Source organism: Streptomyces sp. NPDC059679 (genome assembly GCF_042734105.1).
Taxonomy (GTDB): Bacteria; Actinomycetota; Actinomycetes; order Streptomycetales; family Streptomycetaceae; genus Streptomyces.
Window position 1 is genome coordinate 1 of record NZ_JBHWES010000051.1, and the last position, 57671, is coordinate 57671.

Annotated in this window: 44 protein-coding genes (1 of these 44 running past the window's edge); 24 read left to right on the top strand and 20 right to left on the bottom strand. The window is 70.7% G+C overall.

The window, feature by feature from the left end; all coding sequences use genetic code 11:
• Window positions 1–176: 176 nt before the first annotated feature.
• Both ACFV2X_RS38515 and ACFV2X_RS38520 read left to right on the top strand, forming a co-directional pair.
• Window positions 177–1004: a MerR family transcriptional regulator gene (locus ACFV2X_RS38515; RefSeq protein WP_385625850.1), complete on the top strand. Its 828-nt coding sequence runs from the start codon at window positions 177–179 to the stop codon at window positions 1002–1004.
• 59 nt (window positions 1005–1063) lie between these two features.
• Window positions 1064–3301 (top strand): hypothetical protein, encoded by a 2238-nt coding sequence (locus ACFV2X_RS38520; protein WP_385625852.1) that lies wholly within the window; start codon window positions 1064–1066, stop codon window positions 3299–3301.
• Window positions 3302–3374: 73 nt separating this feature from the next.
• Here ACFV2X_RS38520 and ACFV2X_RS38525 read toward each other — a convergent pair whose 3' ends face one another.
• Window positions 3375–4583: an RNA-guided endonuclease InsQ/TnpB family protein gene (locus ACFV2X_RS38525; RefSeq protein ID WP_385625854.1), complete on the bottom strand. Its 1209-nt coding sequence runs from the start codon at window positions 4581–4583 to the stop codon at window positions 3375–3377.
• A gap of 161 nt (window positions 4584–4744) precedes the next feature.
• Here ACFV2X_RS38525 and ACFV2X_RS38530 point away from each other — a divergent pair, with 161 nt between their 5' ends.
• Complete coding sequence (locus ACFV2X_RS38530; protein WP_089510287.1) at window positions 4745–5200, top strand: peroxiredoxin; 456 nt, start codon at window positions 4745–4747, stop codon at window positions 5198–5200.
• A gap of 6 nt (window positions 5201–5206) precedes the next feature.
• On the opposite strand, the gene ACFV2X_RS38535 is transcribed toward ACFV2X_RS38530, so the two are convergent.
• Window positions 5207–6418 carry an alpha/beta hydrolase family protein gene (locus ACFV2X_RS38535; RefSeq protein ID WP_385625856.1) on the bottom strand — a complete coding sequence of 404 codons (1212 nt, stop codon included), beginning with the start codon at window positions 6416–6418 and terminating at the stop codon, window positions 5207–5209.
• A gap of 146 nt (window positions 6419–6564) precedes the next feature.
• On the opposite strand from ACFV2X_RS38535, the gene ACFV2X_RS38540 reads away from it, so the two are divergent.
• Window positions 6565–7536 (top strand): ArsR/SmtB family transcription factor, encoded by a 972-nt coding sequence (locus ACFV2X_RS38540; RefSeq protein WP_385625858.1) that lies wholly within the window; start codon window positions 6565–6567, stop codon window positions 7534–7536.
• Between the two features lie 67 nt (window positions 7537–7603).
• On the opposite strand, the gene ACFV2X_RS38545 is transcribed toward ACFV2X_RS38540, so the two are convergent.
• From ACFV2X_RS38545 to rhaI, 9 genes are all read right to left on the bottom strand, one after another.
• A complete protein-coding gene (locus ACFV2X_RS38545; protein WP_385625859.1) occupies window positions 7604–10543 on the bottom strand; it encodes a glycoside hydrolase family 2 TIM barrel-domain containing protein in 2940 nt (979 codons plus the stop codon).
• 246 nt (window positions 10544–10789) lie between these two features.
• Window positions 10790–12031, bottom strand: a complete 1242-nt coding sequence (locus ACFV2X_RS38550; RefSeq protein ID WP_385625861.1) for an ROK family transcriptional regulator — start codon at window positions 12029–12031, stop codon at window positions 10790–10792.
• A 228-nt stretch (window positions 12032–12259) separates the two neighbouring features.
• Window positions 12260–13867, bottom strand: a complete 1608-nt coding sequence (locus tag ACFV2X_RS38555) for a penicillin-binding transpeptidase domain-containing protein (protein WP_385625862.1) — start codon at window positions 13865–13867, stop codon at window positions 12260–12262.
• A 481-nt stretch (window positions 13868–14348) separates the two neighbouring features.
• Window positions 14349–15002: a lactate utilization protein C gene (locus ACFV2X_RS38560; RefSeq protein WP_385625863.1), complete on the bottom strand. Its 654-nt coding sequence runs from the start codon at window positions 15000–15002 to the stop codon at window positions 14349–14351.
• Entirely contained in the window at window positions 14999–16495 is a 1497-nt protein-coding gene (locus ACFV2X_RS38565) for a lactate utilization protein B (protein WP_385625865.1), read from the bottom strand. The genes ACFV2X_RS38560 and ACFV2X_RS38565 overlap by 4 nt, the downstream gene beginning before the upstream one ends.
• The gene (locus ACFV2X_RS38570; RefSeq protein ID WP_385625866.1) at window positions 16492–17244 is read right to left on the bottom strand and encodes a (Fe-S)-binding protein; all 753 of its coding nucleotides are present in this window, start codon (window positions 17242–17244) and stop codon (window positions 16492–16494) included. Before ACFV2X_RS38570 ends, ACFV2X_RS38565 begins: the two co-directional genes overlap by 4 nt.
• Window positions 17235–18812, bottom strand: a complete 1578-nt coding sequence (locus ACFV2X_RS38575) for a rhamnulokinase family protein (RefSeq protein ID WP_385625867.1) — start codon at window positions 18810–18812, stop codon at window positions 17235–17237. The genes ACFV2X_RS38570 and ACFV2X_RS38575 overlap by 10 nt, the downstream gene beginning before the upstream one ends.
• 158 nt (window positions 18813–18970) lie before the next feature.
• Window positions 18971–21016 (bottom strand): bifunctional aldolase/short-chain dehydrogenase, encoded by a 2046-nt coding sequence (locus tag ACFV2X_RS38580; protein ID WP_385625868.1) that lies wholly within the window; start codon window positions 21014–21016, stop codon window positions 18971–18973.
• Window positions 21017–21918: 902 nt separating this feature from the next.
• Window positions 21919–23079, bottom strand: a complete 1161-nt coding sequence (rhaI, locus tag ACFV2X_RS38585) for an L-rhamnose isomerase (protein ID WP_385625869.1) — start codon at window positions 23077–23079, stop codon at window positions 21919–21921.
• A gap of 328 nt (window positions 23080–23407) precedes the next feature.
• Here rhaI and ACFV2X_RS38590 point away from each other — a divergent pair, with 328 nt between their 5' ends.
• The 9 genes from ACFV2X_RS38590 (at window position 23408) to ACFV2X_RS38630 (ending at window position 33850) form a co-directional block, all read left to right on the top strand.
• Entirely contained in the window at window positions 23408–24937 is a 1530-nt protein-coding gene (locus ACFV2X_RS38590; RefSeq protein WP_385625870.1) for a sugar ABC transporter ATP-binding protein, read from the top strand.
• Window positions 24934–25968, top strand: coding sequence for an ABC transporter permease (locus ACFV2X_RS38595; protein WP_089510276.1), 1035 nt, complete (start codon window positions 24934–24936; stop codon window positions 25966–25968). The genes ACFV2X_RS38590 and ACFV2X_RS38595 overlap by 4 nt, the downstream gene beginning before the upstream one ends.
• Complete coding sequence (locus tag ACFV2X_RS38600; protein WP_385625872.1) at window positions 25965–26954, top strand: ABC transporter permease; 990 nt, start codon at window positions 25965–25967, stop codon at window positions 26952–26954. Before ACFV2X_RS38595 ends, ACFV2X_RS38600 begins: the two co-directional genes overlap by 4 nt.
• Window positions 26955–27019: 65 nt before the next feature.
• Window positions 27020–28108, top strand: a complete 1089-nt coding sequence (gene rhaS, locus ACFV2X_RS38605) for a rhamnose ABC transporter substrate-binding protein (protein WP_385625874.1) — start codon at window positions 27020–27022, stop codon at window positions 28106–28108.
• A gap of 11 nt (window positions 28109–28119) precedes the next feature.
• On the top strand, window positions 28120–28440 hold the full coding sequence (locus ACFV2X_RS38610; RefSeq protein ID WP_385625876.1) for an L-rhamnose mutarotase: 321 nt from the start codon (window positions 28120–28122) through the stop codon (window positions 28438–28440).
• A 75-nt stretch (window positions 28441–28515) separates the two neighbouring features.
• Complete coding sequence (locus ACFV2X_RS38615; protein ID WP_385625878.1) at window positions 28516–29940, top strand: arabinose isomerase; 1425 nt, start codon at window positions 28516–28518, stop codon at window positions 29938–29940.
• Window positions 29940–30962: a LacI family DNA-binding transcriptional regulator gene (locus ACFV2X_RS38620; RefSeq protein WP_385625879.1), complete on the top strand. Its 1023-nt coding sequence runs from the start codon at window positions 29940–29942 to the stop codon at window positions 30960–30962. Before ACFV2X_RS38615 ends, ACFV2X_RS38620 begins: the two co-directional genes overlap by 1 nt.
• Window positions 30963–31180: 218 nt before the next feature.
• Window positions 31181–32677, top strand: a complete 1497-nt coding sequence (locus ACFV2X_RS38625) for a glycoside hydrolase family 28 protein (RefSeq protein WP_385625880.1) — start codon at window positions 31181–31183, stop codon at window positions 32675–32677.
• Window positions 32678–32818: 141 nt separating this feature from the next.
• Window positions 32819–33850: a LacI family DNA-binding transcriptional regulator gene (locus ACFV2X_RS38630; protein ID WP_385625881.1), complete on the top strand. Its 1032-nt coding sequence runs from the start codon at window positions 32819–32821 to the stop codon at window positions 33848–33850.
• Window positions 33851–33873: 23 nt separating this feature from the next.
• On the opposite strand, the gene ACFV2X_RS38635 is transcribed toward ACFV2X_RS38630, so the two are convergent.
• Window positions 33874–34986, bottom strand: a complete 1113-nt coding sequence (locus ACFV2X_RS38635) for an NAD(P)-binding domain-containing protein (protein WP_385625947.1) — start codon at window positions 34984–34986, stop codon at window positions 33874–33876.
• 154 nt (window positions 34987–35140) lie between these two features.
• Here ACFV2X_RS38635 and ACFV2X_RS38640 point away from each other — a divergent pair, with 154 nt between their 5' ends.
• The 4 genes from ACFV2X_RS38640 (at window position 35141) to ACFV2X_RS38655 (ending at window position 38624) form a co-directional block, all read left to right on the top strand.
• A complete protein-coding gene (locus ACFV2X_RS38640; protein WP_385625882.1) occupies window positions 35141–36073 on the top strand; it encodes a hypothetical protein in 933 nt (310 codons plus the stop codon).
• A 102-nt stretch (window positions 36074–36175) separates the two neighbouring features.
• A complete protein-coding gene (locus tag ACFV2X_RS38645; protein WP_385625884.1) occupies window positions 36176–36751 on the top strand; it encodes a hypothetical protein in 576 nt (191 codons plus the stop codon).
• 38 nt (window positions 36752–36789) lie between these two features.
• Window positions 36790–37962, top strand: a complete 1173-nt coding sequence (locus ACFV2X_RS38650; RefSeq protein ID WP_385625885.1) for a sensor histidine kinase — start codon at window positions 36790–36792, stop codon at window positions 37960–37962.
• Window positions 37959–38624, top strand: a complete 666-nt coding sequence (locus tag ACFV2X_RS38655) for a response regulator (protein WP_385625887.1) — start codon at window positions 37959–37961, stop codon at window positions 38622–38624. Before ACFV2X_RS38650 ends, ACFV2X_RS38655 begins: the two co-directional genes overlap by 4 nt.
• A 34-nt stretch (window positions 38625–38658) precedes the next feature.
• Here ACFV2X_RS38655 and ACFV2X_RS38660 read toward each other — a convergent pair whose 3' ends face one another.
• From ACFV2X_RS38660 to ACFV2X_RS38680, 5 genes are all read right to left on the bottom strand, one after another.
• Window positions 38659–39279, bottom strand: coding sequence for a hypothetical protein (locus ACFV2X_RS38660; protein ID WP_385625889.1), 621 nt, complete (start codon window positions 39277–39279; stop codon window positions 38659–38661).
• 69 nt (window positions 39280–39348) lie between these two features.
• Window positions 39349–40407: an ABC transporter substrate-binding protein gene (locus tag ACFV2X_RS38665; protein WP_385625891.1), complete on the bottom strand. Its 1059-nt coding sequence runs from the start codon at window positions 40405–40407 to the stop codon at window positions 39349–39351.
• A 77-nt stretch (window positions 40408–40484) separates the two neighbouring features.
• Complete coding sequence (locus tag ACFV2X_RS38670) at window positions 40485–41360, bottom strand: ABC transporter ATP-binding protein (protein WP_385625892.1); 876 nt, start codon at window positions 41358–41360, stop codon at window positions 40485–40487.
• Window positions 41333–42142, bottom strand: coding sequence for an ABC transporter permease (locus ACFV2X_RS38675; protein ID WP_385625893.1), 810 nt, complete (start codon window positions 42140–42142; stop codon window positions 41333–41335). Before ACFV2X_RS38675 ends, ACFV2X_RS38670 begins: the two co-directional genes overlap by 28 nt.
• A 131-nt stretch (window positions 42143–42273) precedes the next feature.
• Window positions 42274–42357, bottom strand: a complete 84-nt coding sequence (locus ACFV2X_RS38680; protein ID WP_358647469.1) for a putative leader peptide — start codon at window positions 42355–42357, stop codon at window positions 42274–42276.
• 101 nt (window positions 42358–42458) lie between these two features.
• On the opposite strand from ACFV2X_RS38680, the gene ACFV2X_RS38685 reads away from it, so the two are divergent.
• Window positions 42459–42881 (top strand): YjbQ family protein, encoded by a 423-nt coding sequence (locus ACFV2X_RS38685; RefSeq protein WP_385625895.1) that lies wholly within the window; start codon window positions 42459–42461, stop codon window positions 42879–42881.
• Window positions 42882–43273: 392 nt separating this feature from the next.
• Here ACFV2X_RS38685 and ACFV2X_RS38690 read toward each other — a convergent pair whose 3' ends face one another.
• Window positions 43274–45328 carry a radical SAM protein gene (locus ACFV2X_RS38690; protein ID WP_385625896.1) on the bottom strand — a complete coding sequence of 685 codons (2055 nt, stop codon included), beginning with the start codon at window positions 45326–45328 and terminating at the stop codon, window positions 43274–43276.
• 70 nt (window positions 45329–45398) lie between these two features.
• Window positions 45399–45761 carry a hypothetical protein gene (locus ACFV2X_RS38695; RefSeq protein WP_385625897.1) on the bottom strand — a complete coding sequence of 121 codons (363 nt, stop codon included), beginning with the start codon at window positions 45759–45761 and terminating at the stop codon, window positions 45399–45401.
• Between the two features lie 357 nt (window positions 45762–46118).
• Between ACFV2X_RS38695 and ACFV2X_RS38700 the strand changes: the two genes are divergently transcribed.
• From ACFV2X_RS38700 to ACFV2X_RS38715, 4 genes are all read left to right on the top strand, one after another.
• Complete coding sequence (locus tag ACFV2X_RS38700; protein ID WP_385625899.1) at window positions 46119–48392, top strand: TOMM precursor leader peptide-binding protein; 2274 nt, start codon at window positions 46119–46121, stop codon at window positions 48390–48392.
• Window positions 48393–48503: 111 nt separating this feature from the next.
• The gene (locus tag ACFV2X_RS38705; protein ID WP_385625901.1) at window positions 48504–50006 is read left to right on the top strand and encodes a SagB family peptide dehydrogenase; all 1503 of its coding nucleotides are present in this window, start codon (window positions 48504–48506) and stop codon (window positions 50004–50006) included.
• A gap of 317 nt (window positions 50007–50323) precedes the next feature.
• Entirely contained in the window at window positions 50324–51694 is a 1371-nt protein-coding gene (locus ACFV2X_RS38710; RefSeq protein WP_358707603.1) for a cytochrome P450, read from the top strand.
• Window positions 51687–52520, top strand: a complete 834-nt coding sequence (locus ACFV2X_RS38715; RefSeq protein WP_385625904.1) for a methyltransferase domain-containing protein — start codon at window positions 51687–51689, stop codon at window positions 52518–52520. The genes ACFV2X_RS38710 and ACFV2X_RS38715 overlap by 8 nt, the downstream gene beginning before the upstream one ends.
• A gap of 141 nt (window positions 52521–52661) precedes the next feature.
• On the opposite strand, the gene ACFV2X_RS38720 is transcribed toward ACFV2X_RS38715, so the two are convergent.
• On the bottom strand, window positions 52662–55460 hold the full coding sequence (locus tag ACFV2X_RS38720) for a helix-turn-helix transcriptional regulator (RefSeq protein ID WP_385625906.1): 2799 nt from the start codon (window positions 55458–55460) through the stop codon (window positions 52662–52664).
• A 579-nt stretch (window positions 55461–56039) separates the two neighbouring features.
• On the opposite strand from ACFV2X_RS38720, the gene ACFV2X_RS38725 reads away from it, so the two are divergent.
• Together ACFV2X_RS38725 and ACFV2X_RS38730 are read left to right on the top strand one after the other, a co-directional pair.
• Complete coding sequence (locus ACFV2X_RS38725) at window positions 56040–56948, top strand: PrsW family glutamic-type intramembrane protease (protein WP_385625908.1); 909 nt, start codon at window positions 56040–56042, stop codon at window positions 56946–56948.
• Window positions 56945–57671, top strand: the start of a protein-coding gene (locus tag ACFV2X_RS38730) for an RHS repeat-associated core domain-containing protein (protein ID WP_385625949.1). 1856 nt of this gene lie beyond the right edge of the window; the window shows 727 of its 2583 coding nt (coding positions 1–727); its start codon is at window positions 56945–56947; its stop codon lies beyond the right edge, outside the window. Before ACFV2X_RS38725 ends, ACFV2X_RS38730 begins: the two co-directional genes overlap by 4 nt.

Here is a 57671-nt window from a genome sequence, read left to right on the forward strand (position 1 = left end):
GTGTTATTCTGCCGTGTTTTGGCGTGGGGGGGGGGGGGGGGGGGGGCCCGGCCCGGGGCGGGCCCCCGACGCCTTTCCCGAGAAGCGCCGAAGCCGTCCCCGAGGAGCGCCGACGGAACTTTCGCCTCCGTACGCTTGACCCTCTCACTGTGTGAGGGCCTGCACTGGAAGGCGTCATGTTCACCATCGGAGAGTTCGCCAAGCACGGACGGGTGTCGGTCCGCATGCTGCGCCACTACGACGCCATCGGGCTGCTGCGCCCCGTCCACACCGACCCGACCAGCAGCTACCGCTACTACGAAGCCGGGCAGCTCGCACGGCTCAACCGCGTCATCGCGCTCAAGGACCTGGGCTTCAGCCTCCACCAGGTCAAGGCGCTCCTCGACGACGACATCGGAACCGAGGAGCTGCGCGGGATGCTGCGGCTGCGCCGGGCGGAGCTGGAGTCGGCCGTCGCGGAGGCGGTGGCCCGGCTGGCCCAGGTCGAGGCGAGGCTCCGAACCATTGAGAACGAGGGACGCATGCCTACCGAAGACATTGTGATCAAGAGCCTGCCGCCGCTCCGGCTGGCCGAGCTGAGCGCCACCGCGGCGAGCTTCGAACCGCAGGACATCGGGCCCGTCATCGGCCCCCTGTTCGAGCGGCTGTGCGGTCTGCTGGACGCCGCGGGAGTGACCCCGACCGGCCCCGGGCTCGCCTACTACGAGGACGCACCCGAGGGTGGTGGGGCGATCACCGTCCACGCCGGGCTGCCGGTCGGCGCGCAGGTCGGCGGCGGGGACTTCCAGATCGTCCAGCTGCCGGGCGTCGAGCGCGCCGCCACCGTCGTGCACCGCGGCCCCATGGAAGGCGAAGTGATCACCACCTCGCAGGCGCTGGCCCGCTGGATCGACGCCCACGGCTACCGCTCGACGGGATACCCGCGCGAAGTCTCCCTGCACTGCCCCGAAGACCGCACCCAGTGGGTGACCGAACTCCAGGACCCCATCGTCGCCGGAGGCTGATACCGATGTCCCGGAGGCCCGGTCCGGCCGGGCCTCCGGGACATGCCAAGATCGCAGGCATGACGGCACAGTACGACCCGGAAACGATCCTCGCCGGTCTGGCCGACGAGGACTGGCCCACCATCGGCTTCTCCCGCGGCACCGCCGCCGACCCGGCCGGGACGCTGCGCGCCCTGGTCTCGGCGGACGACGAAAATGTCCGCGAGGAGGCGCTCGGTTCCTTCTGGGGCGCGATGCGCGCCCGCGTGCCCGCCTACCGCGCGACCGCGCAGGTCATCCCGTACCTGGCCCGGGCCTGCGCGGCCGGGATCTACCAGGAGCCGCTGCTCGAGCTCCTGCACAGCGTCGCGGGCGGCGAGGACCAGCCCCGTAACGACCAGGGCGAGCTCACGGCCGCCGTCGCCGCGCAGGTGCCGCTGCTGCTGCCCCTCCTCGCACACGACGACGAGGACATCCGGCGCCGGCTGATCCGTATCGTCCTGCTGTCCGGCCGGTCGCGGGAGACCGCCGAGGCGATACGGGCCCGCTGGGCGGAGGAGTCCGACCCGGCGCTGCGCTCCGCCCTGCTGTCGGCCTGCCGTATCGCCGACCCGGATGTCGCGGCGGAGATCGCCGCGGGCGAGCTCGGCCCCGACCGGGACCCCGAGGTCCGGCTCGTGGCCGCCCTCAACCTGGTGCGTGACGGGGCCTCCTGGACGGACGGGCTGGAGGCCGCGGCCACTGCCTGGGCCCTGCGCGGCAGCGAGATCGAGCCGGTCGAGCAGTGGTTCGACACGGACTCCGGCGACTGGAAGGACACCGACCCCGACGACGAGTCCTTCGAGCTGCTGCTCCAGCTGCTTGCCGACCGCGGCGAGCTCCCTGTGGCACTCCGCCTGCTGGACGCGGTCCTGGCCGCCGAGGGCCCCGGCGCCGGTACGCGCGGCCGCCGCGCGCTGGCCGCCATCGAGCCGCTGTGCGCGGAGTTCCGCACCGCCCCGGCGCTGCTGGCCCCGCGCCTGGCGTCCCTGGTGACGTATCAGGACCTGGTCGTGGCCGGGACGGCCATCGGCCAGCTGCGGCGCCTGGGGGAGGAGGGCCGCCCCGCTGCCGACGCGCTGCTGACCCATGCCTCGGGCGAGCGGGTCGCCGAGGCGGAGGACAAGTTCGACGCCGAGGACGCCGAGGAAGTGGCCGACAACGCCCTCGGAGCGCTCGTCGGCCTCGGCGACCCCAGGGCCGTGCCGCTGCTCGCCCGCGATCTGCCGCGCCGCAAGGAGGCCCTGGAGACCGCTGTCGACATCTCGCCCTGGAGGCTCGACGACCAGCCGTCGGTGCCCTTCGACCCCCGGCTCCTCGACGCCGCCCGAGACCTGATCCGCAACCCGGACCGCCGGAACTACGGCGCGCCCCGGCACCTGTGCACCCTGCTCGCCTCCTGGGGGCCACAGGCGGCCCCCGCCCTCCCGGAGCTGTACTCCCTACTGACGACGCAGCGCCAGTACGCCCCGCGCGCGGTGGCCGCCGTCACGGCGGGCACCGAGGCCGCCGCCGAGGCGGTGGACCGGCTGCGCGAGGCCGCCGAGGGCGCCTCCGTCTACGACCGCATGCCCATCGCCGAGGCCCTGCACCGGCTCACCGGCGACACCGCGCAGCTGATCGAGGCGATACGCCCCGGCCTCGACGACATCCTCTACAGCCGGCGCGCCGCGGTGGGCCGGGCCGGACGGCTCGGGCCGGCCGGCGAGCCGCTGCTGCCCCGGCTGCGCGAGCTGCTGGTGCCCGAGGAGGGGGAGCGCATCGGCTGGGACCGGGGCGACTGTCTGTCAGCCGCGTCCACCATCCTGGCGATCGCCGGCGAATCGGCGGCGGACGAGCTGATCCCGGTCCTCTCCCAGGGCCTTGAGAGCCGGGACGCCCGGACCCGGGCCTCGGCCGCCCGCCTGGCCGTCCGGCTGGGCGCGGACGCGGCGCCCCTGGCCGAGCGGATCGCGCCGCTGCTGGAGTCCGTGGCCACCTTCCTGCCCGCCGCGCGCGCCCTGCTGGCCATCCCCGGGGCCGTGGGGCCCGAGGGGGTGGTCGACCGCGAGGAGCTGACCGAGGCGCTGCTCGTGATCGTCGACTCCGTCGAGCACCCCGGGACGGCGCTCGACCTGCTGCGCGACCTCGGCGGCGGCAGCCTCCCCGCGGCCGCCGCCGACCGACTGCGGGCATCGCTGACCGCCGAACGCCGCCCGCCCCTGCGCGGGTTCGCCCTCCAACGCATCCGCATCGACCAACGGCGCACCGCCGCCCTGCGGGCCGCCCTGGGCGAGTAGCCTTCCGGCCGCCGAGTAGCCTCGCTCCGTGACTCCACCTACGCGTAAACGCGCGGGCTTCCTGCGTCGCTGGCTAGGCAGCGTCGCGGAGGGCCAGCCCGGCCCTGTTAAGGACGTTCAGTGCGCCAATGTGGTCCGCGTTCGCGGTGAACCCGCAGGAGACGCATGCGAACTTCGCTTGGGTGACACGGTTCCTCTTGTCCACGTGCCCGCATGCGGTGCATGTGATCGAGGTGTTGCGGGCGTCCACCGGGATCACGAGGCGACCGGCACTCTCAGCCTTGTTCGCCAGGATTCGGAGGAACTGTCCCCAACCCGCGTCGAGGATGCTGCGGTTCAGCCCGGCCTTCGCGGCGGCCCCGTTCGCAAAGAACGCCCCCTCGCGCTCGGGGTCGGGCTTGGGCGCGGGCGCTTTGGTCATGCCCGCCGTGTTCAGCTTCTCGTGGGCGATCACGTCGTGCTCCCGCACCAGCGCGAGCGCCCGCTTGTGGTGGTGGTCCAGGCGCTGACGCCGGATCCTGGCGTGCAGCTTGGCGACCTTCCGGGCGGCGGCCCGGTGCTTCTTGGTCCGGCGGCGGGTGCGTTGGGGGAAGGTGGCCAGGTACCGCTGGGCTTCGGCCAGTTCCCTGGCTATTGCGTCGAGGAACCTGGGGTTCGGGGCGTGCTCGCCGCCCGAGTCGGTGAAGAAGTGCAGCGTGCCCATGTCGATGCCGACGGTGCTGCCGGTTGGAGGCAGGGGCTCGGCGGGCACGTTGTCGCAGGCGAGGACCACGTACCAGCGGTTGCCCTCGCGCTTGACCGAGACCGTCTTGACCCGGCCCTTCACATGCCGGTGTTGATGCACACGCACGTGTCCGATGCCTTGGAGACGTACCCGGGTGTGGGGGTCGTTGCGGGTGGAGTCCCAGCGGCAGCCGTCCCCGTCCCTCGGGAAGACGACGGTGTCGAAGTGGCCCACGCCCTTGAACCTGGGATATCCGGGCTTCTCACCGCTTTTGACCCGGCGGAAGAACGCCTGGAACGCCTTGTCGAGCCGTCTGAGCGTGGCCTGCTGGCTGGAGAAGGACCAGCGGCCCTGACGCTCTGGGTCGGACGCCCGGATCTCCCTCAACTGCGCGGACTGGCTGCCGTACGTGATGCTGGTCTTCGAGGTGTGCCGCCAGGCGTCACGGCGTTCCTGCAGGGCCCCGTTGTAGAGCGAGCAGTGGTCCCGCAGCATCTCCGTCAGGGCCTGGGTCTGCCGGACGGTGGGCCGCAGCAGGAACTTGTACGTACGCAGCAACGCGGCCCACCCCCTTCGTCAGCGTCTCCCCTGGACAAGGCCGGTGGCATCACTCTATCGGCTACTACTGACAACGCAGCGTAATCAGCTGCTGCTCCTCCGTTTCAAGGATTCGATTCCCACACTGGCTGAAGCCGGTGGTCCCCTCGAAAGAAGGTCTGATGGATATTGGTGATGTCGTCGAGGACTTCGAACTGCCGGACGAGAGCGGCACCGCCCGCACGCTGAGCGGACTGCTCGAGAACGGCCCTGTGGTGCTGTTCTTCTATCCCGCGGCCTTCACACCGGGCTGCACGAAGGAGGCATGTCACTTCCGGGACATCGCGGGGGAGTTCAAGGCGCTGGGCGCCCAGCCGGTCGGGGTGAGCGCGGACTCGGTGGACAAGCAGGCGGAGTTCGCCCGTACGCACTCCTTCGGCTATCCGCTGCTGTCCGATCCGGAGGGGACCGTACGGGAGCGGTTCGGGGTCAAGCGCGGCATATCGGCCGTCCCGACCAAGCGGGTCACCTTCGTGATCGACACCGACCGGCGGGTGCTGGAGATCGTCAAGAGCGAGTTCCGGATGAGCGTCCACGCGGACAAGGCCCTCGAGGCGCTGCGCAGCAGGGCGGCGTAGAACGGATCAGCGTGCGGGCAGCCGCCGGGCGAAGAAGTCCCGTACGAGGCCACGTACGGCGGGCACCGAGCACGTCGGATCCACCGCGCCCACCAGCGCCTCCCGGGCCTCGGCGGTCATCAGCCCGGCGGTCTGCAACTGGGGTGCGACGGCGGCGTAGTCGGTGAACACCCAGTGCGCGGCGTCGCGCAGCCGCCCGCGCGCGATGTGGCCGCCGGGGTGGGCGAGCGCGGCCGACCAGGAACGCTGTACGTCCTCGTCCCGGGCGCCGAAGCCATCGGTGTCCAGCAGCAGCAACGGCCGGTCCACCCCGTACCGGGCCACCGGGAACAACTCCCCTTCCCGGCCCGGCGCTTCCGCCGGGTGGTTCAGATAGCCCTCCAGATTGACCGCGGCGGCGATACGGCGGTCCTCGTACAGCGCCTCGGCCGCGGTCGTGCCGCCCGCCGAGTGGCCGTACACCCCCACCCGGCTCAGATCCAGTGCGCGCCCGAGGTGTTCCGGCAGCGGGCGCCGCGCCGCGTCCGGATTTCGTCCGCTCGCCAGCGCCGCCAACTCGTCCAGGACGAAACGGACGTCCGCGATCCGGGTGGCGATCGCGGTGCGGAAGAGCGCCGGGTCGGTCCGGGGATCACCGCGGAAGACGGTCGGGCGGACCATGTCCCGCCCCGTCATCGCGCGCGGGAACTCGACCGCGCAGGCGTCGCCGGGGTGGTCGACGGTCACCACCACACAGCCGTGGCTCGCCAACTCCTCGGCGACCAGCGTGCCCAGGCCGCGCGGATCGCCGCCGCCCGGGCTGTACAGCAGGACCGGATGCGGGGCGGGGCGTGCGGGCGCGCCCGTGTGTGCGTGCGTCACGGTGGCCGCCCAGTCCACCCCGGACTGCGGCAGGCCGGGGTGCGTGATGGGGGCGATGGCCGCGAACAACCCGGCCGCACCCTGGGACAGCTGCGGCGCGAGCGGATACCCCCGGACGGTGCGGGCCGGATAGAACACCGTGGCCATCACCTCCCGCACCGGGATCCCCGGCTCCCACGGGTCGCGCCGGGCCCGATCGACCAGATACAGCGTGGTCACCCCGACCGGGTACGGGCCGGTCGGCGCAGGCAGCCGTACGGTGGCGGCGCCCGCGGCCCGCGCTCGCGTGAGGCCGCCACCGCCCGCGAGCAGCGCGGCGGCCAGCAGGGCGGATGCGGTGACGGTCCGCCGGGTCACCCCGGCGGCACCCTGATTGAATGAAGAAAACGCCAATGAAGACGACATTGAAGAGGTCATGACCTGGATGCTGGCGCCCGGCGGGCAGCGCGGGCGATCGTTCAGGCTCTGCCCGAAACGCTGGCGCGGCGCCGCCTGGGGGAGTAATGATCCGCATCCGCTTCACGGCCGCCGACTTCGCCCGGGTCCGCTTCGCGCCCCGGCCGGCCCCGCTGCAGGAGCTGAACGTGGCCCTGATGCGGATGTGCCTGCCCGGCGACGCGCCGCTCTACGGCCGCTGGCGACGGCGGCTGCTGCGCTCGCTGCCCGACGCCGCCGGGCCGCTGCGCGATCTGGCTCCGGCGGGCCTGGCCCCCGCGTTCATCGATGTGTTCAGCGCTGACCTCAAGGAGGGCCTGGACGCCGTACGGGCCGCCCGCCCCGCCCTGGTCCGCGCCGAGATCGAGCGCGTCTACTCAGCTCACCCGGGACCCACCCCGCTGTGGATCCGCGATCTGCACCATGGCGGGGCCGACGCCTGGCGGCTGCTGCGCCGTGCCCAGCACACGGCCTTCGAATCGGTCCTGGCCCCCGTCTGGCCCCTCGTACAGGACCTGCACCAAGGGGAGTTCACCCGTCACGCCCTCGCCGTGGCCGAGCACGGCATCGCCGCCGCGCTCACCGCGCTGGTTCCCGGCGCCCGGCTCAAGGAGGAGGTCTGGGAACTCGACGGGCCGGGGGAGCGGGAGATCGAGCTGCGCGGCCGCGGACTGGTGCTTCAGCCCACCTTCCACTGGAGCGGCCGGCCCCTCCTCGCCGATCTGCCCGGCCACCCCCTGTACGTCACCTACCCGGCAGGCCCGGGCCTGCCGCTGCCGCCGGCCGGGGCGGGCGGCACGGGCGGCGACGACGCGCTGGCCGCGGTGCTCGGCCGGACCCGCCTCGACATTCTGCTGCTGCTCGCCGAGGAACACACCACCAGCGGGCTCGCCCGGCGACTGGGCGTCAGCAACGCCACGGCCTCCGCCCACACCGCCGCGCTGCGCGGCGCCGGTCTGATCACCACGGTCCGTGCCGGGCGCGCGGTGCTGCACCGGCGCACCGCGCTGGGCGGGCTTCTGGTGCGGCACGGGTCCTGAACGCGCGCGCGTTCGTGGTGGGTTCGAGACGGCGTGCCGTCGTCTCGAACCCACCACGAACTCCCCTCTAGACGCGCGAGAAGGTGAAGGAGAACTCGGCGGGCGCGGCGCCGAGGCGGTACGGGGGAAGCACCCCGGGCCCGCACGACTGGCTGCCGATGCCCTGCTGCCCGTGGTCGAGGTTCACCCACACCGTGTCCGCCGACGGGGACAGGTCCGGGGTGTGCTCGGCCGCGTCCAGCTGCTCCGTGGTCCACCGCCGCGCCGTGAACCAGAACGGCGGCGCGCCCTCCACCGCGATCCCGGCCCCGCCGTCATCGGTCAGCCGCGCCCACCGGACATCCGCGCGGGCGCCGTTCTCCTGCGGCCTGACGTACGGGGTCTGCATCTCGTCGACCGACAGCGCCCACCGGCCGATCCGCGAGGCGGCGTGGGTGTCCGGGTACGCCTCGCCGGGGCCGCCGCCGAACCACTCGGCCCGGCCCAGCGCGGCGGGGACGCCGAGCCGTACGCCCAGGCGCGGCAGCGGGCACGTCCACTCGCCCAGCGGGGTGACGGAGACCGTCAGGCGCAGCTTGTCCGCGTCGGCGGTCCAGCGGTAGACGGTCTGCAGGCCGACGTCGGTGGCCGCGGGGGCGACACGGGTACGGACGGTCAGAGCGTCGTCCGCCACCTCCACCGCGTCGACGCGGTGGTGGAGCCGGTGCAGACCGAGCGTGCGCCAGATCAGACCGTAGCGCTCATCGGGCTGCCAGGGCGCGCCGTTGTCGTTGTCGGTGGGCGCACGCCATACGTCGAGCCGGGGGCCGGTGACGGCGAGGCCGCCGAGGGAGAGCAGCGCGCCGGTGGCCGCGTCGAAGACCCCCGGGCCCAGCACGAGCGCGCCGTCCTCGCGGCGCGGCGCGAGCGCGGCTTCCGTGGCGGGCGAGGCGGTCGGGGCGGTCGAGGCCGTGGCCGGGATCTGCCCCCACGCCACCTCGTGGCCCGCCTCCGCCCACGCGGTGTCGGCCGCGAGCAGCGCCCGTACGGTCCACAGCGCCTCGCCGTCGGCGTCCGTCGCGGGCCGGCCGGGGAGCTTGAGGTCCGCGGACTCGCCCGGGGCCAGCGGCGGGACCGCCAGCTCACCGCCGCCGACCTCGACGCCCTCGGCCTCGTAGGCCCAGGAGAACGTCAGATGGGACAGGTCGGCGAAGTCATGGGTGTTGGTGACGCGGACCGTACCCGCCGCGCCGTCGCCCTCGATCCGGACCGGCTCGATGACCTTCTTGTACTCGATCAGACCGGGGGACGGGGTGCGGTCGGGGAAGAGCAGCCCGTCGCAGACGAAGTTGCCGTCGTGCAGCTCCTCGCCGAAGTCCCCGCCGTACCCGTAGAACAGCTCGCCCTCGGCGGTGCGCTTGGCGATGCCGTGGTCGATCCACTCCCAGACGAAGCCGCCCTGGCAGCGCTCATGCTTCTCGAACAGCCGCTGGTAGTCGCTGAGTCCGCCCGGCCCGTTGCCCATGGCGTGGGCGTACTCGCACAGGATGAAGGGGAGGGCGCGGCGCTTGGCGTCCAGCTCGGCGTCCGCCCAGGCGGCCTCGGTGCGCTGCCCGATCTGGTCGACCTCCTCGTGCGAGGCGTACATCCGCGAGTAGACGTCGGTGTCGGCGCAGGACATGTCGCCCTCGTAGTGGATCACGCGCGAGGGGTCGCGCTCGCGGATCCAGTCGGCCATGGCGGTCAGCCCGCGGCCGGTGCCGCATTCGTTGCCCAGCGACCACATCACCACCGACGCGTGGTTCTTGTCCCGCTCGACCATCCGGCGGGCCCGGTCCACCAGGGCCGGGGTCCAGCGGTCGTCGTCGACCGGGTTGCTGCGCCAGCCGATGTCGCCGAAGCCGTGGGTCTCCAGATCGCATTCGTCGATCACCCACAGGCCCAGCTCGTCGCACAGGTCGAGGAAGGCGGGGTGCGGCGGGTAGTGGCTGGTGCGTACGGCGTTGATGTTGTGCCGCTTCATCAGCACCAGGTCCTGGCGCATGGTCTCCAGGTCCACGGCGCGCCCGGCCTCGGGGTGGAACTCATGCCGGTTGACCCCGCGGAACAGCACCCGCTTGCCATTGACCTTGATCACGCCGTCCTCGACGACGACCGTACGGAAGCCCACCCGCAGCGCCACCCGCTCGCCGCCGGTGGCGAGCGTGGCCTCGTACAGCCGCGGGGTCTCGGCCGTCCACGGCTCGACGGCCACGGTCGCGCTCTCGCCGGTGGCCAGGTCGAGGCCCAGCTCCGGCACGGTGATCCGGCCGCCGGGCTCGGCGTCGACCCGCAGCGTGCCCTGGCCGGAGGCGTGGTCGTAGGCGGCGTGCACGAAGAAGTCGGTGACCGCGTCGGCCGGGCGGTGCTCCAGGGTCACCTCGCGGAAGATCCCGGGCAGCCACCACTGGTCCTGGTCCTCCAGGTAGGTGCCCGAGGACCACTGGTGGACGCGTACGGCCAGCACATTGCCGCGCGGCCGCAGCAGCTCGCCCACCGCGAACTCGTGCGGCAGCCGGCTGCCCTTGAAGTCGCCCAGCTCCTGCCCGTTGAGCCAGACCCGGGCGCAGGACTCCACGCCCTCGAAGCGCAGCACGGCGCCGCCGTCGGCCGGCCAGTCCTCGGGCAGGTCGAAGACCCGGCGGTGGTCGCCGGTCGGGTTCTCGCCGGGAACCCGGGGCGGGTCGACCGGGAACGGATAGAGCACATTGGTGTAGATGGGCGCGCCGTGGCCCTGCAGCACCCAGTGGCCCGGCACGGCGACCGTGCCCCAGCCGGAGGCGTCGTAGTCGGGGCGGGCGAAGGACTCGTCCTCGGCGGTGGCGGTCGGCGACAGCCGGAAGGCCCAGTCGCCGCCCAGGCCCAGCCGGGCGGCGTCGGACCCGGCGGTCCAGGCGCGGGGCGGCAGCCCTCCGGTGCCCGGGGACATGTCCTCGTAGTAGGGGAGCTGGGCGTCGGAGGGGAGCTGGGCGTCGGGGGTGGTGCTCATCGGTCTCCTCGGTCTGCGATGGAGGTATCTGCGCTGGAGGGAACTGCGATGGGGGGGGAGTGCGATGGAGGCGATCAGTCGGCACGCGCCCCAGCGGCCCGAGCGCGCGTCGGCCCGAGCGCTTCGGCCCGGGCTGCCAGCATGGGACGTTAACGAGCGGCGAAAGACTTTTGCAAGGGGTTGGACGAAGTCTGTTGCAAGCGCTTGTGCGGGTGGCGGCGGGTGGCGGCGGGTGAGGGCCGGGAATCAGGACGCGCTGACGCGGCCGCCGCCCGCGGCGGGCGTGCGGTGATGCTTCGATTTCATGGTGGCGAGCGAGCCCTCCAGGGCGAAGGTCGCGGCCCCGAGGCTCACGGGGTTGGACGGGATCGGGCACAGCACGATCTCGACGCTCGCGAAGGGGCGGCGCAGGGCGCGCCTCGCCACCGCCTCGCGCACCTCGACCAGCAGCGGCTCGCCCAGCGCGGTGGCCACCCAGCTGCTGACCACGATCACCTCCGGGTTGAGCAGATTGACCAGGTCGGCCAGGGCCGCGCCGAGATAGCGGGCGGTCTCGCGGACCACCTGCGCGGCCACCGGATCGCCGTCGGCCAGCGCCCCGCCGAGCGCTTCGATGGTGGCGGTCTGGTCGTCGGGGTGCAGCAGGGGGCTGTCGGGGCTCAGCTCGCCGAGGGTGCGCATGATGGCGGGGGCGCCCACGTACGTCTCCACGCAGCCGTGGTTGCCGCAGTGGCACAGCCGCCCGTCCAGGACCAGAGTGGTGTGCCCCCACTCGCCTGCGCTGTTGGTCACTCCCCGGTGCAGCGCGCCACCCAGCGCGAGCCCGGCCCCCACGCCCGTACCCAGGTTGACCACGATCGCGTCATCGCGCCCGCGCGCCGCGCCGAACCACTGCTCGGCGACGGTGCTGGCGCGCAGCGGGTTGTCGAGGTGGAGCGGATAGGGGAGGTGTTCGGCCAGCAGGTCGAGCAGCGGGACGTCGTGCCAGTTCCAGTTGGCGGCGTAGACGGACACCCCGCCCTCGCGGTCCACCTGCCCCGGCATGCTGACCCCGACGCCCAGCACCCGGTCCGCGGCGACGGCCGACCGCTCCACGACATCGGCCACGGCGGCGGCGATGCGCCCGACGAGCCGCGCCGCGTCCCGCTCGCCGGGGCGCAGCTCCTCGTCGGCGCGGGCCAGCACGGTCAGGGCCAGGTCGAACAGCTCGACATGGATATAGGTCTCGGCCACGTCCACGCCGATCAGCGCGCCGCCCGCGGCGTTGACGGCGACCAGCCCGCGCGGCCGACCGCCGTCGGAGTCCTCGTATCCGCCCTCCACCAGCATGCCGAAGTCCAGCAGCTCGCCGACGAGGGTGGCGACGGTGGCCAGGCTCAGCCCCGTCGCGGTGGCCAACTGCTGCCGGGAGACGGGGGATTCGGCGATGATGTGGCGCAGCACGTCGTAGCGGTTCTCGGTGCGGATATCGCGGGACGTGCGCTTCACGCCGGGTCCTCCGTGTTCGGTGGTGCGGCCCGTATGATGCCGCGCCACACTAGGCCGCGCGCCGCACCTGGACAACCCCTTCGCGCAACCATTGTACGAAGCGGGCGACGTAGTCGCCGCCTTATCGGTCTCAGCGAACTCGGCGGCGGCCGCTCCGGCTGAGCCCCTGCGGGCTGACCACCTCCGGCCAGTCAGCCCCTTGCCGAGATCCCGGGGCGGGGCAGCGGGTCAGCCGTGGGTGGTGAGCACGTCCCTGACGACCGGCCCCGCCGCGTCGCCGCCGTGGCCGCCCTTGACGACCACGGCGGCGGCCGCCATGTCGTTCCGGTAGGCCGTGAACCAGGCGTTCGTGGTCGGCTGCCCGTCGATCTCGGCGGAGCCGGTCTTCGCCCCGATGTCCCCGGTGAGCCCGGACATCGCGCGCGCCGCCGTGCCGCTGGTGGCGGTGAGCCGCATCATGGCCCTCAGTTGCCCGGCGGCCGCCGGGCTCAGGGAGCGCACCGCCGTCGCCGTCTGCTCGCCGATCAGGGACCGCGGCACGATGACGGGCTGGTGGAACGTACCGGTCTGGGCGGTGGCCGAGACCGAGGCCACGGTGAGCGGGTTCATCTGGACCCTGCCCTGCCCGATCAGCGCGGCGGCCTTGTCGTCCCCGCCGCCCGTGGGGACCGAGCCGTCGAAGGTCTGCACCCCCACATGCCACTCGAGCCCGATCCCGAACACGTCCTGCGCCACGTCCGCGACGCCGCTGTCGGGGAGATCCCCGGCCAGTGAGACAAAGGCGGTGTTGCAGGAGGCCGCGAAGTCCTGGGCGAAGGTGGCGGCCGGATTCTCGCTGTCCTCGACGTTGTGGAAGATCATGCCCTGCTGGTACGAGGTGGTCTTGGGGCAGGGCACCGCGCGGCCGGGTGTGACCTTGCCGGACTCCAGCAGCGCCGCCGAGGTGACGATCTTGAACGTCGAACCGGGCGCGGTGGCCCCTTGTAAGGCCGGATTGAACTCGTCGCGGTCGGAGTTGGCGACCGCCAGCACCTCGCCCGTGCTGGGCTTGAGCGCGACCACCGAGGCGCCCGTACGCTTCGCCACCGCCTTCTCGGCCCTGCTCTGGACCTGTGCGTCGAGCGTCGTGTGCAGCGTGCCCGGCTTGCCCTTGGCCACCACATGGAGCGTCGTCGTGGGCTTGCCGCTCGCGCCGGCCGCCCACACCTCGACCCGGCTGGCGCCGCCCGTGGCGGAGGCGTACCTCGTGCGGAGCTCGGTCAGCACCGGGCCGAGCGAGGGATAGCGGTCCTTCGTCAGCTCCTTGCCGTCCCGGTCCACCACCTTGATCGACACCGAGTCGGCGGTCCCCGTCCGCAGGGCCGGACGCTCGGCCGTCAGCTTGGGGTGCAGTACGGCGGGCCTCCAGTCGACCAGCGGCCGGCCCGTCGTCCGGCCGCGCACCACCGACAGCTCCGATCCATAGGTCCAGGTGGAGTGGCTGTCCTCGAAGGAGATGTCGGCCGTGACATCGAACGGCACCCGGGTGCCGTGGGGTTGGCCCGCCTTGAGCGTCAGCTTCGACACATGGCCGTCCTTGCGGTAGCCGCTCAGCGCGGCCACGGCGGACTCGGCGTCATTGGTGAGCTGCGCGGCCCGCATATCGTTCTGATCGGCCCAGGCAGCCAGAAACTTCCCGGCGGTTTCCCGCACTTCGGACGCGGTCACCGCGCCGTCGTGGCCCGGCCCCTTCTCGCCCCCGGTGAGCCCGGTGTACAGGTTGTACGCGCCGAGGCCCGCTACGCCCACGACCGCAACCGCTGTCACACCGAGCACGGCTCTTCCCGCTGCACGCATGCCCTTGGTCCATCCCCCCATGATGGTTGGCGCCCTGCCGCTCCACCCCCGCGTCAAGCGGCAGGGCGCACAACGAGTTCACAACCTATGGACGGTGATACTCCATCACAAGGGGTAGTTCAGGCCACAAGCGCACGGCGTGACCCGCGACACGCATTTCAGCGCGCCGCCGCGGCTCATGCCGCCTGCTCGACCTCTCCCCGCAGAGCCCTGGTGTAGACAGAGAGCAACCGACCGTATTCGACGCGCTCCTGGGGGCGCAGCGCCCGGCCGGCCCGCGCGCGCAGAAACACGCGGATCGCCTCGTTCGCCTGGTCGGTGGGCGTGGTGATTAAAGCGGGTTCGTGGTGAGTAGGAGTCGGACGCATGCGCACTAGAGTACGGGCCGCCACCGACAACGGCACCGGCGCAAAACGTTCAAGTGCCCTGTTACCGCGGGTATGTGAGCAAGACCGCATCCGGCGCACGGCCTCTTGTGGTTTCAGCTCTCGACGAGAACGACCTCCAGGGTGCGCGGGCCGTGCACCCCCTCCACCCGGTCCAGTTCGATATCGCTGGTCGCGGACGGCCCGGAGATCCAGGTCAACGGGCGCCCCGGAGCCAGCCGTTCCAGGGCCTGTGGCACGGAGTCCACGACCTGTTCGGGCACGCGGATGACACAGACATGGTGGTCGGGCACCAGGGTGATGCGCCGGCGCCCCTGGTCAGGGCCCGCGTCCAGTACGACGGTCCCCGTCTCGGCCACGGCCACCGCGCAGCCCGTGACGACGCTGGAGACCGCGTCCAGATCGTGCGGGGTCAGCTCCTCGGTGTCCGCGATCCGCTCCACCCGCTGTGCGTCCACGGCCGAAAGCCACTCGGCGGGCAGCCCCGGCGGCAGCACCACGCTCGTCGCTCCGCGCCCGTCCAGCAGCCGGGCGATCAGGCCCGGAAGCCCCTCGGGGTCCGTACGGTGGACGATCGCCCGGTAGTCGGCCAGGTTCTCCGCGAGCAGATCCACGGTCTGGGCCGTGGTCCGGTCCCCGTGGGCCCGCAGATAGCCGCGGTCCACGGGGGCCTCGGAGGGGCGCTCCGTACGGGGGACGTCCGCCAGCGCGCGGCGGACGCGGGCCAGCACCAGGTCTCGGCTGCTCACGTCGTCCTCTTTCCCTCACTGTTCGTGCCCTCGTCGCCGCGCGTCCTGCGCCACCAGTCCCGGAACGACTCGGCGGGCACCTCCGGCAGCTCCCGGGTGTCCGTCCACGCCCGCCCCGGCCCCGGCAGCCGGCTCGGATGGAAGCGGCGGGTACGGGCGGCCAGCCGCTGCCCGGCGCGCAGCACGCCCGGATGGTCGAAGGCCCAGCGCGCCGCCCGCATCGCGGCGCGCTCCGCGGCATGCCCCTTGGCCGGTTTGATGACGGTCCGGGTCCCGCGCACCGACACCGGGCCGCCCTCGACCACCCGCTCGCGCAGATGGACCAGGATCTCCGGGATGTCGATGGCCACCGGGCACACTTCGTAGCACGCCCCGCACAGCGACGAGGCGTACGGCAGCGAGGCGTCCAGCTCGCTCTGGGTGCCACGCAGCTGCGGTGTGAGGATCGCCCCGATCGGCCCCGGGTACGCCGACCCGTACGCATGGCCGCCCGCCCGCTCGTACACCGGGCACACATTCAGACACGCCGAGCAGCGGATGCAGCGCAGCGCCTGGCGCCCGACGGTGTCGGCGAGGGTGTCCGTACGGCCGTTGTCGAGGAGGACCAGGTGGAAGGCGCGCGGGCCGTCGCCGTCGGTGGTGCCGGTCCAGGTGGAGGTGTACGGGTTCATCCGCTCGGCCGTCGAGGAGCGGGGCAGCAGCTGGAGGAACACCTCAAGGTCCTGCCACGTCGGCACCACCTTCTCGATGCCCACGACGGAGATCAGCGTCTCGGGGAGGGTCAGACACATCCGACCGTTGCCCTCGGACTCCACCACGACCAGCGTGCCTGTTTCGGCCACCATGAAATTGGCGCCCGAGATGCCGACCTTGGCGTTCAGGAACTTCTCGCGCAGATGCAGCCGCGCCGCCTCCGCCAGATCGGCCGGGGCGTCCGTCAGCCCCTCCGGCGCGGGGCGGCCCCAGCGGGCCATCCGGTCGGTGAAGATGTCGCGGATCTCGGTGCGGTTGCGGTGGATCGCGGGCACCAGGATGTGCGAGGGCAGATCGTCGCCGAGCTGCACGATCAGCTCCGCCAGATCGGTCTCGTACGCGCGGATGCCCGCCTCGGCGAGCGCGTCGTTCAGCCCGATCTCCTGCGTGGCCATCGACTTGACCTTGACGACCTCGCGCTCACCGGTGGCCCGGACCAGCTCGGTGACGATCCGGTTCGCCTCGTCCGCGTCCGCCGCCCAGTGCACCTGGCCGCCCGCCGCCGTGACGGCGCTCTCCAACTGCTCCAGATAGTGGTCGAGATGGCGCAGCGTACGGTCCTTGACCGCCGCGCCCGCGGCGCGCAGCTCGCCCCAGTCCGCCAGCTCCGCGACGGCCTTGGCGCGCTTGGCGCGGATGGTGTGGGTGGCGTGCCGCAGATTGGCGCGCAGCTGCGTGTTCTTGGTCGAGGTGGCTGCCGCGACGGGGAACGCGGGCATGCCCAGATAGGTGCCGGTCACCAGACGTCTCCTTCGGTGCTCGCCAGGATCTCGGCGATATGGACCGGGCGGACCGTCGAGCCCTGCCGGGCGAGCGTCCCGCCGATGTGCATCTGGCACGAGTTGTCGACCGTGCACACCGCCTCGGCCCCGGTGGCGGTGATGTTGCGCGCCTTGTCGGCGCCCATCGCGGCCGAGACCGCCGTGTTCTTCACGGCGAACGTGCCACCGAAGCCACAGCACTCCTCCGCGCCCGGCAGCTCGACCAGCTCCAGTCCCGCGACGGCCGCGAGGAGGCGGCGGGGGCGGTCGCCCAGGCGCAGCATCCGCAGGCCGTGGCAGGTGGGGTGGTAGGTCACGGTGTGCGGATAGTACGCGCCCACGTCCGTCACCTTGAGGACATCGGTGATGAACTCGGTGAGCTCGTACGTCTTGGGCACTGCCGAGGCGGCGAGCTCGGTCAGCTCCTGGCCACGGCCCTCGGCGGCGGCCTTCGCCCCGATCCTCGGATAGTTGTCGCGCACCATGGCGGCACACGACCCCGAGGGGGTCACCACATAGTCGTAGTCCTCGAACGCCTCGGCGAAACGGCGCACCAGAGGCTCGGTCTCATGGCGGTAGCCGGTGTTGAACTGCGCCTGACCGCAGCAGCTCTGCCCCGGCGGAAAGCCGACGTCGACACCCAGCCGTTCGAGGAGGGTGACGACGGCCTGCCCGGTGCGCGGATAGAGCGTGTCGTTGACGCAGGTGATGAAGAGCGCTACGCGCACGGTTCCTCCTCCTGGCCCTCGGCCCGTCCGCCCTCGACATTCTCGATGTTCTCGACGAGGGCGGCCGCCCGGGACCACGCTGCTTGATCACCCGACGGCTCATACTGCCTCAGCGGCTGGGTGCTGTGAAGCAGCGCACGCAGTTCGGACAAGCCGCCGCCGACCACCCCCGCGGTCCGGGCCTGCACCAGAACATTCCCGAGTGCCGCCGCCTCCGCCGGGCCCGCGACCACCGGCAGCCCACAGGCGTCCGCGGTCAGCCGGCACAGCAGCGCGTTGTGCGCGCCGCCCCCGACGATATGCACGGTGCGGACCGTACGGCCGGACAGGCGCTGGGCGTCCAGGATCGCGCGGCGGTGGGCGAGCGCGAGGGAGTCCAGGACGCAGCGGGCGGTCTCGGCGGGGGTACGGGGGGTCGGCTGGCCCGTACGGCGGCATGCTTCCGCGATCCGGTCGGGCATCCGGTCCGGGGCGATGAACTCCGGGGCCCCGGCGTCGACCACCGAGCGGAGGGGGGCGGCGTGGGCCGCCTGGTCCAGGAGCGTTTCCAGGTCCTGGGGTCTGCCTTCGGATTCCCAGGTGCGCAGGCATTCCTGGAGCATCCACAGGCCCATGATGTTGCGCAGATAGCGGACCGTGCCGTCCACGCCGAGCTCATTGGTGAAGTTCGCGCGCCGGCTCGCCTGGGTGAGCACCGGGGCGTCGAGCTCAAGCCCGGCCAGGGACCAGGTGCCGGTGGCGATGTACGCGAAGTCGGGCGAGGTGGCGGGGACGCCCACGACGGCCGAGGCGGTGTCGTGCGAGCCCACGGCGGTGACCGGGACGGGGCCTTCGAGCCCGGTCGCGGACAGGATCTCCGGGCGTACGTATCCCGCCGGGTCGCCGGGGTGGCGGAGTGGCGGGAAGAGCGACAGGTCGATACCGAGGGTGTCGGCGACGGTGGCGACGGCGCGGGACCAGTCGCGGGTGCGCGGGTCGATCAGCTGGGTGGTGGACGCGTTGGTCAGCTCGGTGCCGGCCACGCCCGTCAGCCAGTACGAGATGAGGTCCGGGATGAGGAGGAGGCGGTGTGCGGCGGTGAGCGTCGAACTGCCCCGGGCGGCGGTCAGCTGGTAGATCGTGTTGAAGGGGAGGTGCTGGAGGCCGGTGGCCGCGTACAGCTCCTCGGGAGGGAGGACGGTGGCGACCTGTTCGGCGGCGCCGTCGGTGCGGGTGTCGCGGTAGTGGACGGGGTTGCCGAGCAGCGCCCCGTCGGCGCCCAGGAGGCCGTAGTCCACGGCCCAGCTGTCGATGCCGACGCTGGTCAGCCGGGCGTTCGCGGCACGGGCGGCCTCGGCCGCGGCGCGCAGGCCGTCCAGGACGCCCTGGTAGAGGGCGAGGATGTCCCAGTGCAGGGTGCCGCCCACGCGGACCGGGCGGTTGGGGAAGCGGTGCACCTCCTGGAGCGAGAGGGCGCCGGGGGCGACCGTGCCGACCATGACGCGGCCGCTGGACGCGCCGAGGTCGACGGCGGCGAAGTGAGTTTCTGTGGGTGGCACGGGAGCCTCGTGGTCGTGGTTGCTGTACATGGGTACGGGGCGGGGGCAGGGCCTCCGGGGCTGTCACCCTGGACCGCATATTTACGGCGCCGGTGCCCGGAGACGCGGAGTGGCCCGGAACTTGGCGCCACAAATACACGTAAGCGTCCAGGGCGCCACCCCCGCACCCCCGCCCCCTCACGTGCGTGTCAGCGCAGGAAGGCCGCGGCGACCCCGGCGTCGACCGGGACGTGCAGACCGGTGGTGTGCGTCAGGTCGCCCCCGGTGAGTGCGAAGACCGCGTTCGCCACGTGTTCGGGCAGGACCTCGCGCTTGAGCAGGGTGCGCTGGGCGTAGAACTTGCCCAGCTCGTCTTCGGGGATGCCGTATGTGGCCGCGCGTTGTGCGCCCCAGCCGCCCGCGAAGATTCCTGAGCCCTGTACGACGCCGTCGGGGTTCACTCCGTTGACCCGGATGCCGTGTGCGCCCAGTTCGGCTGCCAGGAGACGTACTTGGTGGGCCTGGTCGGCCTTGGTGGCGGAGTAGGCGATGTTGTTCGGGCCCGCGAAGACCGAGTTCTTGGAGGCGATGTAGATGATGTCGCCCCCCATGTTCTGGTCGATCATGACCCGGGCCGCCTCGCGGGAGGAGAGGAAACTGCCGCGCGCCATGATGTCGTGCTGGAGGTCCCAGTCCTTGGCGGTGGTTTCGAGGAGGGGCTTGGAGATGGAGATCCCCGCGTTGTTGACGAGGAGGTCGAGCCCGCCGAAGGCCAGGACCGCTTGGTCGAAGGCTGCTTTGATCTGCTCTTCGGAGGTGATGTCGACGGTGACGGGGACGGCCTTGTCGGGGCCGCCCAGTTCGGCTGCTACGGCTGCGGCGTTCTCCGCGTTGATGTCCGCCACGACTACGCAGGCGCCCTCGGCCACCAGGCGGTTCGCGATGGCCTTGCCGATGCCCGAGCCCGCGCCGGTCACCAGGGCGATACGGGTCGCCAGCGGCTTGGGCTTCGGCATCCGCTGAAGCTTGGCCTCCTCCAGCGCCCAGTACTCGATGCGGAACTTCTCCGACTCCTCGATGGGGGAGTACGTGGACACGGCCTCGGCACCGCGCATCACGTTGATCGCGTTGACATAGAACTCGCCCGCCACCCGGGCCGTCTGCTTGTCCTTGCCGTAACTGAACATCCCGACACCGGGGATGAGCACGATCGCCGGGTCGGCGCCGCGCATCGCGGGGGAGTCGGGGGTGGCGTGCCGCTCGTAGTACGCCTGGTAGTCGGTGCGGTACGCGGTGTGCAGCTCCTTGAGACGGGCGATCGTCTCGTCGAGCGGGGCCGTGGGCGGCAGGTCGAGGACCAGCGGGCGGACCTTCGTACGGAGGAAGTGGTCCGGGCAGGAAGTGCCGAGCGCGGCCAGACGCGGGTGTTCGGCGCGGGAGACGAAGTCGAGGACCGGGTCGGAGTCGTTGTAGTGGCCGACCTGGGGGCGGTCCGTGGAGGCGAGGCCACGCAGGACGGGGGCCAGCGCGGCGGCGCGGGCCCGGCGTTCGGCCTCGGGGAGCGGTTCGTAGCCTGGGACCACAGGGCCGAAGGGGTCCGCCTTGCCGCGGTCGGCGAGGAACTGCTCGGCGGTGCGGATGATACGGAGCGAGTTGGCCTCGCACTCGTCGGAGGTGTCACCCCAGGCGGTGATGCCGTGGCCGCCCAGAATGCAGCCGATCGCCTCGGGGTTGGCCTTCTTGATGGCGGCGATGTCAAGGCCGAGCTGGAACCCGGGCCGGCGCCAGGGAACCCATACGACCTGGTTGCCGAAACACTCCTTGGTCAGCGCCTCACCGTCGGCGGCGCATGCGAGTGCGATGCCGGAGTCGGGGTGCAGATGGTCGACATGGGCGGCGTTGACCAGGCCGTGCATGGCGGTGTCGATGGACGGCGCGGCGCCGCCCTTCCCATGCAGGCAGAAGTCGAACGCGGCAACCATCTCGTCCTCGCGCTCAACCCCTGGGTAGACCGCGGTCAGCGCCCGCAACCGGTCCAGCCGCAGCGCGGCGAGACCGGCCTCGGTGAGTGTGCCCAAGTCCCCTCCGGACCCCTTCACCCACATGAGGTCGATGTCCTGCCCGGTAACGGGGTCGGTCGCGGTGCCCTTGGCGGAGGTGTTCCCGCCCGCGTAGTTGGTGTTCCGGGGATCGGCTCCGAGGCGATGTGATCGCTCGAGCAGGGTGGCCGCTTCGGGGTGCGGTTCTGCGGTCATGTTCTTCCTTCTTCGTGTGTTGGTGAAGTCGGCCAATCCATCGCACGGGCCCATTCCGGGGTGGGGCTGGGCCGGTACGGTTCCGCCTTGCCCTCCGGGGCTGCGGGGCGGTGGCGCGTGCGCGTCCGTCGGCGGGTCGGTGCGCCTCGGCGGCTGCCGGGTCGGGGTCGTGCTGCCCGCCTGCTGCCAGGCCCCGCTGCGGGGCCTGGCCAGCCCGCGTCCGCTCCCGGCGCCCGCGAGGCGGAGCCTCGCCGTCCCCGCCCCACCTGGCGGGCTCGCCCCGACTCGCGGGTGTCCGCCGGCCAGTTGGCGCGCCCCGACCGTGGGCCCGGACGAGGCCAACCCCCTCCGGGAGGGTGGGCAGCCACTCCGTCGCCGTGGCGTGGCCTCGGCTCGGCACTGACTCCTCCCAGTGGTAGCTGGTTTGCTTTGGCCAACAAGTGCCGGGTGCCCAGCTCGGCCCTGTCCGCCCGCGTGTCGCGCAGCGGGCTGACAGGGCGTGGGGCGGAGCCCCAGGGCGCGCGCCGGGCGGGGTGCCCGACCCCCGCCCCACCGCCGTGGCACGCCCCGGCCTTGGGCCTTCCAGCGGTGGCTGGATGGCCCGGGGTCCGGGGCGGAGCCCCGACTCCGGGTGTGGGCCGGGGCCGCAGCGGCGGTGCGACGTACCAGCTGACGGGGCGGAGCCCCCGCGCGGACCGGTGGTATGTGCGGAGCTCCCGGGCCCGCGCCAGGCAGGGTGGCGGGCATCCGCCCCGCCGCTCCGGCCAGGGGCCTTACCCGTCGTAGCCGAGCAGCCGGGGCCCGGGGCGTGGCCCCGATCCCGGGCGCGGGGCGGAGCTCCGGGAACCCGCCGCGCCGCGCGGCGGAGCCGCGGCGGCGGTGCCGCAGCCCCGCCGGAGGCGCTACGCGCCCCAGCCCGCCTGCGTGCCACCCACTCGCTCCGCGACGATCTTCTCCGCCCACCCGGAGGCCTTGTACGCCGCCATCGGATCGGGGTCGATGCCCAGTTCCTCGCGGACCTCGGCCAGCAGCGGCCGTACGTCGGTGTTGTACGCGTCCATCAGCACCGCGTTGGAGCCGAGGACGTCGCCCGATGTCTGCGCGGCGGACAGCGCGTCGCGGTCGACCAGCAGGGCCTTCGCCGTCGCCTCCTGGACGTTCATGACCGAGCGGATGATCGCCGGGATCTTCGGCTCGATGTTGTGGCACTGGTCCAGCATGAACGCGATGCCCGAGCCCAGGCCGCCGCCGCGGATCACCTCGTACATGATCCGGAAGAGCTGGAAGGGGTCGGCCGCGCCGACCATGAGGTCGTCGTCCGCGTAGAAGCGGGAGTTGAAGTCGAACGCGCCGAGCTTCCCCTCCCGGAGCAGCAGCGCGACGATGAACTCGATGTTCGTGCCGGGCGCGTGGTGGCCGGTGTCGACGCAGACGTGGGCTTTGGGGCCGAGTTTGAGGCAGTGGGCGTAGGCGGTGCCCCAGTCGGGGACGTCGGTGGTGTAGAAGGCGGGCTCGAAGAACTTGTACTCCAGCAGCAGCCGCTGGTCGTCGCCCAGCCGCTCGTAGACGGCCTGGAGGGCCTCGGCGAGCCGGTCCTGGCGGGCGGCGATGTCGTCCTGGCCGGGGTAGTTGGTGCCGTCGGAGAACCAGAGCTTGAGGTCGCGGGAGCCCGTGGCGTCCATGATGTCGACGCATTCCAGGAGGTGGGCGAGCGCCTTGCCGCGGATTTCGGGGTCGGGGTTGGTGACCGAGCCGAGTTTGTAGTCGTCGTCCTGGAAGACGTTGGAGTTGATGGCGCCGAGCTTCAGCCCGCGCTCCTCCGCGTGCTTGGCGAGCGCCGCGTAGTCGTCGACCTTGTCCCAGGGGATGTGCAGGGCGACGGTGGGGGCCACCCCGGTGAAGGCGTGCACCTGGGCGGCGTCGTCGAGCTTCTCCTGCGGGGTGCGCGGGACACCGGGCTGGGCGAAGACCTTGAAGCGGGTTCCAGAGTTGCCGTACGCCCACGACGGCGTCTCGACGGCCTGGGTCTTGAGGGCCGCCTTCACGGCCGAAAGGTCAGACATACGTCTCCTCGAGGGCAACTGTGGCAACTGGCAACTATGAAACGATTCAACAGACGCTAGCCGTGTGGATGGCCGGGCGTCAAGAAGCGGGGCGGCCCCAGGCTCGGGGTCGCTGACGTGGAAAAACGATTCAATGTCGAAGCTACTGGACCGTAGGTCCACCGCCACCGGCGCGTCAAGAGGGACGGCAACGACTTGATTTACCTGGCGCATACCCCCTTGACGGTGGCAAATCGCCGGGTTAGCTTCCCGCCACCGACTTTGAAACATTTCATTTTCCCTCGGCCTGAAGGCCGCTCTTGCAAGGAAGCAAGGAGACACCGACACCGTGAGCCAGGCTGATTCGACCGGAGTTCCGGTCCTCGCCCTCAAGGGGGTGAACAAATCCTTCGGCGCCGTCCGGGCCCTGCGGGACGTCTCCCTCGAGCTGTTCCCGGGTGAGGCACACGCCCTCGCCGGCGAGAACGGCGCCGGTAAGTCGACGCTCATCAAGACGCTCGCCGGGGTCCACCGCCCCGACGCCGGGCAGGTGCTGCTCGACGGCGAACCGGTGGTATTCCACGGCCCCGCCAACGCCCGTGACGTGGGCATCGCCGTCATCTACCAGGAGCCGACGCTCTTCCCCGACCTGTCGATCGCGGAGAACATCTTCATGGGCCGCCAGCCCCGGCGGGGGCTCGGCCGGATCGACCACAAGGCGGTGCGCAGCGCGACCGCCGCGCTGATGGGGCGGCTCGGGGTGGCCCTGGCCCCCGACCGGCCCGCCCGTGGGCTGTCCATCGCCGACCAGCAGATCGTGGAGATCGCGAAGGCGCTGTCCTTCGATGCCCGGGTGCTGATCATGGACGAGCCGACCGCCGCCCTCACCGGCAGCGAGACGGCCCGGCTGTTCTCGGTCGTGGAGGCGCTGCGCGCCGAGGGCGCGGCCGTGCTGTTCATCTCGCACCGGCTGGAGGAGATCTTCCGGCTCTGCCAGCGGGTGACCACCCTGCGGGACGGCCGCTGGGTGGCCTCCGAGCCGCTGGAGGGACTGACCGAGGACGACCTGGTGCGCCGGATGGTGGGCCGGGACCTGGACGAGCTGTATCCCAAGCAGGACACGCGGGTCGGCGAGACGGCGCTGTCGGTGCACCGGCTGACCCGCGAGGGCGTGTTCCGGGATGTGTCCTTCGAGGTGCGCCGGGGTGAGATCGTCGCGCTGGCCGGGCTGGTCGGCGCGGGCCGCACCGAGGTGGCGCAGGCCGTGTTCGGAGTGGACCGGGCGGACGCGGGCGAGGTACGGGTGGCAGGCACGCCGCTGCGCCCCGGCTCGCCGAACGCCGCGATGGCCGCCGGGCTCGCGCTCGTACCCGAGGACCGGCGCCAGCGCGGCCTGGTGATGGAGATGTCCATCGAGCGGAACATCGGCCTCACCGGACTGGACCGGATTCGCAGCGGAGGGCTCGTCAAACGGGCCCTGGAGCGTGGCCGGGCCACCGACTGGGCAACCAGGCTGCAGCTCAAGTACGGCAAGCTGAGCGACCACGTCGGGGTGTTGTCCGGCGGCAACCAGCAGAAGGTCGTACTCGCCAAGTGGCTGGCCACCGACCCGGCGGTGCTCATCGTCGACGAGCCGACACGTGGCATCGACGTCGGCACCAAGGCCGAGGTGCACCGGCTGCTGTCGTCGCTGGCCGCCGAAGGGCTCGCGGTGCTGATGGTCTCCTCCGATCTGCCCGAGGTGCTGGGCATGGCCGACCGGGTCCTGGTGATGCACGAGGGCCGCCTGGTCGCGGAGATCCCGCGCGCCGAGGCCACGGAGGAGTCCGTCATGGCGGCCGCGACCGGCCGTACCGGCAAGGGAAGGGCTGCGGCATGACGGCCACCATCGAGAAACCCACGGCGCAGGCCGAGGCGGGCCGCTCCGCGCGCTCGCTGGTCGACACCGTCTTCCGGGCCCGCGAGATCAGCATCGCCGGGGCCCTGGTGCTCCTGGTGCTCTTCACCTGGATCGCCGAGCCCCGCTTCCTCAACGACCAGGGCGTCAAGGACCTGTTGCTCAACGCCGCGATCCTGGTGCTGCTCGCGGTGGGGCAGTCGGTGGTCGTGGTCACCCGCAATATCGACCTGTCGGTGGGCTCCGTGGTGGGGCTCTCCGCCTTCGCCTGCGGCAAGTTCGTGTCCGGTACGGACCACGGTCCGCTGCTGGTGGCCCTGCTCGGCATCGCGGTCGGCATGGCCTGCGGCCTGGTCAGCGGCGCGCTGGTCAGCTTCGGCAAGGTGCCCGCGCTGGTGGTGACGCTCGGGATGCTCTACATCATCCAGGGCATCGACTACTGGTGGGCCGAGGGCGAGCAGATCAACGCCGCCGATGTGCCGCAGTCCGTACTGGACCTCGGCAGCGGCAGCGTTCTGGGCATCCCGTATCTGCCGCTGATCTCCTTCGCCGTGCTGGCGGTGACCGCGTACTTCCTGCGCTCCTACCGCAGCGGCCGTGAGCTGTACGCCATCGGCTCCAGCCCGGAGGCCGCCCGGCTGGCCGGGGTGCCGATCCGCCGCCGGGTGCTGGGCGCGTACGTCTTCTCCGGCGCCGTCGCCGGTTTCGCGGGCTCGCTGTGGCTGGCCCGCTTCGGCACCGTCGTCGCGGACAACGCGCACGGCTGGGAGCTGACCGTGGTCAGCGCGGTCGTCGTCGGCGGTGTCGCCATCGTCGGCGGCGTCGGCACGGTGTGGGGCGCGGCGCTGGGCGCGCTGCTGCTCACCACCATCGGCAGCGCCCTGTCCGTGCTGAAGGTCGACTCCTTCTGGGAGGACGCCATCGCCGGCGCCCTGCTGCTGGCGGCGATCAGCGTGGACCGGATCGTCAATGTGCGCATGACCCGTGCGCTGAGGAAGAGGAGCGCCCGATGAGCCCGCTGCGCGGAGCGCTGCGCTGGGACACCGCGGTCGGCGTGCTGCTGGTGGCGGTCTTCGTCACGGGCCTGGGCACCACCGATGGCTTCGCGAGCCGCGACAACCTGGCCTTCGCCTTCAACGACATCGCCGAGGTGGCGCTGATGGCGCTGCCCATGACGCTGCTGGTGGTGGCGGGGCAGGTGGATCTGTCGGTGGCCTCGATGCTGGGGCTGAGCAGCGCCCTCACCGGGCAGCTGTGGGACTCCGGCTGGGCGTTCGAGACGATCGTGCCCGTGGTGCTGCTGGTCGGCGTGGCCGGTGGCCTGCTCAACGGCTGGCTGGTCACCAAGGTCGGGCTGCCCTCGCTCGCCGTCACCATCGGCACCCTCGCCCTCTACCGGGGTCTTGCCTCCGTGGTGCTCGGCTCCAACGCCATCACCGACTTCCCCGAGACCTACGCCAAGTGGGCGGTGGACACCACCACCATCCCCGGCACCTTCATCACCTATCCGGTGGCGCTGTTCATCGTGCTGGCCGTCGTGGCCGCGGTGGTGCTCCACGCCACGGGACTGGGCCGGTCGCTGTTCGCCATCGGCGCCCAGGAGGACGCCGCGTACTTCGCCGGCATCCGCGTCAAGCGCATCAAGCTCCTCCTGTTCGTGGTCACCGGGCTGGTGTCCGCCTTCGCGGGCGTGGTGTTCACCCTCCGCTACGGCAGCGCCCGCGCCGACAACGGCCAGGGCTTCGAGATGCTGGTCATCGCCTCCGTCCTGCTCGGCGGCATCGACTTCGACGGCGGAAAGGGCACCCTCTTCGGCGCGGTCGCCGGAGTGCTGCTCATCGGCATCCTGAAGAACCTGCTGACCCTCAACGACGTCGCCAACGAGGTCCAGGTGATCGTCACCGGGCTGCTGCTGGTGGCCTCCGTCCTCACCCCCCGGCTGATCTCCACCGTCAGCGAATGGCGCCACCGCAGAGCCGCTGCCACCCCCTCCAGCTGACAGCTGACGCGTCGCCGCACCACGTCCGACTTCCCTGCTTCCCCGCTTCCCCGAAAGGTCTCTCCATGTTCCTCCGCACGTCCTCCCGGCGCCGCGCCGCGGCCTCCGTCGCCGCGGCCTGTGCCCTGGCCGTCACCCTCGCGGGTTGCGGCGGCACCACCAAGAAGGACTCCTCCGACAACGGCGGCGACGTCAAGGCCACAGATGCCAAGGCCAACCCCGACGCCCCGCTGAAGAAGGGGCTCAAGCTCGCCTTCCTGCCCAAGCAGATCAACAACCCGTACGAGAAGATCGTCGACGACGCGGGCATCGAGGCGGCCGGGGAGTTCGGCGGCAAGGGCAAGGAGGTCGGCCCCTCCGACGCCAGCGCCTCCTCCCAGGTGTCGTACATCAACACCCTCATCCAGCAGCGGCAGGACGCCATCCTCATCGCCGCCAACGACCCCAACGCGGTGTGCGGCCCGCTCAAGCAGGCCATGAAGAAGGACATCAAGGTCGTCGCGTACGACTCCGACACGGCCAAGGAATGCCGCCAGCTGTTCATCAACCAGGCCAGCTCGGAGGAGATCGGCCGCAGCCAGGTCCAGCACATCGCCGAACAGCTCGACTACAAGGGCGAGATCGCCATTCTCTCGGCCACTCAGAACGCGACCAACCAGAACACCTGGATCGAGTTCATGAAGGACGAGCTGAAGAAGCCCAAGTACAAGAACATGAAGCTGGTCAAGACGGCCTACGGGGACGACGACGACCAGAAGTCCTTCCAGGAGACCCAGGGCCTGCTCAAGGCCTACCCGAACCTGAAGGGCATCATCTCGCCCACCACGGTCGGCATCGCGGCCGCCGCCCGCTACATCAGCGGCTCCTCGTACAAGGGCAAGGTCGTCATCAACGGCCTCGGCACGCCCAACCAGATGCGCAAGTACGTCAAGGACGGCACGGTCGAGCAGTTCTCCCTGTGGGACCCGAAGAAGCTCGGCTACCTCGGCTCCTACGCGGCGGCGGCGCTGGCGTCCGGGCAGATCACCGGCGCGGAGGGGGAGAAGTTCAAGGCCGGCAAGCTCGGTGAGTACACGATCGGCAAGGACGGCGAGGTCATCCTCGGCCCGCCCACCGTCTTCAACAAGGACAACATCGACGACTTCGACTTCTGAGACGGCCCGGCATGCAGCGCGTCTGCTTTCTGCTGAAGGTCCGCCAGGACCGGCTCGAGGAATACCGCGAGCGCCACGCGGCCGTCTGGCCCGAGATGCTCGACGCCCTCTCCGCCACCGGCTGGCACAACTACTCGCTCTTCCTGCGCGAGGACGGCCTGCTGGTCGGCTATCTGGAGACGGAGGACTTCGCGGCGGCCCAGGCGGCCATGGCGGAGACGGACGTCAATACCAGGTGGCAGGCGGAGATGGCGGAGTTCTTCGAGGCGCTGGACGGCGCGAAGCCGGATGAGGCGATGAAGCCGCTGACGGAGGTCTTCCACCTCGCGTAGCCGTGGGGCGGGGCGGGGAAACACCCCGCCCCGCCTCCCCAGCCAGATACCAGCCAGAGAGATGAGAGAGCCGCCATGTCCGAACGTCTCCCCGCCGTCGCCCGCAAACCGAAGATCGGGCTGGTCGCGGGCGGACTCGGGGCGTACTGGCCCCAGTTCCCCGATCTGCTGCCGCAGCTGCGCCGCTCCGCGGCCCGGGTGACCGACCGTATGCGGGAGTTCGACGCCGAGGTCGTCGACGTGGGCTTCATCTCCGACGCCCAGGAGGGCGCGGTGGCCGCCGAGAAGCTTCGCGCGGCGGACTGCGACCTGATCGTCGGCTTTCTCACCACCTATATGACCGCCACCATGCTGGTGCCCATCGCCCAGCGCAGCGGTGCCCCCGTGCTGCTGATCAACCTCCAGCCCACCGAGGCCATGGACCACGCCTCGTTCGACACCGGCGCCTGGCTCGCCTACTGCGGCGCGTGTCCGCTGCCCGAGATGGCGAACGCCTTCGAGCGGGTCGGTGTCCCCTTCCGCTCGGTGTCCGGATATCTGGAGGACCAGCGGGCCTGGGACCGTATCGGCCGCTGGATCCGGGCCGCCGGGGTGCGGTCCGTGCTGCGTCACGGCCGCCACGGGCTGATGGGACACCTCTACCCGGGGATGTACGACGTGTCCACCGACCTCACCATGGTCACCGGCAACCTCGGCGGCCATGTCGAGGTCCTGGAGTTCGACGATCTGCGGGTGCGGGTCCAGCAGGTCAAGGACGACGAGGTGGCGGCGAAGCTGGCCGAGACCCGTGAGGTGTTCGAGCTCGCCGACTCCGTCGTCGAGGAGGATCTGGCCTGGGCGGCGCGTGTGTCCGTGGGCCTGGACCGGCTGGTGGCCGACTTCGACCTGGACTCGCTCGCGTACTACCACCGGGGCCTGGACGGCGAGATCCACGAGAAGCTGGGCGCGGGCATGATCCTCGGCTCGTCGCTGCTCACCGCGCGCGGCGTCCCGGCGGCCGGCGAGTACGAGCTGCGCACCTCGCTGGCCATGCTGATCTGCGACCGTTTCGGCGCGGGCGGCTCCTTCACGGAGCTGCAGGCGCTCAACTTCCGGGACGCGGTGGTCGAGATGGGCCACGACGGGCCCGGCCACCTCGCCATCAGCGAGCGCCGGCCGCTGCTGCGCGGACTCGGTGTCTACCACGGCAAACGCGGCTGGGGGGTGTCGGTCGAGTTCGATGTGCGGCACGGCCCGGTCACCCTCGTCGGGCTCGGCCAGACCCGGGACGGCCGCTACAAGATCGTGGCCTCCGAGGGCGAGGTGGTCGGCGGCCCGCTGCTGAAGATCGGCAACACCACCTCCCGTGTCGACTTCGGCTGCGACCCGGGGGAGTGGACCGACGCCTGGAGCGCGAGCGGGGTCGCCCACCACTGGGCGCTCGCCACCGGCCGGCTGCTGCCCGAACTGCGCGCCCTCGCCGACCTCACCGGTCTGGAGCTTGTGGAAGTCGCGGCTTGATGGCACGGCCGGTGGGCATCAAGGAGGTGGCCCGCCAGGCCCGGGTCTCCGTCGGCACGGTCTCCAACGTCATCAACCGTCCGGAGTCGGTGTCGGAGGAGACCCGGGCCCGGGTGCTCGCCACCATCGAGCGGCTGGGGTATGTGCGCAGCGAGTCGGCGCGGCAGTTGCGGGCGGGGCGTAGCCGGATCATTTCGCTGCTGGTGCTGGACATGGCGAATCCGTTCTTCGTGGATGTGGCCAGTGGCGCGGAGCGGGCGGCGCGTGAAGCGGGGCTCGGGGTGATGGTGTGCAACAGCGCGCAGAGCCCCGACGAGGAGGCCGAGTATCTGGCGCTCTTTTCCGAGCAGCGGGTACGCGGCGTCCTGGTCACCCCCGCCGATATCAGCGGGCGCAACCTGGAGTCGTTCCGGCGCCACGGCATCCCGTTCGTCTTCGTCGACCGGGTGGTGCCCAGCGCGGAGGGCTGCTCGGTCTCGGTCGACGATGTCACCGGCGGCACACTGGCCGCCCGCCACCTGCTCGACCAGGGCCACCGCTCCATCGCGTATGTCAGCGGCCCCATGCAACTGGCCCAGTGCCACGACCGCCGCACCGGCGCGGTGCGGGCCCTGCGCGAGGCGGGCCTGGACGATGACGCGCTGCGCCATGTCGAGGTCGAGCGGCTGGATGTGGCGGCGGGGCGGGACGCGGGGGCGCGGCTGCTGGGGATGTCGCCGCGGCCGACGGCCGTCTTCTGCGCCAACGACCTTTTGGCGCTGGGGGTGTTGCAGGCGCTGTACGGGGCGGGGGTGTCGGTGCCGGGGGATGTGGCGCTGGTGGGCTACGACGACATCGAGTTCGCGGCGGCGGCCGCGGTGCCGCTGACGTCCGTACGGCAGCCGGCGTTCCGGATGGGGCGTACGGCGGCGGAGCTGCTGATCGAGGAGACGGGGGAGGCGGCCGGCGCCCACCGGCATCAGCGGATCGTGCTCCAGCCCGAGCTCGTGGTCCGCGGATCGAGCCTGGCGCGGCTGCGCTGAGCCCATTGACAGCCCTTCTGTGCCTGTTACATTCCGGACTGAGAGATCCGACCTATCCGCACCGCGCCGCCGTCCGTGGCTCACTGGATACGAGGGATCATGAGTCAAGGTGGTGTCCACCTGCGCCTACGTCGCGATGAGTCGCGGTCTGGACCTTCGGATACATCGGATCTACCGCTGCAAAGCGAACAAGACCGATATACGAAGGAGAGAGAAGGGTGAAGAGAATCGCCGCATTAGCGGTGTCCGCGCTCGCCATCGTCTTCGGAGTGGCCCAGGCGCCCACGCCGGCCGCCGCCGGCCGCGCCGCCGCCACCTTCGACGTCATGGACTACGGGGCGAAGGCCGACGGGTCGACGAACGACACCGGCGCGATCGAGAAGGCCATCAACGCGGCCAACGCCGCCGGTGGCGGGACCGTGGAGTTTCCGTCCGGGCAGTACAAGTCCAAGAACACGGTGCATCTCAAGAGCAATGTGACCCTCCAGCTGGACTCCGGCGCCACCATCCAGGGCTCCAGCGCGGACACCTACGACAAGCCCGAGTCCAACCCGAACGACGACTACCAGGACTACGGGCACAGCCACTTCCACAACGCGATGTTCTACGGCGACAAGCTCACCAACATCGGCTTCACCGGCTCCGGCACCATCGACGGCGCCGGAAACCTCATCACCGGCAACCCCGACTCCGGCGAGGCCGACAAGATCATCTCGCTGACCCGCTGCAAGGACCTGACCCTCAGCGGGATCACCCTGCGGCGCGGCGGCCACTTCGCGGCCCTCATCAACGGCTGTGACAACGTGACCTCCGACCACCTCACCATCGACACCGCGAGCGACCGCGACGGCTGGAACATCATCAGCACCACCAATGTCACCGTCACGGGCGCCAATATCGCCGCCAACGACGACGCGCTCGTCTTCAAGAGCGACTACGCCCTCGGCGCCAAGCTCTCCAACGGCCATGTGAAGGTGCGGGACAGCAAGTTGTCCGCGAAGTGCTGCAACGCCCTGATGTTCGGCTCCGAGACCTGCGGCGACTTCACCGACTACGACTTCCAGGGCATCACCATCAACGGCGCGGACAAGTCCGGTCTCGGCATGGTGTCCATGGACGGGTCCAACATCTCGGACGTCCACTACCGCGACATCACGATGACCGGGGTCCACTCGCCCATCATGATGAAGATCGGGACCAGAAAGCGCTGCGGCAACAACCCGGGCGTCGGCCACATCGGCAACGTCACCTTCGACGACATCACCGGGACCGGCAACAGCCCCTCCTTCAGCCCCACCCTGTGGGGAGAGTCGGGCTCGAACCGCATCAGCGACATCACCTTCAACAACGTCAACCTGACCGTCCCCGGTGGCAACGGCACCATGTCCACCGGCGTGCCCAGCAATGACGCCAAGGAGTACAACCCGAAGAGCATCGGCACCCGCCCGGCCTTCGGCTGGTACCTCCACAACGCGGACCGCATCACCTTCACCGACAGCTCGGTGCGGTTCGCCGACGACGACGGCCGCCCGGCGGTCATCGCCAACGCCGCCAGTGGCTTGAAGTTCAACCACTTCACGGCCGAGCGCGGCGACGACAGCCCCGCCGACGTCATGTTCCAGAGCGTCAACGGCTACTGCGTGAGCGACAGCGCCAACACCTCGGGCGGCGCGCTGCGGATCAACGCAAGCGGCTCCACGGAGACCTGCTCATAGGCGGAGGCCACTCGTAGGAGAGACCGCCCGTACGGGAGACCTGCGGCAGAGTGCGGGAGGAAGCCGCCCCGGACGGCCTAGCATGGGTCCCGCGGCCGCCACCGGCCGCGGGAAGGCGGGCGGTCGAAGGTCGTGGGACGCATGGTAGGGATCAAGGACGTCGCGCGGCAGGCCGGCGTCTCCGTCGGTACGGTCTCCAACGTGATCAACCGGCCGGAAATGGTCGCCGAGGCCACCCGCGACCGGGTGCACGCCGCGATCGAGCGGCTGGGGTATGTGCGCAGCGAGTCGGCGCGGCAGTTGCGGGCGGGGCGTAGCCGGATCATTTCGCTGCTGGTGCTGGACATGGCGAATCCGTTCTTTGTGGATGTGGCCAGTGGCGCGGAGCGGGCGGCGCGTGAGGCGGGGCTCGGGGTGATGGTGTGCAACAGCGCGCAGAGCCCCGACGAGGAGGCCGACTACCTCTCGCTGTTCGCCGAGCACCGGGTGCGCGGTGTGCTGGTGACCCCGGCCGACGCCACCGGGCGCAATCTGCTGGGCTTCCGGCGCCACGACATCCCGTACGTCTTCGTGGACCGTGAGATGCCGGAGGACGAGGGCTGCTCGGTGTCCGTGGACGACGTCGAGGGCGGCGCCCTCGCCGGCCGCCATCTGCTCGCCCAGGGACACCGCGCGCTGGTCTACGTCAGCGGCCCGATGCATCTGCCGCAGTGCCAGGACCGGCGCAAGGGCCTGCTCAGCGCGCTCGCCGAGGAGAAGATGTCGCCCGGCGACCTGGTCCATATCGAGGCCGAGCGGCTGGATGTGGCGGCGGGGCGGGACGCGGGGGCGCGGCTGCTGGGCATGTCGCCGCGGCCGACCGCCGTCTTCTGCGCCAACGACCTGCTGGCGCTGGGGGTGCTGCAGGCGCTCTTCGCGGCGGGGGTGTCGGTGCCGGGGGATGTGGCGCTGGTGGGCTACGACGACATCGAGTTCGCGGCGGCGGCCGCGGTGCCGCTGACGTCCGTACGGCAGCCCGCCTTCCGGATGGGGCGTACGGCGGCGGAGCTGCTGATCGAGGAGACCGGCGAGGACGCCGACGTACACCGGCACCGGCGCATCGTGCTCCAGCCCGAGCTCGTGGTCCGCGACTCGACCTTCGCGGTCGCCGGCCGCCCCGGGCGCGGGGCGTAGGGCAGCCCGGCGCTCAGAGCTGCCTAGAACGAGGCGGCCGACGCGACCGACGGGACCGATACAGCCGACGCGATGGCGCGCTCGGGGCCCGCGAGCAGTTCCCGGATCTCGTGTACGGCGGCCCGCCCGGCCCGGTTGGCGCCCACCGTGCTGGCCGACGGGCCGTAGCCGACCAGATGGACGCGGGGGTCGCGCAGCGACCGCGTCCCCTCGACGGCGATCCCGCCACCCGGCTCGCGCAGCTTCAGCGGGGCGAGGTGGTCGATGGCGGCGCGAAAGCCGGTGGCCCACAGGATCACGTCGGCGGCCACGGACCGTCCGTCCGCCCAGGCCACGCCGTCCGGGGTGATCCGCTCGAACATCGGCTGCCGGTCGAGCACGCCCTTCGCCCGGGCCCGCTGCATCGCCTCGGTCATCGGCAGCCCGGTCACGGACACCACACTGAGCGGCGGCAGCCCCTGCCGCACCCGCTCCTCCACCATCGCCACGGCCGCCCGCCCCTGCTCCTCGCCGAAGGGCCCGGAGCGGAAGACGGGCGGCCGCCGCGTCACCCAGGTGGTCTCCGCAGCCACCTCGGCGATCTCCAGCAGATGCTGTACGCCGGAGGCTCCGCCCCCGACGACGATCACCCGCTGCCCCGCGAAAGCCTCAGGCCCCGGGTACTGCGCGGTGTGCAGCTGTCGCCCCCGGAACGTGGCCTGCCCGGGGTAGCGAGGCCAGAAGGGGCGGTCCCAGGTGCCGGTCGCGTTGATCAGCGCGCGTGTGGACCACACCCCGGCCGAGCTCTCCACCCGCAGCCGCCCGCCGTCCCCCTCGCGCACCGCCGTGACGTCGACCGGGCGGACGACCCGCAGATCGAAGGCGGACTCATAGCGCGTGAAGTACTCCGTGATGACCTCGGACGACGGCCGGCCGTCATCCGCGCCGGTCAGCCGCATGCCCGGCAGGTCGTACATCCCGTGCACCTTGCCGTACGTCAGCGACGGCCAGCGGAACTGCCATGCGCCACCGGGGCCGGGGGAGTGGTCGAGGGCCACAAAGCCGGTCCCCGGCTCGTACCCGGCCCGACGCAGGTGATAGGCGCTGGACAGCCCGGCCTGCCCGGCCCCGATCACCACGACGTCGACCTCGCGCACCGCACGCACCGCAGCTATGTCGTTCACGTTTCCACTAACTACGGCATGCGGCCGGATCTTCCCGACGGACCGCTTTCGTCGCCGACGTGGCGGGGACGGTAGGGTCCGACCTCTTGGGTGGGGCATACGGGGAGGGTGTTCGATGGTTGCGCGGGTGTCGAGTCGTACGCGGCGGTGGGCCGCCGCCCTTCTGAGCGCGGCGGCGGTGACGGGCTGCGGCTCCGGCGCGGACGGGCCCGCGTCGCCCGGTGCGAAGGGGGTGCCGGAGGTCAAGGAGGAAAAGGACCTGCCGGACCTCCCGCTCGACCGCTACCGGCTCGACACCGAGGAAAGCAAGCGGTTCGGCAAGGCGCAGCGCCTTCTGGCCCAGAGGTGCATGATCCGCCTCGGGTTCACCGACTTCCCCGCCGATCCCAAGCCTCCGGCCTCTTCCGCTTCCACCACGGCAAAGGGCTTGATCATCACCGCCCTGCCGACATCGCTGGGCGCATTCGACCTCGACCACGCCAAGCGGTGGGGCTACGGCTGGGAGCCGAGGCTCCGTAAGGCCCTGGAGCCGACCGGACGGGCGATGACCCAAGCGGAGTTCGCGGCCCTGTACGGCATGTCCAGCAACGGAGCCACCCCGAAAGGGAGCAAGTCCTCCGAGCGGGGGTGCTCGGGGCGGGCGAACAATCAACTGCTCAAGGGCGTCGCGGACTCCAGGCGCATGTGGACCTTTCCCGCCACACACGATGCCGATCTGCAGAAGGCGGTGAAGAAGGACCGGCAGGTGCGCCGGGCCTTCGCCACCTGGTCGAAGTGTGTTGTGGACAAGGGCGGCAAGCGGTTCGCGGATCCGATGGCCGCGTACAGCGACAAGGGGTGGCGGCGAGGCGAGGACGGCAACACCCCCCAAACCCGGCGGGAAGTGGCCACGGCCGTCGCCGACGTCGAGTGCAAGCGGGAGCACAACACCCTCGGCGTGTGGTGGGCCGCCCTTGCCAAGCGTCAGCGCGCGGACATCCAGCGGCACGAGGACACGTACGCGGCGGTCCGCAGCGATGTGGAGGTGTTGCGGGGCAACATACGGAAGGCGTTGGGCTGAGCGTCGCGCGGCTCCGTCGTCCACCTCCCTCGTCCGGGGGAGAACCGAGATGGGTCACGTCGGCGATGTGCGGCAACACCCGTCGCAATGATGATCGTCGGCATGAGAAAACCCCTCGCTTTCATCGCCGCACCGCTCCTGGTCATCGTCTACGGGCTCATCCGCATCCTGGACGGTCTGGACGGCGAGCGCGGCCCCGGTCTCGCCTGGATGACCGGTCACCTGGCCTTCCTCGCCGCGTTGCTGCTGTTCGTCCCGGTGTTCCTGGACCTGCGACGGCTGGCAGGCGGCGGCAGGTTCGCTACGTGGACGGTCGCCGCGGCCCTCGCCGGCACCGCCTGCAGCGTGGTCCAGATCGCCGTCGACATCGTCATCGGGGCATTGGCCACCGACCACGACGACATGCGGGCGATGTTCTCCGACGTCATCAAGGTCCCCGGGATGGACATGGTCGTCTACACGGTCGGACCAGTGCTGTTCTTCCTCGGCCTGGTTGTCGTGTGCTGTCAGCTCGCGGTGGCCCGTGCCGTTCCGGCATGGCAGGCGGCGCCCGTCGTGACGGGAGCGCTGGTATTGCCGGCCGGGCTCGATCTGCTGCCGGTCGCGGGCGTGTTGCTGTTCGCCGGCCTGGCGCCGTTCGCCCGCCGCGTCGCCCGTGGCGCCACGGCGCATGCCTGAGGTCCCGCCGAACGCCTCCCGTGGGAGAATGCACCCTCGTGTCCGCGCTGCCTGTCTTCCCACCGCTTCGCCGTCTGGTGGATTCGTCGTGGTCGGACGCGGGGCTCGCCATCGTCGTCGCCGCCGCCCAGCTCTCACCTCTGCTGTTCCGGCACAGCGACAGTGGGCGCCCCTGGCACTGGTGGGGCTATGTCGCGGTGGCCGGGGCGTCACTCCCGCTGGCGGCGCGGCGGCGCGCTCCGGTAGCGGTCCTGCTGGTCTGCGCGGCCTTCTCCGTCCTCTACGACTTGACCGACCCGGTCGCTCCACAGCCGCTGTGGTACGCGGTCCTCATCGCGTTGTACGGGGTGGCGTCCGTCTGCCCGTCCCGGGTTCGGATACCCGTGTTCCTGGGAATGTGTGCGGGCGGCCTCGCCACAGTCGGCTCGCTGGACACCGCGACCCGCGGCGTCGTGCTGTACGTCGCCGCCTATGCGCTCGGCCGGGCCTCGGCCGGGTCCCGTGCCCAGGCAGCCGTTCTCGCCGAACGCGCTGTCCGCCTCGAAAGCGAACGCCGGGCGGCCGAGGAACGCGCCGCCGAGCGCGAACGCGCACGCATCGCCCGGGACATGCATGACGTACTGGCCCACTCGATCAGCCTCATGGTCGTCCAGGCCGAGGCGGGCCCGGTCGCGCTGGACACGGCCCCCGCCCGCGCCGCGGCCGCGTTCGGCGCGATCGCCGGCACCGGTCGCGAGGCCTTGGACCAGTTGCGCCGGATGCTCGCCGTGCTCAGGGACGAGGAGGGCACGCGAGCTCCGCAGCCGACGGTTCACGACCTGCCCGAGCTCACCCGGAAGGTCGCCCGAGCCGGCGTGGAGGTGCGCTGCACCACCGAAGGCGAGTCACGTCCACTGCCCGCCGACTGTGGTGTCGCGGCCTACCGGATCGTGCAGGAGGCCCTGACCAACGTCGTCAAGCACGCCAGAGCGGACCGCGCCGAGGTACGGCTCCGCTGGCGTGAAAACGACCTGGAGATCCTCGTCGCCGACAACGGCCGTGGCGCGGGAGCGAACCTGCCGTCCGGCGGGAACGGCCTGATCGGCATCCGCGAGCGGGCCGCCGCCTGCGGCGGGACCGCGACGGCGGGCCCTCGGGCGGACCGACTCCCGGGATTCGAAGTGAGAGCGCGGCTGCCCGTGGCCGCCCCGGAAATCGGAGTGGCGTCATGACGATCCGTGTCGTGGTGGCCGACGATCAGGAACTGGTCCGCGCCGGCTTCGCCATGATCCTGGCCGCGCAGCCCGGCATCGAGGTCGTCGCGGAGAGCGGCGACGGGTTCGAGGCGGTGGGCGCCGCCCGCGCGCACCGCCCCGATGTCGTCCTGCTCGACATCCGGATGCCGGGGATGGACGGTATCGAGGCAGCCCGGATCATCTGCGCCGAGACGGCCTGCCGGGTGATCATGCTGACCACTTTCGGGCAGGACGGCTACCTCTTCGACGCCCTGCGCGCGGGCGCGAGCGGCTTTCTGCTCAAGGACGTGCGGCGGGACGACCTCGTGCACGCCGTCCGAATGGTCGCGGCCGGCGACTCGCTGCTCGCCCCCTCCGTCACCCGCACCCTGATCGCCGCCTTCACCTCCGGCGCGGTGGTGCCACCACCGCGGACCGAACGACTGGACGTGCTCACTGCCCGCGAGCGGGAGACACTGCGGCTGCTCGGTTGCGGCCTGTCCAACGCGGAGATCGCGGCGGCCCTGGTGGTGAGCGAGCACACCGTGAAGACGCATGTCAGCAACATCCTCACCAAGCTCGGACTCCGCGACCGCGTCCAAGCCGTGATCGCCGCCTACGAGACCGGGATCGTGATCCCGGGCCGTTTCACCGACTGAGCCGTGGCGGCGGGCCCGTACCCGGGCCGCAACGTCAGCCGACGGCCCCCGGCTCGCTCGTCGCGCCGTCCTCGGGGGTGTCCGTGGTGGTGGGGCTGGGCGAGGCGGATGCTGAGGGGGTCGCCTTCGGCGGCTCCCAGGACGATGCCGAAGACGAGGCCGAGGAGGTACCGGACGGCCCGGAGGTGTGGCGAGACGTGGTCGTGGTGGCCGTGGCCGTGGCTTTGGCCGAGGAGGAGGCTCGCCCGCTCGCCGTGGCCGTGGGCTTCTCGACGGAGGGCGACGGCCGGGCGGTGGGCGCGGTGACGGCGGCGCCGTTCGTGGCGGTCGAAGGGCCGAGGGACGGGGTGGCTGATCCCGAATTCCCCTTGTGGGAACGGCCCTTATTGGACTGCTCGCTTTCCTTGGAAGTCGCCGAGCTCCCCGGGATCAGCGTTTCGGGGGCGAAGGGAGTGCCGCCCATGATGGCCACCGCGAGCACCGTGGCGTATCCGACGGAGGCGATTCCCGCGACCACGCCGACCCGCCGGAACAGACGGGCCCTGCGACCCGAGGAATCGACGAATACGGGCCCCTCGGAGCCGGCGCTACGGACACGGCGACGGGCACGCCGAGCGGGGTCGGCGTGCCCCTCCGCCACGGGCTGCGACTTCATGACGGCACGTTAACAGAATTCTTCCCGGATAAATCTATGGACTTTCTTTGACGGGTGAATTCCGAATTCTCATTTTGTCGGCTCGGTCTTTTCCGTAGCCGTTCCGTAACTGCGCGGTGCCGTGCTGGAGGGCGGCTGACCGGCGTTGAATCGGGTGTCGACGTAATCGGCGAAGGCGAAGCGGCGCGGGATCAGCTTCAGCTTGGCGAAGGTGTCCGCGATCTTCTGTTCCGAGGCGATGGCGTCCTTGTCGACGGCCACGTACACGCGGGTGCCGTTGGTCCGCTTCACCGAGTCCAGCGCCACCTCGTACGGCAGCCCGGTCTCCTTCGCCCAGATCTTGGCCCATGCCTCCGGGTGCTTGTAGACCCAGTCCTGGGCGCGGCGCAGCCGCTTGAGGTAGTCGCCGATCGCCTTGGCCTTCTTCTTGTCGTCGAGCGAGGAGGGGTTGGCGACCTGGAAGTTGAGGCCGTTGACCACGCCCTGGCCGGTGGTGAGAATGCGGGCCTCCGCCGACCGGAGCGCCTGTGAGGTGTACGGGTCCCAGATGGCCCAGGCGTCCACCCTGTCGCGGGTGAAGGCCGCGAGCGCGTCGGCGGGCTGGAGGAAGGTGACCTTGACGTCCTTGATCGACAGACCGGCCTTCGCGAGCGAGGCGACGAGCTGGTAGTGCGCCGAACTGCCCTGTGCGACGGCCACCGACTTGCCCTTGAGGTCGGCGACCTTCTTCAGCGGCGAGCCCTTCTTCACCAGGATCGTCTCGCCGTCGGCGGTGCCGTGTTTGGCGGCCACCACCTTGATGTTGGAGTTGGCGGCCGCGGCGAAGACCGGCGGAGTGTTGCCCACCCCGCCGATGTCCACCGCCTTGGCGCTCACCGCCTCCAGGATCGGCGGCCCGGAGGTGAAGGTCGACCACCGGATCTTGTACGGCAGGTCGTCCAGCTCGCCGGCGGCGCGCAGCACCGCCTCGTCGTTGCCCTTCTGGTCGCCGACCCGCAAGGTGAGATCGCCCTTGCCGTCGGTGTTCGAGCCCGCACCGCCCGAGTCGTCGGCGGACGAGGTGGCGGTGCAGGCGGCCAGCAGGAGGGCGAAGGGGAGGAGCAGGGCCGGGGCGATACGCCGTCTCATATCGGCAGATCCGTTCGTGAGGGTGGTTCGGATGGCGCGGGGGGTGTCGATGTGGTGCGTCGGCGATGCCGGGGGTGTCATGCGGCCTTACGGGGCGATGGCGCGGCCGATGTGCCGGGCGACGCCGTGGGAGCCGCCGTGGTACCCGCCGTGGCGGGCGACGCCGTGGTAGCCGCTGTGGGAGTCGCCGTGGGAGCCGCCACGCCCAGCCGGTCCAGGAGTTCGGTGCGCAGCTCCGCGAAGCGCGGATCGGAGATGTCGCGCGGCCGGTCCAGGCCGATCTCCCGCTCGTACGCGATCACGCCGTGGTCCATGACCAGCACCCGGTCGGCGAGCAGCAGCGCCTCTTCGACGTCGTGCGTCACCAGCAGCACCGCGCAGCCGCGCTGCTGCCACAGCTCGGCGACCAACTGCTGCGCCTTGATGCGGGTGAGCGCGTCCAGCGCGCCGAACGGCTCGTCGAGCAGCAGCAGATCGGGCGCGCGCACCAGCGCGCGGGCGAGCGAGGCGCGCTGGGCCTCGCCGCCGGACAGCGTCTTGGGCCAGGCGGTCGACCGGTGGCCGAGGCCGACCTCAACCAGCGCCCGCTCGGCGACCGCCCGCCCGGGGCGGCCGGGCAGCCCCAGCAGCACATTGCGCCAGACCCGCTTCCACGGCATCAGCCGCGGCGCCTGGAACGCCACCGCCTTGGCGCGCGGCACCAGCACCTCGCCCTCGATCTCCCGGTCGAGCCCGGCGAGAATGCGCAGCAGGGTGGACTTGCCGCAGCCGCTGTGGCCCAGCAGGGCGACGAACTCGCCGGGGCGTACGGTCAGTTCCAGCCGGTCGATCACGGCGCGGCCGTCGAAGGTCCGGGTCAGCCCATGCACCCGTACGGCGGCGGGGTCGGCGTGGGCGTCGGCGGTCGGATTCTGTTCGACCGGGCCTATTTGCCCGTGAAGCTCGGTCGCCATTGCAGCAGCAGCCTCTCAAGAGTACGGACGATGAAATCGGCGAGCAGACCGAGCGCGGCGTAGACGATCAGGCAGACCACGATCACATCGGTCTGGAAGAACTCCCGGGCCCGGTTGAGCAGAAAGCCGATTCCGTCGTCGGCGTTGATCGTCTCGCCGAAGACCAGCGCCAGCCAGGCGGTGGCGAGCGAGTACCGCAGCCCGGTCATCGCCCCCGGCAGGGCCCCGGGCAGCACCACATGGCGGACCAGCCCCCAGCGGCCGAGCCCGAGTGAGGTTCCGGCCTCGATCAGCTGGGCGTCGACCCCGCGGATGCCCGCGTAGACGTTCAGGTACAGATGGAAGGTCACACCGAGCGCGATGAGGGCGATCTTCGGCGCCTCGCCGATGCCCAGCCAGATGATGAACAGGGGGATCATCCCGACCCAGGGAATGGTGCGCAGCATCTGCACCGTCGCGTCGACCAGGTCCTCGCCCAGCCGGGACAGCCCCGAGACGAGGGCGAGCGACACCCCGGCCACCGCGCCGATCAGCAGCCCGACCAGCACCCGCTGCACCGACACCAGCATGGCGTGCGGCAGGGTGCCGTCCCCGATCAGGTCGGAAGCGGTACGGGCGATGGTGCCGGGGGAGGCGAGGGTGTCGGGGGACAGCACACGGGTGGCGCTGCACACCTGCCAGGCGATGAGCAGGACGAGGGGACCGGTCGTACGGCGCAGCCACCGGGGCACGGTGCGGCGGCGCGCGGACAGCGGAACGACCGGTTCGAGAACCGGGGACATGAAGGCTCCACAAACGGGGTGGGCGAAGCGGGAAAGGTGAGGGAACGCGCTGAGAACGCGCGGGAGGAAAAGCTCAGCGAGCGGTAAGAAGCGTCGGCGCAGGCGTCCTTACGCGCGACGTCGTGACAGGATCAGCAGCCGCCGGGACACGCGGCGGAGGCCACCCGCAGCAGGTCGATATGACCGCGCGTGGTGAGCAAAGCTGACGTAGACATGCCCTTGAACGTAGCGAGGGCGTCCGGATCCGGTCAATGGCGTCTTGCCACTCGGACCTTTGTTGCGGCGGTTTTACGGGCGGACGTACGAGGATGGGGCCATGACCCAGACCTTCCGCACCCACATCCTTCGGATCACCACGGGCTCCACCGAGCGGGTCGCCGATCTCACGGCCGAGTGTGAGGCGTATCTGAGGGAGGTGAGCCAGGGCCGGGACGGGCTGCTCAATGTCTTCGTCCCCCATGCCACCGCCGGTATCGCGATCCTGGAGACGGGCGCGGGCAGCGACACCGACCTGCTCGCCGCGCTGCGCGTTCTGCTGCCCGCCGACGACCGCTGGCACCACCGCCACGGCAGCCCCGGCCACGGCCGCGACCATGTGCTCCCCGCGATCGTCCCCCCGCACGCCACGCTCCCGGTCATCGGCGGCCGGATGGCGCTCGGCACCTGGCAGTCCGTATGCCTCGTCGACACCAACAAGGACAACCCCGACCGCCAGGTGCGGCTCAGCTTCCTGGGCTGAGTGAGATCGTCCGGGGTGTGCCCGCCGAATCTCCGCGCCGTGGGGGCTCGGAACGGAGCAGTTTTGCGACGGCTTTCGATGCCGGCGACGCCGTCCCAGCCCACCTGACCTGCTCATCGACTGGTGCCGCGTCAATGACGGATGCATGCTCTCGACCAGTGGTCCCCGGCCAGTGAGGTGGTGGATTCGAAGGCGGACCAGTCGCAGGGGTGACGCGTGCGACACACAGGGGCCCGGCGGTGACAGGCCGCCTGGCCAGGGCGGCGGAGAGCGGCTGGCGGACCTGGTGCGCCAGTGTCTCCCGGCCGTGTCGCCTCAGCGGCGGTTGCGCTGCCGACGGGCGCGGCGCGGTGTGGCGTCCGCGGCGCGGCCGCCCCTGGTGGCGGTGTAAATCACGCTGATGAGCACTCCGCCGACGATGACCACGGCGATTCCGGCGGTGGTGCTGACCTCCCCGTCCGGTGGTCGTGAACCTCGAGGCGCATGCCGACATCGTGGAGAGGCCGTCCGCTGCCGTGCCAGACCGAGAGCGCGTATGCGCTGAAAGGGTACCGCGTTCTCGACTCGGGCACCTCGATCCGGACATGTACCAGATTTTCGCTGGAAACCGCCGCGGGAGCTCCGCCCGGCACGTCGCCGTAACGCCTCAGCAGGTCGAACAGCGCTTCCGGCAGGGCGAGGTCGTGTTGCTCCGCCTTCCCGTGGATCCCTGCCCGGAACACGGCTGCCGCCGCCAGGTCCAAGTCGGTGACCATGCCGAGATCGGCGCGGTCCGGTAGTGGGCGCCCTTGAGGCATGAGCGCTTCGTACAGGAAGTCCACGGCTGCCCGGGCGTAGTGGGCGGCACGGCCCTCATCGCCCACCATGCGCCGGAGAATTGCCTGGTAGTGGACTTCTTCGTGGATCACGGGGCGCCCGACGTATCCGTACAGCAGGTCGCGGTTGAAGCTGGCGGGCTCCCGCCAGGCACGGGTGTAGTCGGCCATCAGGAAGGAGATCAAGGGGTCGTCCCCACCCCCCTCGCGCAGGAACGGGCCGAGCAGTTCCACCAGGTCCACCGTGCGCACGCCGGAGATCTCGGCGAGGACTCTCAAGGTCGAGCGGAGCAGGCACTTGTGGAAGAGCGTCAGCGGGATCCGGAAGGCCATCCCACTCAGCCAGTCTTCGAACGTCATCCGGGAGTGCTCGATCACGACATCGGCCATCAGGTCCGTGTTCCCGGGGTCGCAGGGCATGTACCCGGTGCGCAGACCGTGATCGTCTCGGAAGCGGTCGTGCGTGTAGTCGGTGTTGTTGAGCAGCAGCAGAGGGTAGATGACGGGTGAGCCCCCGGAGGCGATCGCCTCCTCGATCCCGGTCAGGTGGGTGGCGCGGGATTCGCCGGGCAGGCCCCAGATGAGGTCGGTGTAGGTGGGGATGTTCTGGGCCCGGAACTGGATCTGCATACGACGGTAGTTGTCGACCCGGATGTTGCGGCGGTTGGCGATCTGCAGCACCCTGGCGTCGAAGGATTGTGCCGAGAGAGTGATGGCCCCGGTCAGCCCGGCCCGGTACAGGATCCCCGCGATCTCCACCACACGGCCGTTGGTGTTCTTCGCCCAGTTCGTCATCACCAGCAGCCGCTTGTTGTGGCGCCGGCACAGTTCCACGATGTGGCGTGCGATGTCCACGTCGCGCGCGACGATCCCGAAGTTGGCGTCGGCTATGAACAGTTGGGTGCCGTTGGCGGCGATCCGGACGATGCGCTCCAGTTCCTTCTGGATGCGGTCCATGGGGAACTGGCGGACCTTGGAGTTGGTGGCCCCGCCCCAGTAGCAGAAGGCGCAGGAGTAGGGGCAGCCCCGGTTGGTTTCGTACACCAGCATGCGGGACTGCGCGATGTCCTCGTCGGTCCAGGTGTTCCCGAGCAGCGGCGAGGGCAACTCGCCAAGGTCTGCGATCCGGGGGGCTTCGGGGGTGGTGACCACCTCGCCATCGGCGGAGAGGTAGCTGATGCCGGGCAGGGCCGCCAACTCGCCGTCGGCGTTGATCGGCTCCTCATGGCGCAGGAATACGCGCAGCAGGTCGCGGAAGCGTAACTCTCCTTCGCCGTGGACGAGGACGTCGACCCAGGGCGCTTCGGTGAACACCACCTGCTGGTGCGTCACATCGTTTCCGCCGATCACGATGCGGCAGCGGGGCCAGCGCTCCTTGACCCGCCGGGCCAGTTCAAGCGTGCTGGGCCGGTTCCAGAAGTAGACGGTGAAGGCGACCGCCAGCGGATTCTCCAGCGCGCCCAGCACCTTGGCGCAGGCGGCCTCGAAGGCGTCCCCGCCCTGCATGTACACGTGTTTGGTGAAGGAACAGGCTTCAGCGAGGTCCGGGGCCGCCTCGGCGGCGGCCTGCAGGTAGCCCAGCACGGTGCTGTAGCGGACGCCGGGCATCACGGTCATCTCGACCAGGTGCACTTGGCGCCGTCCAGTCGCGGCAGAGGACGGGCTGAGCCCTGCCGGCGGGTTCAGGCGGTCCACCATCGGATCAGGTGCAGCAGCAGCACGGTGAGCAGCAGCAGCAGTAGGTGGTGTCGCTGGCTGATACGCCCTTCAGGTCGGCCTCGGACAGCTCACGGTCCTCGAGCTGGGGTGAGTTGGGTACCCTCAGCTCGTAGACACCGGTCGTCTTGCCGGCTTCCCAGAGGGCAACCTGGGCCTCCAGGTCGGGATCGCCCTCCATGTTCCGGATGATTTTCACGGTTGCGTCCGTCGGCAGTTCCAGGCCCTGCTCGGCCAGTGCGGCGCGCGGTTCCGTCTCCAGTCGTGTCGCGTAGTCATTGTCCGACCAGGCATTCGTCAGCACCTTGGTGTAAGAGCTGACGAATGCCGACCTCTCTCTGGGCTCCATGGGTCCTCCTTATTGCTTGTCGATTCTGTCAAGTCGGCTTCGGGTGGACGTGGAAATCATTCAGAGTCGCCCGCCTGTAAGTCAACTGCCATCTTTTTAATTGTGGTCCGGAACTTTTTGGAGCCTCACCCGTATCCACAGAACCTGCCTCCCCATGCCGTTATTGCAGCTCAGGGCGGTCGGAGGCGAGTGGCCCGCAAGGATAGCGGGAGGACCCCCTATAGATAAGAAGGCCATCCGGCAGGTGCAGTCGAGGAGTGCCGAAAGAATACTGACGGGCGTTCTGAATTCCTTGCTTTACCTATCCCGGCGGGTAATAGAGTGTCGGACCACATCGAGATGGTTTTGGAGGGTGCAGTGGATCTGCCTCGCTTTAAGGCACACCTTGTCCCGCAGGTCGTCAGCCCGGATCGGGTCTTCCTGGTGTCGGAGGAAGGCCACTATCTGGTCCAAGGAAAGGCGGTTGCCGAGGTGGCGCCCTTCCTGGACGGGACCCACGCGATCGCCGAGATAGCCCAGAAGCTTTCCGACCGGTTTACCCTGGGTGAAGTCGTCTTCGCCATCAGCAAGTTCCAGCGCTTCAACCACCTCGCCGAGGGTCCTGTCGGGACCGACCGTGCCTCGGTGGCCTTCTGGGAGGCCCAGGGCGTGGACGCCGCCGAGGCCACCCGGCGGCTGGACGAGGCCCAGGTGGAGATCACCTCGGTGGGTGCGGTGGACGAAGCGGAGGTGGTGGCCGCGCTGCGGACGACCGGCATCGAGGTGCGGCCGGTCACCGCCGCCGCAGCCGGTGCCTCCGCTCCGACCCTGGCCATCGTGCTCGCCGACGACTACTGCAACCCCGAACTCGCCGCTGTCGACGCCCGCCTGCGCGGTGCCGGCATACCCTGGCTGCTGGCCAAGCCCCACGGCGCCGATGTCTGGACCGGCCCCTACCTGGTGCCGGACGTCACTGGATGCTGGCAGTGCCTGGCCCAACGGCTGGAAGGCAATCGGCAGGTGGAGGCGTACCTCCAGCGCAAGCGGGGCGACGAAGCTCCGCTCCTCACCTCTCTGGCGACGTCTCCCTGGTCGGGGGGACTCTCGGCCCAGATGGTCGTCGGTGCCGTGGCCGGCATCATCGGGGCAGAGGCGTCCGACTACCGGGGAGTCCTGGTCTCGGTGCATGTCCCGACCATGCGGACCGAACGCCACGAGCTGATCCGGCGGCCGCAGTGTCCCGGCTGTGGAGACCCCTCGGTCCTGCATGTCGCCCCGCGGATCGAACTGACCGAGCAGGCCGTGCGGTTCAGCGCGGACGGCGGGCACCGGACGATGCGCCCCGACGACACCTACAAGCGGCTGCAGAAGCACGTCAGCCGACTGACCGGCGCCGTCAGCTCCCTGCGGCTGCTCAATGACGTCGACAACGGCGTCACCTACAGCTACTCGGCCGGCCACAACTTCGCGATGCCCGGCGACAATCTCGCCATGCTGCGCCGCAACCTGCGCGGTCAGAGCGGTGGCAAGGGCCGCACCGACATCCAGGCCCGCGTCAGCGGAATGTGCGAGGCCATCGAACGGTACTCGGGAGTGTGGCGAAACGACCGCCCCACCCGCCGGGCCAGCTTCGACGCGCTCGGTTCCGACCTGGCGGTTCACGCCAACGAGTTGCTGCTGTACTCCGAGGCTCAGTACGCCGGCCGGGAGGAATGGAACCACAACGGCGCGGGTCGGCTGCACATCGTGCCGGAACCGTTCGACACCGGCCGCGAGATCGACTGGACGGCGGCGTGGTCGCTGACGCACGACCGGGAGCGGCTGGTGCCGGCAGGATACGCCTGGTTCGGCCACCCCGACCTGGCGGACCACTTCTACTGTTTCAGCGACGGCAACGGCAACGCCGCCGGGAACACCCTCGAAGAGGCGATCCTGCAGGCGTTCTATGAACTCTGCGAGCGCGACGCAGTCGGCCTGTGGTGGTACAACCGCGCGCTGCGGCCCGGCTTCGATCTCGACAGCCTGCACGAGCCGTACATCGACACCCTTCGCGACTTCTACGCCGGCATGAACCGCAGCCTGGCGGTGGTGGACCTCACCACCGACCTGGGCATCCCCACCTTCGCCGCGGTCTCGCACCGGGTCGACCACCCGGTGGAGGACGTGTTGCTGGGGTTTGGGGCGCACCTGGACGTGCGGATCGCCGTCCTGCGGGCCCTGACCGAGGTCAACCAGTTCCTGCCGGCGGTGATCAACCGCAAAGCGGACGGGTCCACCGACTACTGGGAGGACGACCCGGACACGCTCGAGTGGCTGCAGCAGGTGACGGTTGCCCAGGACCCCTGGGTCGTTCCGTCCACGAACCTCCCCACCACCTCGGCCGACAGCTACTCCGGCCTGTTCTCCGGTGACCTGGCCAAGGACATCCGTAACGGTGTCGAGCGGGTGGGCAAGGCCGGCCTCGAAGTGATCGTCCTCGACCAGAGCCTGCCCGACCTGGAGCTGAAGGTCGCCAAGGTCATGGTCCCGGGCATGCGCCACTTCTGGCGCCGGCTGGGTCCGGGCCGACTCTACGCCGTACCAGTGGAACTGGGTTGGCTGTCTGCGGCAACCGCCGAGGACCGGATGAACCCGCGAAGCGTCTTCTTCTGATCCGTCCCCACCCGCTCGCCCCCGAGTGGACACCCCGCCCGCGCAGCGGCCTGGACATCACGCTCCTGCCCCGTGACAGGGCTTTCCTCAACGCATCTCCCTGGAGGTGACATGACTGGTCCCGATCCTTACGGCGCCATCAGCAACCCCCCACCCGCTCGCGGTCCGGCGCGTGTCGGTGAACTCCTGCGGCTTCACCCGGGCGCTCGGATCGTCCCCGTCGCCAGCGGCGCGACCCAGATCTTCATCGGGCAGCGCGGTACCTCGCTGGGTGCTCTGACACCCGGACTGACGGCGGCCATGGAACTGCTCGCCGCCAGACGGGTCGGCAGTGACGAGCTGCTGGACGTCGTCCAGAGCCACGAGGGCGAGCTCGGCATGCTCAAGATGCCCAAGCTGCTGCAGAGGCTGAGGGCTGGCGGCTGGCTCTCCACCACCCTGGCGGTCGCGGGGTCGGCTGTGCTGACTTTCCGTCCGCTCGGCCCCGTCGTTCCGCCCGTTCTCAGGCATGACGGCGACCCGGCCGAGCTGCGGATGTCCCGCTTCGCCGTGCTGCGGGCCGATGGCACGGGCATGGTGCTGGAGTCGCCGCTGGCGCACGTCGCTGCCGAACTGCACGATCCGGCGCTCGTCGGTCTGCTGGGCTCGCTGCCCACACAGCGGGGTCCGGGGCCGGCTCCCCGCGACCCCGCGGGTGCGCGGACCCACCCGGTTGACTGGCCTGAAGCGGTCCCCGCGCTGCTGAGCGCCCTGGCCCGGCACGGCTTTCTGGTTCCGCGGAGCGGCGCCGCCGAGGAAGGCTTCCGCTTCGCGCAGTGGTCGCCGCACGAGCTGTGGTTCCACAGCCGTACTCGCGTCGGACGCCACGACCTGCCGTACGGCGGCACGTACTGGGCCAAGGGCTTCGCCGAGCCGCTGCCCTCGGTCCGGCCGCCTTTCGACGGTCGCTCGGTGGAGTTGCCCCGGGCGGACCTGCAGGCGCTGCGCGCGAGCGACCGCACCCTCACCGAGGTGCTGGAGGACCGACAGTCGCTACGGCTGCACGACAGCTCGGCGCCGCTCACGGCCGGGCAACTGGGCGAGTTCCTGTACCGGAGTGCACGAAACCGGGGCACGTATGACGACGGATCGCAGGAACTGGGCGACCGGCCCTACCCGTCCGGCGGCCGGGCATATGAACTTGAGGTCTATCCGCTGATCCACCAGGTGGACGGTGTGGAACCGGGCCTGTACCACTACGACCCCGAGAAACACCGGCTGGAACTGGTCGCCGAGCCGGGGCCGGCACTGACCCGCCTTGCCGACATGTCCCGCGCGACCGCGCAGATGTCCTCACCGCCGCAGGTGACGCTGCTGATTACGGCGCGCTTCGGGAGGGTGATGTGGAAGTACTCCTCGATGGGTTACGCCCTGGTGCTCAAACACGTGGGGGTCCTCTACCAGGTGATGTACAGCGTCGCCACCGCAATGGGGCTCGCGGGCTGCGGGCTCGGCGGCGGCGACTCCGACGCCTTCGCCGTCGCCTCCGGGGTGTCCTGGGAGAGTGAGTCGACCGTCGGCGAGTTCCTGCTCGGCAGCCGTGGAAAGGAGGGCAGCGATGTAGTTCCGGCCTAAGGCACTGGAGAACCTGCGCCAACCCGACGAACTGGACAGCCCCGTGCGCCTGGCCCAGCCGAGCCGCCAAGACCGTCCGGGCTCCCTTCTCCGGCCGGGCGATCGCCTTGCTGGTCGGCAGCGGGCAGTACGTCGCCGTTGGGAACCGACGCGGCGGACGTCGGCGCGAGGGTCGCTGCAGAAAGCGGATGCGACCCGCGGCGCCTTGGGCGCCGGCCCACGGCCCCAAGTCGTCTGCCGGCGCCCGGTACCGCGAGCCACAACAGGTCGTGCCCAGGCGCACGATCCCCGACCTGCTGTTCCGAAGGAGACTTGTCATGCCCCGCCGCTCCATGTCCGACGCCATCCCGACGGCCGGCTCCGACGACCGCCCCCCAGGGCCGGCGGAGGACCTGGAACTGGTCGGCATACGCGCGGATCCGCTCACCTTTCTGCAGGACCTGGTCACCGAGTATGGCGACCTCTGCAGCCATCAGACCCGCGGCCAGGTTGTGTGGTTCGCCAATTCGCCCGAGTTCGCCCGGCACATCCTGAAGGACAACTACACCAACTACACCAAGGCCGGGACGCCGGACGACTTCATGCTGACTCCTCTGCTCGGAAAAGGGCTGCTCACCAGCAACGGCGCGCAGTGGGAACGGCAGCGGCGACTGTGCGCGCCATCCTTCCGGCGCCTGGCGGTCGAGTCGTTCGACGGCCTGATGGTCGAGGCGGCTCTCGACCTGGCCACTGCCTGGGGCGAGGCGGCCGACCGGGGCGAGGCCGTCCGTGTGGACCACGACTTCACGGCACTCACCCTGCGGGTGGTGGCCTCCGCGCTGCTCGGCTCCGAGCTGACGGCGGGCGGCCGCGGTTTCGGGCAGGCGGTCGACGACATCAACCGGTTCATCGGGCACTTCGACGGGACCCCGCCCGAGGACGAGGACTTCCGGGCCCGGCTCCGGGCGTACGCGGGCGCGAAGAGCTTCTTGGACAGGGTGGTCGGCACCATGATCGGGGCCCGGCGGCTGACCGGCCCCCATGGGCACCCCGGGGACCTGCTGGACGCGATGCTGGGCGCCCGGGACGAGCACGGCGACGCCCTCTCCGCCAAGGAGTTGCACGACCAGGTCCTGACCATGGTCATGGCCGGTCACGAGACCACCGCGAAGGCCCTCAGCTGGACGCTCCACCTGCTCGACCGGTACCCCGAGCACGCAGTGCGGGTTCGAACCGAGATCGACCGGGTCGTGGGTACCCGGCTGCCGACCGCCGCGGACCTGCCCGATCTGGTCTATACCAGGCAGTGTCTCGACGAGGCTGTCCGCCTGTTCCCGCCGGTGTGGCTGATCTCCCGGCTCGCAGTGCACGACGACCTCCTCGGCGGGCTCCGTATCCCCGCCGGCACGCTGGTGTGCATCAGCCCCTGGACGCTGCACCGGCATCCGGAGTACTGGGAGGCGCCCGAGGAGTACCGGCCCGAACGCCGGCACAGCCGAGCGGGCCACTCGTACCTGCCGTTCGGCGGTGGCCCCCGGGTCTGCATCGGGCAGGCCTTCGCCACGGCGGAGGCGATGCTCGTACTCACGGTCGTCCTGCAGCGGCTCCGGCTGACTCGGGCACCCGGCACCACGGTCGTCCCCGAGGCGCTGGTCACGTTACGTCCGCGTGACGGTCTGCTGATGCGGGTGGAGCGGCGCCATGGGTGAGGCGGGACAGCCGGTGACGCCAGGCGCTCGTAGCTACTGCCCCGAAAGGGAACTGGGCGGATTCGGGCAGGAGATTGAGCGCTTGGACCGCCAGGCCACGCTGACCTGGGCTCACGAGTGGCGAGTCCTCAAGCCGCTGGCGCCCTCCGGCGGTGGGGCGGTGCTGGACGCGGGCTGCGGAAGCGGCGCGGTGACCGCCGAACTGAGCGCCGCGCTGCCGGGATCTCGCGTCGTCGGGCTGGACGTGCACCCCGGACTGCTGGACCGGGCGCGCGCTCGCGGGGCAGCCGGAGCGGGGCCGGAGCTGTTCCTGGGCGACATCGGCGACACGCCGTTCGCGGATGCGACGTTCGACCTGGTGCTGTCGAGGTACGTCTTCCAGCACCTGAGGAAGCCGGTCGCGGCGGCACGAGAGCTGCGCCGGGTCCTGCGGCCGGGCGGGCACCTTGCCGTGATCGACATCGATGCCGGGTTGTGGGGGACGGCGGAGCCCGACCTGTCGGGCTTGTCGCAAGAGGCGTACCGCGCACTCGGCGCGGCGCAGTCCGCGGACGGAGGGGACCGGCTCATCGCCCGGCGACTGCCCCGCGTGCTCAGGGACGCCGGCTACACGGACGTGACCGTGCGACCGTTCGCCTATACCAGCGACGAAGTGGGGCTTGCGGCCCTGGCGCCGCAATTGTCCCCGGAGCGGCTGCTGCCGCTGGTCGAGCGGGGCGCGGTCAGCATGACGGCGTATCTCCGCGCGATGACCGCCTGGCAGAGCTTCGTGGCCGGTGACGGCTTCGTCCTGCTGTTGGGATTCGCCGTGGTGGGACGCCGGTAGGCCCGGAAGTGTCCACCGACCAGCCCGTAAGTGCCCCGCCACCCTGGGGTCCAGGGTGGGTGCGGCCTGTGGGGTGCCGGGCCGGGAAGACGCAGCCCGGCCGCGCCCGGAGCCGCATGCCGTCAGGACCGGGTGCACGCCTCAGCACTCATGGCGCAAGAGCGCGCCGAGGGCGCCGGGAAGGGCGTTCCGTCCAGGTATGGACAATTTGCTGTAGATGTGCGTGAGGTGGACCTCAACGGTGCGCGGGGTGATGTGCAGCAGATCGGCGATGCTCTTGTTGGTTCTCCCCCGGGCAGCGTGCATGGCGATGCGACGCTCGGCCGGGGTGAGGGCCGGGAGCCCGGACACCGGAGTGCGCCGAAGCCGTCCCCCAGAGGCGAGCAGCGATTTGTGCGCCTCGGCGGTGAGCGACTGCGCGCCCGACTCTTCGGCGAGCAGCATTCCCCTGTGCAGCGCTTGCCGGGCATGTGCGAGAGAGCCCTTGCGCCCCTGCGCCTGGCCCGCCGCGACGAGTGAAAGCGCCAGCTGGAGCCGGGCGTCGGTCTGCTCGAGCAGGGACACGGACTCGGCGAGCGCGCGCTCCGCCGCCGCCCCCGAGCTCACTTCCCCCAGTGAGCGCAACGACTGGCCGATGACCGCGGGATTGCCCCAGCGCCGGGCCAGTCCAACCTCCGTTTCCGCAAGCCGACAAGCCTCCGCGTCGTTTCCCAGCCGTTTCCACGCCAGCGCGGCGAAGCCGCGCCAGGCACTCAGAGCGGGGTTGACGATCTCCAGCGCCTCCAGCCGGTGCCCGCACTCCATCAGGTCGGCGAGTGCGCCCCGGAGGTCACCCGAGTGCAGGCGGAACTTACCCCGAATGCCCAGGGCGCTTGCGGGCAGGTCGTGGAGTCCTTGCAGGAGGCCGACGGCCTCCTCGTAGTGACCCATGGCCCCGCGCACCCTGGCGACCTCGGTCACCGCGACGGCATGGCAGCTCTTCACCTCATGATGGGCAGTGGTGAGGGTCAGCGCCCCCTTGGCCTCGGTGAGCGCCAGGGGCAGATCTCCCATCCGCACTGCGATCTCGGCGCGCCGACAATGAGCGATCACCCGGGGGAAGAGCGCGTCCTGGTGCAGCGCTCCGGTCAGCATGTGATCGGCCCAGCGCTGGGCCTCACGCAGATGCCCTGCCCACGTCAGTACGGTGATACATCGCAGCAGCAGCACCATCGAAGTGCTGTCAGCCGGCCGCTCGCCCGCCAGCGCCCGCCGCACCAGCTCCAGCGGGACGTCGCGGGGCTCGGACCTGCAGGCGAGATCGCCGGCGATGGCTGCCAGCAGTCCCCGCTCGCCAGGGGTGACGCCGAGTGTGCGACTCAGGGCGGGACGGTCGAGCGCCTCTGGGACTGCCCCCCTTCCCTCGGCAGGGACCGTACTGGTCAGGGACTGCAGGCTCAGACTCAGTTCCGTATCGGCGAGCTCGGCGAACGCCTTTTCGTCGACATGGGCCAGCACGGTACGGGGCGGACGCAGAGCCGACTCGGCACTGCCCTGCCGCAGGGTCCGTGCGTGGGCGCGTTCCACGATCGCCGCCGCCTGGCGCTCCGCATCGGAGAAGAGACGGACTGCCTCGTCCAGATGGCGGTCGGCGGCCGCGGGCGCGAAGAGCACCTCGGCGCGGCCCAGAAGCCAGAGCACCTCTGCGCGTTCCGCCTCCGGAATCCAGTCCCGGAGCACACGCCACGCGTACTCGGCACACGTTTTGGGGGCGCCCGCCTTCAAGGCGTCGTCTGCGGCGTTCTTCAGGACACCGCACGCCCACGCGTCCTCGGCCACGTCGGCTTGCAGCAGGTGCTCGGCGACCTGCGGCAGCGGCGCTCCCAGATCGTTCAGCCGCCGGGCGGCCCGCATGTGCAACGCGCGCCGCGCATCGGCGGACATGTCCCGGTGAATCAGCTTCCTGAGCTCGGCATTGCTGAAGCGATAGCGCTCGGGGGTGCCCGTCGCGCGAAAGACCCCCACTCGGGTCAGCTCCGCAGTGAGTCCCCAGATCGTGTCCCCGTACAGGTCCCGCATGTCCGCGATCACCGCACAATCGCCTTCTTCGCCGAGTACCGCGGCGACCTCGGCGACCTCCTGGAGGGCGGCGGGCTGGCGCAGCAGTCGGTCGACGGCGGCCTCGGCCTGCAGCCGTTCACCGCATCGCCGCACCCGCTCGACCTGTGACGCCCGAGGGGGCACGAAGTCGGCGGTCAGGGACGCCAGCAGCTTTTCCAGGAGGGAGGGGCGCCCGTGGGTGGCCTCGGCGCAGGCCTGCACGAACTCGTCATCGCACCTCTGCCCGGAATAGGCGGTCTGGACCACGTCGCGCACGCTGTGCGGGGAGAGCGGGCTGAGGGTGAGGGACTGGCATCGGTCGCACTTGGACATGTCGTCGATCAGCGTGCGGCCGACCGGGGTTTCGTCCGTACGGTAGGCCAGGATCAGCAAGACCGGCAGGTTGTTCAGGCGGCGTACCAGAAAGCCGAAACAGCGCAGCGAGGTTTCGTCCATCCACTGGATGTGATCGACGATGACGACCAGCGGATGCCGGCGGGCGCCCTGCGTGAAGCCTTCCCACAGGACTTCGTAGAGCTGATGGTCGAACGGGCCGGTGCCTTCGGGTATCCCGCTGAGCGGTTCCTCGCCCTCGATGTCTTCATCCCTGCCGGCGACCTTGAGCGAGGCGGCCCTGAGCTGGCGGACGACGGCTGACTGACTGTGAGCGTCCGAAGGAGAACACGACAGGCTCAGGACCGTGCTGCCCAAGCGCCGCACACGTTCGGCCACCTCGCCGAGGAGTGCGGAACAGTGCATTCCCGAGTCGGACCGGACCAGGACGGCGTTGCCCATGCCCGCCCTGGCACTACGCGCGCGCGACAACAGATCCGCGAGTTCCGACACACGTTCAGGCTGCACGTCTTCTCCTCGCTTCTGTTCCCCTCACGTCAAGCCCCTCCACTGAGCCCTCTCACCCTCATCCCGGCCTGCCGGTGACCTCCGCGTGCTTTGCTCGTCTTATGTCTTCGCCTCGCCCTTGTCCCTCGGCGCATGCTCTCCTGCGGCGGCTCGCCCGTGCCGACCTCCCTGATCGCCACCTACCAGCGGCGGGCGGGGGCGCTCGGCGGAGACGTGGCGGTGGCTCCCTCGCCGGGCAAGTGCGCGCCTTCGCTGAAGGTTGTCTTTGCGGAGGTTGGCGGACACCAACAAGGACAACCCCGACGGCCAGGTGCGGCTGAGCTTCCTGGGCTGAGCAAGATCGTCCTCGGTCGAGTCCTGGCCGAACTGAGAACTGTGCGGCTGTCCCCGGTGGGTGTGCCGGGTTGGGGCAGACCGCCGAGTCCTGTCTGCCTGCTGCGACGGAAAGGCCGTCTCACCTACCCTGTCGAACACGAAGACCGAGGGTCCGTGTACGGCGTGCCAAAAGGCATCTTGTGCGTGACGACGGTTCGACTTGGCGTGACGGGTCTGCAGCGGCGTTGGAGGGGGTTGCGGGGCGTGGCGTTCTGGATGGTTGCTACGTCGGTATGGGCTGTGCTGCAGCTGTTGTTGCTGTCGTGGCCGGTGCGGACGGTGCGGTGGCCGACGGTGCTGCTCGTCTTCGGGGTGGGTGTGTATGGCTGCGGTGTGCTCTCGGGGCTGCTGGAGCTTGTGGTGGCACGTCAGTTGGCGACCGCGAGGGAGAGTTCGCTGGCGGGCGTCATGGATGTGGTGTCATGGACGACGGCTCCGGTGGTGGAGGAGCTGATCAAGGTCGCACCGCTGGTGGTCGCGGGGTGGGCGCTGCGCGGGCGGATGCAATGGGGGCTGGCGGACTTCGTGGTGCTGGGCGGCGCTGCCGGAGCGGGGTTCGGTCTGCTGGAACAGCTTCTGATGTATGCCGAGGCCGGGGGTAAGGCCCTTCCCTTGGACGAGGGGGGCTGGCTGATCGCGAAGGGCTTGACCGACCACCCGTACGTTCCCGGTCTCGGACAGATCCTCGGCAGTTGGTTTCCCTCACCAACCGGCACCACTGGCGTCGGTGGGCCGGTACTCCCCTATGAGGTACACATCTTCACCAGCGCGCTCGGCGGGCTGGCGGTGGGTTTGTTGTGGTGTGGTGCCCGCGCACTGACCCGGGCCGCGGCGCTGGTGCCGATGGCCGGGGCGGTGGCGATCCACTGGGTGAACAATTACGCTGCGGCTTTCCCACGCAACCACACCGCGATGGAGTGGCGCGAGAGGCTGGCCGCGGACTGGGGCCTGTGGATCATCCTGGGTTGCCTTGCCCTCGCGTGGATTTGGGATCTGCACCGGTCCCGCCTGGGCCGGCGGCGCGAGCCCGATGTCGCGCCGGCCACCGAACGCCAGGGCCGGACCGCCCCCGAAGCTCTCTTCGGGTACGCCCTGCTGCACCTCCCGGTCTGACCGACCAGGCCCACCAGGTCGTCGGGCAGATCGACGCAGTCGGCGCGGTCAGCCGCACCGTGTACGACCAGGACGGCCGTACGGTCGCCGAGACCGACGCGCTGGGCCGCACCACCTGCTGGCGCTACGACGAGCGCGGGCATCTGACGGCCGTGCTCCGCCCGGACGGCAGCGAGATCAGCGCGGTGCTCGACGGACAGGGCAACCCGGTACAGATAACCGATCCGGGCGGCGCGGTGTGGCGGCAGACCTTCGACACGGCGGGCAACCGAACCACGCTCACCGACCCGCTCACCGCCACCACCCGCTACCTCTACGACGCGCGCGGGGGCCTGCTCGCCGTCACCGACCCGCTGGACACGACGACCCGGGTGCGCTGCGACGGGGCCGGGCTCCCCATCGAAATCACCGACCCGCTGGGAGCCACCACCTTCTACCAGCGGGACGCGTTCGGCCGCATCGTGGCCGAGACCGGCCCACTGGGCGCGGTGACCCACTACATATGGAGCCCCGAAGGCAAACTCCTGCGCCGCACCGGCCCGGACGGGGCTGCGGAGTCCTGGACATACGACGGCGAGGGCAACTGCCTGTCCCATACGGACCCGATCGGTGGAGTGACGCGCTGTGAGTACACCCACCTCGACCTGCTCACCGCTCGCACCGACCCGGACGGGGCCCGCTATACCTTCACCTACGACGCCGAGGCCCGACTGACCCAGGTCA

Coding starts and splice junctions, on each gene's coding strand:
- ACFV2X_RS38515 (WP_385625850.1), top strand. CDS start 177: ATGTTCACCATCGGAGAGTTCGCCAAGCACGGACGGGTGTCGGTCCGC.
- ACFV2X_RS38520 (WP_385625852.1), top strand. CDS start 1,064: ATGACGGCACAGTACGACCCGGAAACGATCCTCGCCGGTCTGGCCGAC.
- ACFV2X_RS38530 (WP_089510287.1), top strand. CDS start 4,745: ATGGATATTGGTGATGTCGTCGAGGACTTCGAACTGCCGGACGAGAGC.
- ACFV2X_RS38540 (WP_385625858.1), top strand. CDS start 6,565: ATGATCCGCATCCGCTTCACGGCCGCCGACTTCGCCCGGGTCCGCTTC.
- ACFV2X_RS38545 (WP_385625859.1), bottom strand. CDS start 10,543: ATGAGCACCACCCCCGACGCCCAGCTCCCCTCCGACGCCCAGCTCCCC.
- ACFV2X_RS38555 (WP_385625862.1), bottom strand. CDS start 13,867: ATGCGTGCAGCGGGAAGAGCCGTGCTCGGTGTGACAGCGGTTGCGGTC.
- ACFV2X_RS38575 (WP_385625867.1), bottom strand. CDS start 18,812: ATGTACAGCAACCACGACCACGAGGCTCCCGTGCCACCCACAGAAACT.
- ACFV2X_RS38580 (WP_385625868.1), bottom strand. CDS start 21,016: ATGACCGCAGAACCGCACCCCGAAGCGGCCACCCTGCTCGAGCGATCA.
- rhaI (WP_385625869.1), bottom strand. CDS start 23,079: ATGTCTGACCTTTCGGCCGTGAAGGCGGCCCTCAAGACCCAGGCCGTC.
- ACFV2X_RS38595 (WP_089510276.1), top strand. CDS start 24,934: ATGACGGCCACCATCGAGAAACCCACGGCGCAGGCCGAGGCGGGCCGC.
- ACFV2X_RS38600 (WP_385625872.1), top strand. CDS start 25,965: ATGAGCCCGCTGCGCGGAGCGCTGCGCTGGGACACCGCGGTCGGCGTG.
- rhaS (WP_385625874.1), top strand. CDS start 27,020: ATGTTCCTCCGCACGTCCTCCCGGCGCCGCGCCGCGGCCTCCGTCGCC.
- ACFV2X_RS38610 (WP_385625876.1), top strand. CDS start 28,120: ATGCAGCGCGTCTGCTTTCTGCTGAAGGTCCGCCAGGACCGGCTCGAG.
- ACFV2X_RS38615 (WP_385625878.1), top strand. CDS start 28,516: ATGTCCGAACGTCTCCCCGCCGTCGCCCGCAAACCGAAGATCGGGCTG.
- ACFV2X_RS38620 (WP_385625879.1), top strand. CDS start 29,940: ATGGCACGGCCGGTGGGCATCAAGGAGGTGGCCCGCCAGGCCCGGGTC.
- ACFV2X_RS38630 (WP_385625881.1), top strand. CDS start 32,819: ATGGTAGGGATCAAGGACGTCGCGCGGCAGGCCGGCGTCTCCGTCGGT.
- ACFV2X_RS38645 (WP_385625884.1), top strand. CDS start 36,176: ATGAGAAAACCCCTCGCTTTCATCGCCGCACCGCTCCTGGTCATCGTC.
- ACFV2X_RS38655 (WP_385625887.1), top strand. CDS start 37,959: ATGACGATCCGTGTCGTGGTGGCCGACGATCAGGAACTGGTCCGCGCC.
- ACFV2X_RS38660 (WP_385625889.1), bottom strand. CDS start 39,279: ATGAAGTCGCAGCCCGTGGCGGAGGGGCACGCCGACCCCGCTCGGCGT.
- ACFV2X_RS38665 (WP_385625891.1), bottom strand. CDS start 40,407: ATGAGACGGCGTATCGCCCCGGCCCTGCTCCTCCCCTTCGCCCTCCTG.
- ACFV2X_RS38670 (WP_385625892.1), bottom strand. CDS start 41,360: ATGGCGACCGAGCTTCACGGGCAAATAGGCCCGGTCGAACAGAATCCG.
- ACFV2X_RS38675 (WP_385625893.1), bottom strand. CDS start 42,142: ATGTCCCCGGTTCTCGAACCGGTCGTTCCGCTGTCCGCGCGCCGCCGC.
- ACFV2X_RS38680 (WP_358647469.1), bottom strand. CDS start 42,357: ATGTCTACGTCAGCTTTGCTCACCACGCGCGGTCATATCGACCTGCTG.
- ACFV2X_RS38685 (WP_385625895.1), top strand. CDS start 42,459: ATGACCCAGACCTTCCGCACCCACATCCTTCGGATCACCACGGGCTCC.
- ACFV2X_RS38695 (WP_385625897.1), bottom strand. CDS start 45,761: ATGGAGCCCAGAGAGAGGTCGGCATTCGTCAGCTCTTACACCAAGGTG.
- ACFV2X_RS38705 (WP_385625901.1), top strand. CDS start 48,504: ATGACTGGTCCCGATCCTTACGGCGCCATCAGCAACCCCCCACCCGCT.
- ACFV2X_RS38710 (WP_358707603.1), top strand. CDS start 50,324: ATGCCCCGCCGCTCCATGTCCGACGCCATCCCGACGGCCGGCTCCGAC.
- ACFV2X_RS38715 (WP_385625904.1), top strand. CDS start 51,687: ATGGGTGAGGCGGGACAGCCGGTGACGCCAGGCGCTCGTAGCTACTGC.